This window comes from Acinetobacter sp. V89_7 (assembly GCF_029967895.1).
Taxonomy (GTDB): Bacteria; Pseudomonadota; Gammaproteobacteria; order Pseudomonadales; family Moraxellaceae; genus Acinetobacter; species Acinetobacter soli.
Map to the genome: position 1 here is coordinate 1 of NZ_JASCAJ010000002.1, position 49,276 is coordinate 49,276.

Below are 49,276 nucleotides of genomic sequence, written 5' to 3' on the forward strand. Positions count from 1 at the left end.
AGGGTCGTTAGCTCAGTTGGTAGAGCAGCGGACTTTTAATCCGTTGGTCCCGCGTTCGAGTCGCGGACGACCCACCAGATTCTAAAAAAGCCTTAGCATAATGACTAAGGCTTTTTTTATTGATTCATTTTAAAAATCTAGATTTAAAGCCATTCAAAGTAAAAATCTAAATATTCGATCAATTTTATAAAAATTTTCTGTTTTTACGATGATTAAAAATCTTTTAAGCTAATCCTCTCTTCAAGCAATTATATATATTTATTTAGAGGCGCAAGTTATGAGTTTAATCAACACCGAAATCAAACCTTTTCAAGCCACTGCATATTCAAAAGGTCAGTTTGTCGATTTGACCGAAGCAGATTTGAAAGGTCATTGGTCTGTTGTGTTTTTCTATCCTGCCGATTTTACTTTTGTTTGCCCGACAGAACTTGAAGACCTTGCAGAACACTACGATGCATTTAAACAATTGGGCGTTGAGATTTATTCGGTTTCAACCGATACCCACTTTACCCATAAGGCATGGCACGACAGCTCCGATGCAATTGGGAAAATTCAGTATCCAATGATTGGTGATCCAACATGGCGCATTGCCAAAAACTTCGATGTTTTGATTGAGGCTGAAGGCATGGCAGACCGGGGTACGTTTGTGATTGATCCAGACGGTAAAATTCAAATTGTTGAAATTACGGCTGGTGGGATTGGCCGTGACGCGCAAGAGTTACTGCGTAAAGTAAAAGCCGCACATTATGTGTATAACCATCCGGGTGAGGTTTGCCCTGCCAAATGGAAAGAAGGTGATAGCACACTCGCACCATCCATTGATCTGGTCGGAAAAATTTAAGACTGGCATATAAAAAGCCCCTCAGCTCAGTTGAGGGGCTTTTTTTTGTTTATTGAAACAGATCAAATTTATAAAAATGCATCGAGTACGGAATTTAAGTACATATGGCCGTGTTCGGTACAGGCAATACGCTGTACATCGGCTTGCAATAACTTTTTCTGGCGCAGTTGCTCCAGTGTCGGTGCAATTGCGTCAATCTCCAAACCAGTTCGCTCAGCATATAAGGCTGTCGGTACGCCTTGGTTGAGTCGCAAGGCATTCATCATAAACTCAAACGGTAATTCATCTGCTGCGATCTTTTTCCATTGCACATGCTCGGCAGGCACCTTGGCCAGATAGTCTTTGGGTAGACGGGTTTTTTGATAACGATAAACGCCGTCGGGTCGTGTAACTTTGCCGTGTGCCCCTGCCCCAATAGCCAAATAATCACCGAATTGCCAGTAATTGAGATTATGTGCCGATGGCTGCTCTTTACGCCAAGCCGATACTTCGTAATTGATAAAGCCTTGTGAGGTTAAATAGGCTTCGCCGGCCGTCTGGATCTGCTCAAGCACATCATCTTCGGGTAAAACTGGTTGGGTTCTAAAAAAAACCGTATTGGGTTCAATGGTCAGTTGATACCAACTGATATGCGTGGCACCGCGTTCAACCGCACAGTGCAGGTCGTACATGGCTTCTTCAAAGGTTTGTTGTGGCAAACCGTGCATCAGATCGACATTGACACGTTGAAAGCCAGCTTTTTTTGCCAAGCCAATGGCATCTAAGGCATTTTGCGCACTGTGAATCCGCCCCAAGCGCTGCAAATGTGCCGAATCAAAACTTTGTACACCCAGTGAAAGTCGGTTGATACCGGCTGCCAAATAGTCTGCAAAAGGATCATGCTCAAGCGTGCCCGGATTGGCTTCAAGCGTAATTTCACACCCAGATGTGAAGGGAATCAGAGCACTTAACTGCGTAAATAACCAGTGATAGCCCTGCGCCGAAATCAGTGACGGTGTTCCGCCACCAATAAAAATACTATGAATCGCACGCCCCTGCGCAAAATCCAGTTGCGTTGCAAAATCGGCCACCAATGCGTGCAGATACTGTTGCTCCAAATCGATAGATAACGCGCCATTGGGTACCGCATGCGAATTAAAATCACAATAGGGACATTTACGTACACACCACGGCATATGGATATACAGCGATAGCGGAATATCGGTGGGATTAAGCAAAGCAGTCAAGAATGAAACTCAAACAAAAATAAGCCACTTATTTTAACACGAACCCAATCAGGACAGGCTTCAATTCATATCGAATTGCTTTAGACTGAGAGCAGATAAAAATAAGTTCTGGAAAAAGAATGATCAAGCTCTCGTCACAAGTCTTATTATTTTTACCCTTGGCACTCGGTATTGGCATTGCCATGGCCATTCAAACGGCGCTCAATACACAATTGCGTGAATCGTTACATTCCCCCTTACAAGCAGCGTTTATTTCTTTTTTGATTGGCACGATTGTCCTTGGTTTATTGGTCAGTTTTGAAGATGCAACAAAACCTAGCCTCGCGCAACTGGGGCAAATTCCTTGGTATCTCTGGTTAGGCGGCTTTTTAGGGGTTTATGCAATTAGTGTGAGCATTTATACTGCGCCTAAATTTGGGTTTCTGACCTTGTCTGGGGTGATCATTTTTGGTCAGCTCGGTATGTCGATGTTACTCGATCATTTCGGTTGGCTAGGCAATGAAAAAGTTCCCGTGAACTGGCAGCGTGTTTTGGGTGCGATCATGATTTTCGCTGGCGTGATCTTTACATTTCAGCGATAACCTTTTTAAGTGGATAACGTGTTGTGACAAATGTTTCAGGGTTTGGTACTGAATTAAAACAGCTTTTGCAGTTGATGTGGCCCATTTTGATCACGCAATTTGCGCAGGCAGGTCTGGGGCTGATTGATACCATCATGGCCGGTCATCTTTCGGCTAATGATTTGGCAGCGATTGCTGTCGGTGTAGGCCTCTGGATGCCAATCATGCTGCTGTTTAGTGCCATCATGATTGCCACAACCCCTTTGGTGGCCGAAGCCAAAGGTGCACGAACACCAGAAAAAATTCCGGGACTGGTACGTCAGTCACTGTGGGTGGCGCTGTGTCTAGGGCTGATTGCCATGCTGATTTTGCAGACTATGCCCTTTTTGCTGCCTGTACTTGGCGTACCTGAAAGCCTGCAACCCAAAGCAGGACTATTTTTACATGCAATTGGCTTTGGCATGCCGGCCGTGACCATGTACGCAGCCTTACGTGGTTATTCGGAGGCCATGGGCCACCCGAGACCAGTGACCGTGATTAGCTTATTGGCCTTGGTGGTACTGGTACCGCTGAACTTTATGTTTATGTATGGTCTTGGGCCTATTCCGCATTTGGGTAGTGCAGGCTGTGGTTTTGCGACCGCCATTTTGCAATGGTTAATGCTGATTACACTGGCCAATTATGTGTACCGAGCCAAGGCTTATCAGTCGACGCAAATCTTTACCCACTGGGAAAAACTTGATCCGCAGATCATCAAGCGTATTTTAAAACTGGGTTTTCCAATTGGTCTGGCGGTGTTTTTTGAAGTCAGTATTTTTAGCACAGGTGCAATTGTACTGAGCCCTTTGGGCGATACGGTTGTGGCTGCACATCAAATTGCGATGTCTGTGACCTCACAGCTCTTTATGATTCCAATGTCGCTGGCGATTGCACTGACCATTCGGGTGGGCATGTATTACGGCGAAAAAAACTGGATTTCAATGCGTCGTGTACAAAAACTGGGACTCGGCACCGCCACGTTTTTCGCGTTGTGCACCATGTGTTTAATCTGGTTTGCCCGTCCTCAAATTGTTGCAATTTATACTCAAGATCCACAGGTATTTGATGTGGCGTTGTCGTTGTTGCTGTTTGCAATGGCTTATCAGCTTATGGACGCATGGCAAATTGGGGCGGCAGGCTGCTTACGTGGTATGCAAGACACCAAAGGCCCGATGTGGATTACGCTGGTGGCCTATTGGGTGATCGCATTTCCGGTAGGGGTGTATCTGTCACGCAGTTTAGAGATGGGGCCGGCCGGTATCTGGCTCGGTTTGATTTTAGGCTTGAGTATTGCCTGTGTGTTGTTGCTGGCACGCTTGTACAGCAACAACCGTAAACTGTCACAGCAGGCTTGATGTTTGAACTAACTTGATGCGTTAGCTGCCCTGCCGAGGAGAGGCTCCGATTTGCCATACAAACGGTAGTGCAGCCTGATTGACCTCCCAATCACCAATGGCTTTTTCTTTGTAAATAATCGGATTATGCGACGATACAGTACGTGCATTGCGCCAGTATCGATCAAGCTGTTTGGCCGTGCTACTTGCCGAGGCGCTGAGTGCGTTAAACAGATTCGAAGTCAGCTCAAGAACCAGACGGCTAATCACCACCTGCCCTTGTGCCGATTCAAGCTCAGCAGCAATATTGGCCTGAACGTCTTGTTCTGGCTGCTCGGCAAAATGACTTAAATAGGCATCTTGCAAAGCCGCCGCGGCACGCTGTGTGATGGCAGCACTGGCATAGGCTTGTGCTGAAGCCTGACCAATCACCTGTAACACTTGGGGATCATGGCGAACCAGATCGGCATTGCCATGACTAAAAATTCGTGTGCGGTGACGTACTTCTTCACTAAAATTAGCCACAGCCGCCTGAGCGATACCACTTAGCGTGGCCAAGTGCACCACCTGATAAAATGCAGTTTGATACTTAAATCGCTGATCGAAAGGCAAAATATGCGAAATCGGCACCTCAACTGCATTCACGCGCAGCGTACCGCTACCCGTGGTTTTCTGGCCAAAGCCATCCCAGTCATCTTGAATATCCACCCCTGAAGCATGTCGATTAATCACGGCAATCACGTTTTGCTGACTCACTTCATCGAAGGCAAATAAATCGACCCAGTCGGCGAAAATACTTCCGGTGGAGTAATACTTTTCACCACTGACCACACGCTGGCCCGTAGCATTTTGGGTCACGCGGGTAATCACATCACCAATCTGCACACTCCCCACTTCAGTCCATGCATTCCCAACCAGCTCACCCGCCACAAAGCGCTCAAACCAAAGCTTTTGAGATTGGGTTTTATGCGCCACCAGTCGATCTTCGACAAAAGCAAAATGCCCACGTAGTGCCTGCACAATATTGGAATCTGCCGCTGCAAGCTCTGTAAGGAGGTCAAATAACTGTGGTAAAGACAGCCCTGCGCCACCATAACGCACAGGTACACGCACGGCGCCAAAGCCGGCCTGCTTTAACTGTTCAATCTGCTCAAAGGGTAAAATCCGCTGCTGTTCACGGGCTAAGGCTCCCTGTGCAATCTCGGCGAAAATCGGACGATACTTTGCTGCAACGGCCGCATAATCTCCACCGAGTGAAAGCTGTTCTTTAATTTGTTCAAATTGGCTCATTTTTATTCTCCATTCTTTTCGTTTTCAATTTAGCTCCACGCATGGCGTGGCGGGTGGATACCGTTTAAGTAGTAATTGCCCACCAAATGATATTTCCAGCGCACAGGATCATGTAGAGTGTGCGTGCGCGCATTGCGCCAATGACGGTCTAGATTTAATTCCGACAAGGTCGAACGTGTTCCAGACAATTCGAACAGTTTATTGCTGGCCAGCAGCGCAATTTCTGTCGTGAGGACTTTGGCTTCTGCCACACGCAAGGTGGCTTCATTCACCTGCTGTTCGGTCGGTTCAGCAATCGCACGGTCAATTTCATCGGCCGCCAGATCAAGCACGGCTTCTGCTGCACGTAGCTTAATTTTTAAATCACCTATATTGGCAATCGTGTACGGATCTTGACGGGCATGTTCGACGCCCGCATCAATCCATGGGCGACTGTGCTGACGGACATACCGAATGGTTTCATCAATTGCACCGCGAGCAATTCCCGCATCGACCGCAGCCTGAATAAATTGTGAGATTGCACCTGCCGGCGTCGGGCGTTCAAATGCCCGATAAATCGGAACCAGATATTGCTCCGTCACCTCGACCTGATTGAGCTCTACAGTGCCACTGGCCGTAGTACGCTGACCAAAACCCGACCAGTCATTGATAATGTTCAGCCCTGTGGTGCCTTGAGGAATAAAAGCGGCATACGGAAGCCCTTCTTCATTGATGGCCACAACCGGAATCCAGTGGGCCAATAATGCGCCGGTGGCGAAAAACTTCTGGCCATTCAATTCATAACCGGTGGCTGTTTTGCGTAGGGTGGTCTGTAAATCGGCAACGGTTCTGGCATTTTTTTCTGAAAATGCATTGCCCAAACGCGCGCCGCGAAGAATCAAATCGAAAAAGAAATGTTGCTGTTCTTCACTGGCATCGAGCCGAAGATGTTCGATAAAAGCCAAGTGGTTTTGAGGAATCTGCCCCAAAGATGAGTCGACACTGGAGATGGTTTTAATTACCTCGGCCAAGGTACGATATGACACGCCAGCACCGCCAAATGCTTTTGGCACGGTAATCGCCCAGAGGCCACTTTGCGAAAAAGCCTGAACTTCGTTTAGTGGTAACTGACGTGCTTGATCACGCTGTGATGCCTCTTGGGCAAAACGCTCGGCCAGCCGCTGTGCGATCTCAATGGCCTCTTGGTCTGAACGAATACGATGTGCATTTTCGGTATGCTGAAAATAATGATGTGGCACTGGATGATTACGAGAATCATGCGCACGGTTGAGATTTAAATTCGACATGGTGAGTGCGTCCTGAAACTGATTTGTACTTATTTGTGCTATCACCTTATCACCAAAATTTGCCATGCTTTATATGGATTAACGTATTGTTTATGAATTGATTTTTGCTAAGCTTTTCTCAAAATTATATTTATTTAAGCCCTTGTTTCCTCGGCATTATTAACAGCATATAAACAATTTAAACTTTGAAATATATACTTTGTCACCTATGATCAAAATTGAAAAAATCGCAGCGAAAAGGTACTTCAGATGGCAAAAAATGCGAGCTCACCGGGTCGGCGTTTTATGAAACTTGCAGGCATGACCGCCAGCATTGCAACCAAAACCGTGTCCAACTCCATTCGACATCTCACTGCCGATGAAGAACAGAAACTTGCTGCAAAAACCAAGTTATTTCAAGATATTGGTATTCAGATCGCAGAAACCTTGGGTGAAATGAAAGGTGCGGTGATGAAAGTGGGGCAAATTGCTTCACAGTACAAGGATATTTTTCCGCCAGAAGTGGCACAATCGATTGCCAAGTTACAACGTCAGGCACCTGCCGTACCTTTTGCAACTATTCGCACTCAGGTCGAAAAAGAACTCGGAAAACCGCTCGATGTCGCGTTTCAATCTTTTGAGCCCACTCCTTTTGCCGCGGCATCGATTGGTCAGGTTCATCGGGCCAGACTGCATGATGGGCAGGAGGTTGTGGTTAAGGTTCAGTATCCCGGCGTAGATGAAGCCTGTGAAAGTGACTTGAAACAGGTACGTCTGGCTTTAAGACTCATGGGCGTGATTAAAATCGATAAAAAGCTTCAGGACAAACTGTTTGCCGAAATTCAAGAAAGCTTATCTGATGAGCTTAATTACGAAATTGAGGCACAAAATCTTGAAGTTTTTAAAACCTTTCATCAGTCGCTAGACGCCAAAGTGGTCATTCCTAGCGTATTTAAAGCATATTCGACCCGACGGGTCTTAACTTTAAGTCTTGAGCATGGTGAGTCGCTTGAAACCGCAAGCACTTGGCCACTTGAAGTGCGTAATACACTGGCTCGTCGATTGATTCGCACCCTTGGGCAAGAAATGTTTTACTTAAAACGTTTTCACTGCGACTCTCATCCGGGTAATTTTGCTTTTCGACCAGATGGTACTGTGGTGATTTATGATTTTGGCGGTGTTAAAACCTTAAGTGTCGAAATTGTAGAACATTTTAAACAACTCATTTATGCTGCACGCAAACACAATATTCCTGCCATTGAAGATCATTTGGAGGCATTACAAGCACTTGCCATAAAATCTTCTTTTCCTGAAGAGCTCTATATTCAGTGGATTGATGTGCTACTACGTCCGTTAACTCAACCTTATAACTTTGCAGAAAATTCTGCCTATCATGACAGCGTCACACTGGTTAAAAAGTCGTTAAAGTACTGGGATGTATTTCGACCGTCGCCCGACACCTTGATGGTCAACCGCACGATTTCCGGACATTACTGGAATCTCATTCATTTGAAAGTTGAAGACAACCTCAACGATTTGTTTGAAGAACTGGTACCCAACCCCAGTTAACAAATTTTAAGCAGAGCATACATTGACTGAAACATTTGTTATAATATAACATTACATAATTATTGGTTAATTATTCGAGGTCGACATGCGTTCAGGTATTCATCCAGAGTATCAACAAGTATTGTTTCATGACACCAATGCTGATGTATATTTCTTAATTGGCAGTACACTTCAAACCAAACAAACACGTGAGTACCAAGGTAAGGTCTATCCATACGTGACCTTGGATATTTCAAGTGCCTCACATCCGTTTTATACCGGTGAAGTACGTCAAGCCAGCAATGAAGGTCGTGTTGCGAGCTTCAACAAACGCTTCAAGCGCTTTAAACGTTAATTTTATTTTAAGTTTATCGCGTTAAGGTGAAAAGAATTCGAAGCCTAAGGATCTATCTCCTCCACTTAGGCTTCTTTTTTTGTGTCCAGATTCTGTGTATAAGCTCATTGTTATCCACAGCACTTTATGGCTTCATGTCGCCATGAGCGATCTCATTTCTCGATTTAGCATTTAGTTGCTACTTGCTTCAATGTTATGCTTACAACCCTTTACGGCAGATACAATGAGGGAATCTTATGTCTCAGGCATTACTTCAACAGTTACAAAATGGCGAAGCCAAATTTGCAGATGTCTTGGCTCATATTGAAGCACATTTTGTTCATACCCCAACTGCATTTCAAAATGGCGCGCAGTCTAATGCCGCAACAGAAAATCAAGGCAGTGCCAAAGTACTGTCTTATGCAAAAATTGAAGGGCTGAATCAGGCAGATACGTTAAGCTTGTTTGCAGAGCATTATGCTGCCGTTTTAAATACTCCCGAAGGGACAGACCATCAAAATATTCGTCAGTTTATGCAACATGGCTGGGATGGTGTGGCTTTTGAAGGTAAGGCACTTCAGGCCAAATAAGTCTTTTTAGATTTTGATTATTCCCCAACAAAGCATTGGGGAATAATCAAATGATTCGAAACAGGCTTAAAGCGCATCGGCAAAATCAAGTGCCTGTTCCAGATCTGCAATTAGATCATCCAGATGCTCAAGCCCCACATGTAGGCGCACCAAGTAACCCCCTTCTTGTACCGAGCTTTGCGTGCGATGCGCCACTCCCACAGGCAAGATCAGGCTTTCAAAGCCTCCCCAAGACAATCCAATGTGAAAAAAGTTTAAGGCATCAAAGAAACGTGCAACATAAGTCGGATCTGAGCGCTTGAGATAAAAAGAAAATAATCCGGTCGCGCCCTTAAAAGATTGGCGCCATATTTCATGCCCCGCTGCGTGTTCAAGCGCAGGATGATTAACACGGCCGATACTGGCATGTGCACTTAAATACTGCGCCACCGCCAGACCATTTTCATTATGCTGTTTTAATCGTACTGCCAGACTGCGTAGTCCACGTGAAGCCAGATAAGTATCATCTGGACTGGTGGTTTCACCAAAGCTATACACAACACGACTCAGTTGTTCGATCGAATCGGCGTTGGCCGTTGCAGTGCCCATCAAAATATCTGAATGTCCTCCAATATATTTGGTCACCGACTGAATCGAAACATCCGCACCCTGTTGTAGTGGCTGAAAAAATAATGGCGTTGCCCATGAATTATCGACCAGCACTTTGGCATTTTTTTTGTGGCTTAGCTCAGAAATTGCAGCCAGATCGGTCACTTCAAAGGTCATGGAACCCGGAGACTCGATATACACCACAGCGGTTTTGGTTTGTAATTTTTGCGCAAATGCTACTAAGTCGCATGGATTGAAATACTCAACCTCAACGCCCATACGAGGTAAGATCTGATCGGCAAAACTACGCGTCGGGCCGTACACATTATCGGCCATCAAGACATGATCACCCGCTTGAACAAAGGCAGTAAGCGTATGTGTGCATGCAGAAAGCCCAGAAGGAAACACCAGACAGCCAGCACCGCCTTCGAGTGTATTGATTGCGCTTTCAAAAGATTTAGTGGTTGCAGCGCCGTAACGACCATAATGCCGATAACCACCACCATTTTGCTTATGCTGCTCCCACTCTTCAAAACTATTGACCAAAATGGTCGAGCCGCGATACACCGGCGTATTCACTAACCCATCAAAGCGATGCGGTGTTCTTCCTAAATTGATGACATCGGTACATACATGATTCATTTCGATACCCTTTTGATTATGTAGTTCTTTTCGACAACATCATCATAATTAAGCTCGATTGAATTTTGAGTTTAAAAAAAATATCAGTTTCACTTCAAATTAGAATTTTATTTCACTTTCATAGATTAAAAAGAAATTATGATCCATATTTATTCTGCTATTGTGGATTACATCCTTTTGTCTGACATTTTTAACGATGTTGATCATCGGCATATATCTCACCGATGTTAAGTTTCAATGGACTTATATTTTAGTTCTGATTAAAAGAATAGGCAGATAACTCAAGCCGCATCAATATTAGAAATAATTGAGTGGCAAACGGGTGGTGTACTTGATCTGCTCCATCGCAAAGCTTGAGCTAATATCGGCTAAACCCGGAATCTGAATCAGTCGTTTATACACCCGATCATATTCCATCACATCTGGCACCGCCACTTTCAGCAAATAATCGGTTTCGCCTGCCATTCGATATACTTCAAGAATCTCATCGATGGTATGGATATGGTCGCGAAACTTTTGAATCCATTCCATATTGTGCTGTGCAATCTTGATAAACACCATGACGACCACATTGATATTGAGTTTCTTGCGATCCAGTAAGGCCACTTTACCGTAAATAATCCCTGCTTCTTCCATTTTGTGAATCCGGCGCCAGCATGCGGTATTACTCAGCCCCACCCGATCGGCAATATCACCAATGGCGCATGTACAGTCTTGTTGGAGAAGTTCTAAAATTCCGCGATCATATTTATCAAGTTGAACATTCATAGTATCGGTGAAGAGGTAGTGAAAAGTTATGCCATCAATGTAGCGAAAAGTGAAATGGAATTCTATTTTTCTGTGATTAAGATTGATACTGTTTCTGAATCAAATTCAATCTATGTGTGCAGCACACCGTACAAACCTCATAATCCATGCACGGTGCATAACGACTCATCTATCGTGCGCTGCTTATGGGCGCTCGGCATATTGAGGTAGATCATCTTGAATACTGTCCCACTCTGCTTTATGCGCTGCAAAAATATGCATACTCGGTTTTTGCTCGATTTTGGTATCGAGCGTTCCAATACGCAGTCGGTGATATTCTGGTGTATCGGTTTTAATGCTCATGATGGGTGAACCACATTCACTGCAAAAACAACGCTGTGTGGTGGGCGTAGACTGATATTTCTTAAGAAGATGCTCACCTTGAACAATCTTAAAATCATCAATGTGTACTGGCGCATTGGTGGCGTAAGCCGTACCGTTGGCTTTACGACAGCGCTGACAGTGACATTCGATAATCTCACCGATTCCACGGCCTGAAATTTCATAACGAATGCCCTGACACAAACAACTACCGGTCAATAGCGCTGTATTTGACATGATGATGCTCTCCCTGTTTGCATTGATTTTTCAACCAAACTAACAGATTTTTCAGCTGAGTAACATCACGACTTTCTGCTTATTGAGCACCCAAATACGCATGTACACCCTGAGCAGCCGCCCGTCCTGTGGCCAAACAAGCGGTCAGTAGATAGCCACCAGTAGGTGCATCCCAATCCAACATTTCGCCACAGGCAAAGGTGGCCGTTGTGTCTTTTAGACGGAGCGTTGAATCCAGCGCATCTCGTGCAATCCCGCCAGCACAGCTGATGGCTTCTTCAATCGGACGAAAACCTTGTACACAAATCGCCAGCTGCTTAATGTGCTGCGCCATTTTTTGTGCGTCATTCCAGTCGGTTTTGGGTACCACATCGCGGATTAAGGCAATCTTGGTTTTATCGAGTCCTGCTTTTTGCCACACGGTATTGAGTGATTGCTTATTGCCTTGCTGGAGTTTTTGTAAAATTTGTTCCACACGCTGGTCTGGCAGCAAATCTAGATATAAAACGCTGGAGTTTTGAGATTGCATGGCTTCACGCATATCACGATTACAACGATAGACCAAACCGCCTTCCAAGCCATAATGGCTAATGACCATTTCACCAAACTGTGGCGCTCGACCATCAACCCACGCCTGAATACGCTTTAACGGTTGCCCAAAAATAGGAGCAAGATAGGCCGACCAGTTCACCAGTACACCCACATTACTGGCCTGAAAAGTCTGAATCTGCTCTGGTTGCAACCACGCTTGCCATTTTCCATCGCTGCCCAATTGCGGCCATGAAACGGCGCCGCAGGCCAGAACGACCGCATCGACCAGAACAGTACTATGCTGTTGCCGCTGGATATCAACCACTGAAAGCTCAAGATCAGACACCTTGATAACTTCATGGCGATAGCGAAATGTCACGCCACGATCTTGTAAACGCTTCAGCCATGCCCGCAGTAAGGGTGCAGCTTTCATTTCATTGGGAAAAATCCGCCCGGAACTGCCGACATATGATGCAATCCCCAGCTCCTGCATCCAAGTCTGAATCTGCTGTGCATGAAACGGCCGGATCATTGGCTCAAGCCAGTCGGTATGATCATAGCGTGTCAGAAAGGTATCGAGTGCTTCAGCATGACTAATATTGAGTCCGGTTTTTCCTGCCATCAAAAACTTGCGCGCTGCAGACGGTTTTTGCTCATACACTGTGATGTCGTATGTGCCAAGTGCCGACAGAACCTCGGCACAGGCCAATCCGGCAGGCCCAGCACCAATAATCGCAATCTGCTTATTCGGCATGATTTTGACCCAATAACGGCATAAACTGATCAAAGCGAGTTTGATACGTCGCGGGCTTGGTGATCACCAGTTGCTGGCACAGCTCGCCGCGTTGTAAATATTTAATCTCAAAATGGGTGCGTGCAGAGTCAGGCGCAATGATTTGTTTTTCATAAGGTAACTGCCACAGCTGTTCAAGTTGCTGAGCGGCTTCGTCGATATACTCTGGAATATTACTGGCCAGTGTAAGTGTGCCTTCTGGCTGTATGCGTGACAGTAAAAACTCGAAGAACGGCATATTTAGCCAGCGCTGTGCTGGATTATGCGGCTCTGGGTTCGGATATAAAATAAAGGCCTGTTCAACTTGCGCCGGATACAGTGCGTGCACAATCCAAGGCAATGCATCGGCATGTACAGGCATTAAATGCGCACGCGCATGTAGTTCTTGCTGCTTTTGCATCGCCAAAAATTTCTCTTTGGTTCGTTCAATGGCCACCAAATGCCGCTCTGGATGTTGCTCGGTAAACAACATGGCATGCTTGCCCTTACCCGCCCCGATTTCGAGACACAGTGGCGTGTTGGCCACAGGAGTAAAAGCACGAGGGGCTTGCATACGCTGAGCCTGAAATTGACGTATCGACATAATCACAGCAAACTATTTAAACTTAATCGTGAAATCAGGCATAAGTCTAACAACTCATCATGACTTTGCCTAACATCTTGATGATGAATTTAAGGAATTCCGGTATGCCACGTACATTTCCCTGCCCGCGTTGTGGACAACCCTCGCACTGGGAGAACAACCCGTTTCGTCCCTTTTGTTCAGAGCGCTGCAAGCTGATTGATTTGGGTGCATGGGCCAGTGAAGATTATAAAATTCCAACGCAAGATTCACCCGGCTCAGAGCAAAAACATCCAGACGATTATGACGATTGATCAGCTTTAGATCGTCTTAAAGTTTGGGAATTTTTCACGTATAGTGAAGCCATTTTGACTTTCATGGATGTCTTGCATGACCAAGCAGTTTGCTGTAATTGGTAATCCGATTGAACAATCTCGCTCGCCCGAGTTGCATCATGCCTTTGCAGAAAAGCTCGGCATCACGCTGCACTACAGCAAACGACTGGCCGCGCTGGATGGCTTTGAGGCCTCGGTGCGTAATTTTTTTGAAGACGGCGGTGTGGGCATGAACGTCACCGTACCCTTTAAGGAACAAGCCTTTGCACTTTGTGATGTCTTGACTGAACGCGCCAAAACCGCAAAAGCCGTGAATACACTCTGGATGCAAAACGGAGCATTGCATGGTGACAATACTGATGGTCAGGGTTTAGTCGATGCCATTCGTGCGCTAGATTGGCCATTAGAAAAAACGCGTGTATTAATTCTGGGCGCAGGTGGCGCAACACGTGGTGTGATTTATCCGCTGGTACAGGCAGGTGTGAAGGAAATAACCATTGCCAACCGCACACTTGAACGCGCTGTTCAACTGGTCGAAGATTTATATGATGCAGTCGCGCCGGCACAACTTAACGTCATGGCGCTGGATCAACTTGCTGGCGATTTTGATCTGGTCATCAATGCGACATCGGCCAGTTTAAGTGGCGATGCTCTACAATTGCCCACTGCCCTTCGTTTTAATTATGCTTATGAAATGGCCTACGGCAAAGCATCAAGCTTTTTAGAACAAGCCGAGCAGCGTGGCGTGCCGAGCACAGATGGCTTTGGTATGCTGGTGGGTCAGGCCATTGAAGCATTTTCGATTTGGCACGGCGTAAAACCTCAGCTTAAAGATTTTTTATCTAAGTCGTATTGATCGAAGCATAGTGTGACCATGCGCCGCTTGACTCGGCGCATGCCATCATCTCAATAACCCACATCCCAAATCGTGTAAATGATCATTGGAACGCTGAATTAGCCTTTTTGAATCAGATAACGATATGCTTTGAGTGCTTGATCATCTTGTGTTTCTTCTTGCAATAACAGCTCGTGACCCAAGTGCATACAAAATTTTGGAATATCCCACGACGTTGAAGGATCGGTTGCCAAAACTTCAACAATATCACCAGATTTAGATTTACGAATTGCCTGATGCAACATCATGACCGGTTCAGGGCATCGTAAACCACGCGTATTCAACTGAATGGCCGGGGTAAAATCGCGTGCTGACATGCGTACACTTCACTTCAAAAAACAGACCATAGTTTAACATAAACCGACATGGAACCCGAAATTCGGCAAATTTGATCCATCAAGCTGAATCATTTACTTTTTCCCGCCGATTGGATGATGCATAAGCATATTTTCTTCGGTATGATAAAAATTCATTTACTAGCATAAAGAGTCTTTAGGAAAGATTATGCACGAGGAATCAGGCCCATCGTGGGGAATGCGCGGTTTACGAAAATGGCTGGGAACTGCGCCAGAAACACGCGATGAACTGCTCAAATTAGTTCAAGATTCACGTCGTTTTTTAGAACCTGATACGGTGGCGATGCTAGAAGGTGTTCTTGATCTTCCCGCCACAAAAATTCGCGAAGTCATGACCCCTCGTACGTCCATGATCAGCTTACAAGAAGATGACCAATTACTCGACATCTTGCATGTTTTGATTGAGTCGGCTCACTCCCGTTTTCCGGTTTTTTCATCGGATCAGCCCGACAACGTGGTCGGGATTTTGCTGGCCAAAGACCTACTGCCGTTTTTGACCGAACCAACTGCCATTGTCGATATCCGCGCTCTAATGCGTCAGCCACTGTTCGTGCCGGAAAGTGCCCGCTCGGACCAAGTGCTACGCATGCTCAAACACACCCAAACTCATATTGCTATTGTGATCGACGAATACGGCACGACGGCAGGTTTGGTCACACTTGAAGATATTTTAGAAGAAATCGTGGGTGAAATCGAAGACGAGCATGACAATGTCGATGAAGAAGCCCAGTACATTGTGCCTGACAGCAACCACACCACAGCCAACTCGTGGATGGTGCAAGCACTTACACCAATTGAACATTTTAATACAGTTTTAGATGCTGATTTTTCTGACGATGAAGTAGAAACTGTGGGCGGTTTATTGCTTCAGGAAATTGGACTGGTCAGTGATTTACAAGGTCAGGTGATTGAGCTTGATAACTGGCAGTTTACAATTATTGAAGCAGATGCACGCATAATTCATCTGATTCGAGCTGTACGTAAATGAGAGCATACTTTAGTCAGCTGCTGGGATCATCCCGGCAGCAAAAACAGCTTCCCTTTATTTTTCCCTTACTGATTTCTCTTTGTTCTGGCGCAATTTTTAGCTTGGCCCTTGCACCTTATTACTATTGGTGGATTGCGATTTTATCACCAGCCCTTTTGTATGCGGTATTGCATGGGCGCTCAGCGAAACAAGGCTTTGCCTTGGGCTGGGCTTATGGATTCGGGCTTTGGTTTGTTGGGGCATTTTGGCTGTACACCTCCATTCATGTCTATGGGGATACCAATGCAGCCCTGAGTGTGCTGATGATTGCCGTGATGGCCTTGGTGATGGGCCTGTTCACAGCGGTTCAAACTTGGCTTTATCGTCGTTTTTTCCCAGAAACTCCCCTCACCTTCGCTCCGCTCTGGATTGTATTTGAATGGGCAAAGACTTGGGTATTTACCGGCTTTCCATGGCTATTTGCAGGCTACGCCTTTACCGAGCGTTATCTCGATCACTATGCGCCCCTCTTTGGTGTATTTGGGGTGTCGTTTGTGGTGATTATACTGGCCTGTGCCTTGGTCGAGTTACTCAAACGCCGTATTTTCTGGCTGATTCCGGCTGCCATTTTACTGGTGGGCGCATGGGGTGCCTCCAAGCTGCAATTTGTCGAGCCAAAGAAAACAGCACCCTTGTCGGTTTCCCTGATTCAGGGCAATATTCCGCAAGATTTAAAATGGCTTACCGAATATCAGCTTAAAACACTGATGATTTACGCCAATCTGACCCGAAGCGAATGGGGCCGAGATCTGATTGTTTGGCCAGAATCATCTATCCCGATGTTTCAGACCGACATTCAACCGTTTTTAGATGCCATGAACCAGCAAGCCAAGGCCAGTGGTTCTGCATGGGTGACCGGCATACCGTACTGGGATCTTCCTGCATCGCGTCAGGCCCAAACACCGCTGTATTACAACAGTATTATGGCCTCAGGTTCCGATGCACACGGATTGTATAAAAAGCAGCGTTTGGTGCCCTTTGGAGAATATATTCCGCTTTCTGGATTATTAAGCTGGGTGCTACCGGCACTACAAAATGATCCCTCGATGAGTGGATTTAGCCGCGGACCAGACAATCAAAAACCGTTAATGATTAAAGGTCATGCACTGGCTGCTGCCATTTGTTATGAAGTGGCCTATCCAAACTTGACCCGTCGCAATGCTGAAAATAGTGACTTTTTGATCACGGTATCGAACGATGCATGGTTTACTGGTACGGCTGGCCCGTTACAACATTTGCAAATGGTACAAATGCGTGCCAAAGAAAATGGTCGCTGGTTTATCCGCGCAACCAACACCGGTGTAACCGCGTTTATCGATAGTAACGGTCATATTGTTGAACAAGCACCTATGGATCAGGCAGCCGTATTGCGTGGTGAATTGCCTGCAATGCAAGGTGAAACGCTGTATACGCGTTTAAGTGACTGGCCAATTTTAATCTTTTCTGGATTATTATTACTTTTGGGCTGGTTTTACCGACCGCGTAAGCCTCAAGATATTTCTTACAAATCCAGACGCTAAACACCAGCCGAGAAGACATTCTCGGCTTTTTTTATATTCTCTAAAGTGACAGGCTGATGAAGCTCATATACGCCATCATGCCTGCTAGCGTTATCATCGGTACCTGACGGTAAATTCGGATGAGTTGAGTTTCTAAAGGCGAGAGATTTAAATGCGCCAAGGAAACCACAGTCAGTTGCAATGCATTGAAAAAGCTCACCAGCCATACTGAACTCAAAACACTAATACTTAAAAAAGCCACCATGATCTGGCTGCTGGCATCACTAAGCGACCAAAGCGTGATTGCACTTTGACTAAGCGGCAGAAGACTCAGTACAAAACATAGCGCCTTAAGCACAGACCAATGCAATTGGTTCACTTCATCGGATAAGAACAATGCTTTCATACTGATCGCCCCTATTGCGTTTAACTTATTTTCTTTTGTCATTATGCGTCGTTTTTATCAAATAAAAAGCTGAATCTTTCTAACCGATTGTTTTTCTTGTAACTATCCAGTTTAATAATAATTCTTATTATAACTCTCATATCTTAATTATTATATTTTTAATTAAATAACAGCAACTTAAATATTTAACAATAACTAAGAGCGATTATCACTTCACCTATGACTTATTTTAAGCCATAAGTGAAGAACATCATTATCTTAATTATTTTTCAGCATAATAAATATCAGCATCATTTCCTTCGCCACCGGCTTTACCATCGGCACCAAAAGAATATAAATCGTAGGCACGTCCTTCAGTACCCGGAATCACGTATTGCAAATCATTGTCCCAACTGTCCTTCGGATAGCCGCCTTTTACATAACCACCCGGCAACCAGTTTTTCGCAGTTGCAGGCTGATTCACCAAGGCATCTAGGCCACCTTCTTGCATGGTTGGAAAATGGCCATTGTCGAGCTTGAACTGGTCGAGTGCACCTGCCACCCCTTTTAACGTAATTTGCGTGGTATCGACTTTAGCCTTTTCTCCACGGCCCATGACGTTAGGTACAATCAGTGCCGCCAGCACACCCAAAATCACAATCACCACCATGACTTCGATTAAGGTAAAACCAGAGGCACGCTTCAGGCGTGGTGCACGTAATGCAGACGCCGACAGGCCTTGAGAAAGAACCGCAGAGGTATTGTCCTGCTTTGAATCGTTTAATCGTGTCTGTTTTAATTCCATATTCATCTCTAGTTTCAATCGTTTTTAAATCATATTATTCATATTGACAATCGGTAGCATCACCGCAATCACAATCACCAAGACAATCGCAGCCATGAGAACGAGCATTAATGGCTCAAGCAAGGCCAGCATTGTCGAAATAAATGTAGACACTTCACGGTCTTGCATACTCGATGCTCGCTCCAGCATGCGATCCAGCTCGCCAGACGCTTCACCACTTCGAATCATTTGTACCATCATTGGCGGGAAATAACCACAGCGCTCAAGCTGGGTAGCAAGGCTGCCACCCTCGGTCACTTTTTCTGCTGCCAAATTAATCGCATCTCGAATGATCCAGTTACTGCTGACAGCCGCACCGATACGTAGCGCATCTACCAAAGGTACGCCGGATCGAGTCAAAATCGACAGCGTACTTGCAAAACGTGCTGCGTTTATACCACGTGATAATTTACCAAATAATGGCAATCTGAGCGTTAAGCGATCAAACGCATAATGTCCTGCACTGGTTTTAAGAAAACGTACAAACATCACAATACTCAAAAAGCCAATCACCAGCATAAACGGCCATGCCTGACGAATAAAATCACTGGCATTCATCAGCGCCACAGTAATCCACGGAAGTGCCTGTTTGCTCTGATCGAAGGTTTTCACAATATCTGGCACCACATAGGTCATGAGTCCCATCACAATCGCAAATGACATCAGCATTAAAATGATCGGATAAATCATGGCCCCTTGTACTTTCTTTTGCATGGCAAAACGGTTTTCAGTGTAGTCCGAGAGCTGGTCTAAAATCAGATCCAAATGTCCAGATCGTTCTCCGGCAGCAATGGTCGCAATGTATAAATCTGGAAAACGCCCCGACTGCTGCATACCTTGTGCTAGAGAATGCCCTTCTAGTACTTTAGAACGCACCGACAATAATAAATTTTGTACGTGGATTTTTTCACTTTGTTTGGCCACGGCTCTTAAGGCTTCTTCAAGCGGAATCGCAGCCGCCACCAATACTGAAAGCTGACGGGTCATTAAGGCCAGATCATAGGCAGTAAATTTCTTTTGAAACCATGCACGACCTTGTTGCTTGTCTTTTTTTTCTACGGGATCGACCAGAATGGGTGTCCATTCACGGTCACGGAGCTGCTGGCGAATTTGGCGCGCAGAATCGCCCTCCAAAACACCTTTGTGTTGTTTTCCAGCGGCATCAAGCGCCGTAAATTGATATGCAGGCATGGCGGTATTTTAGTTTTTCCCAAAAAATCGTGTTGATGTAAATACGTCGTGTTAAATCCAGCATGATTGATTAAGCACCTCAGACATGCTCAGTTTGAGTATAATGCGCAAGATGATCCATAGAGCGACTCCATCTTGATGCACACTACGCCACCTCAGCCCCCTCAAGACATTTTCCGTGTTCGTGTGGCCGTTCCTGTGCATTTATACGATACCTTCGACTATAGCGTAAGCGCAGCAGATTATGAACAGGCAGCGATCGGTGCACGCGTTTTAGTCTCGTTTGGCCGTCAGACACTGGTCGGTATGATTACTGAAAAACTGGCGCCTGATCTGCCACTCGATCCAAGATTTCAATTAAAACCGATTCAGGCTTTACTGGATCAATCACCGATCTTAGACCAGAAAGTTTTAAAATTATTGACATGGTCGGCGCAGTATTACCAATTTCCTCTAGGCGAAGTGATTCAAACGGCATTACCCGGTTTGCTACGTCAAGGCAAGGACGAGGATATTCTGACGCACATCTGGCGCATCGCGGCGCATCCCGACCCAGACGCAAAACTCAAGCGCTCGCTCAAACAGTTTGAAGCCTATCAAATTCTCAAGCTGCATCCAGCCGGCACCACTGAGACCATTTTAAATTTAAGCGGCGTCGATACCGCGACCCTTCGGGCTTTACAAAAAAAAGAACTGGTGACTTGCACACAGGAAATCCAAGATTTCCGTCCCACGCCGGTACAATTGGCACAAATGCCATTAACTGCCAACCCTGACCAGCAACATGCCATTGAACGCGTTATGGCACATTTGCATGCCTACCGCGCTTTTTTACTCGATGGGCTAACCGGCAGCGGCAAAACCGAAGTGTATTTGCACATCATGCACGAGGTGCTCAAGCAAGGTAAGCAGGTGCTGGTACTAGTGCCTGAAATTGGTCTGACACCACAAACCATTGCCCGATTCAAATCTCGATTTCACTGCGATGTCGCGTTGCTGCATTCAGGTTTAAACGATTCCACGCGCTTACAGGCTTGGCAACAGGCCAAAATGGGCAAAGCCTCAATTATTTTGGGCACGCGGTCTGCAATTTTCACCCCTTTACCGCGTTTGGGACTGATCATTTTAGATGAAGAGCATGATCTTTCTTTTAAGCAGCAAGAAGGCTTTCGCTATCATGCACGCGATGTGGCACTGTATCGTGCGCATCTGGAAAATTGTCCGATTATTCTTGGCTCTGCCACGCCCAGTATCGACAGTTATCATCTGGTCGAACAAAACAAACTTGAATTACTTGAGTTAAATCAACGTGCCGGCGTGGCATTAATGCCTAAAGTACACTTGATCGACTTAAAAGTAGCCAAAAAGCAGCACGGATTGAGCCAAAAGCTGATCGAACAAATCCAGCACACCCTCAAGCGCCAAGAACAAGTCCTGATTTTTTTAAACCGACGTGGCTATGCCCCCGTACTGGTCTGCGAAAGTTGCGGCTGGCAAGCCAATTGTCCACATTGCGACGCACATTTTACCGTACACACCCAACCCTATACCTACCTGCACTGTCACCACTGTGGCACTATTCAGCGCATGCCAGAAGCATGTTTGGCCTGCAATCACCCGACCTTAAAAACCTTGGGCATGGGCACTGCAAAAGTCGAAGCGCATTTGATCGAACTCTTTCCTGAGCATGATGTGATTCGGGTCGATCGTGACAGTACCAGCCGAGTCGGCAGCTGGCAAAAAATTTATGACCGAATCCAGCAAAACAAGCCGATGATCTTACTCGGAACCCAAATGCTGGCCAAAGGTCATCACTTTCCGTTTGTGACCTTGGTGGCGATTTTGGATATCGATGCCGGCTTACTGAGTGTCGATGTCCGTGCGCCAGAACGCACCGCTCAATTGATTGTTCAAGTTTCGGGTCGGGCTGGTCGCGGTGAACATAAAGGCGAAGTGTATCTACAAACCCTGCGCCCCGATCACCCGATGCTAACAACGCTGATTGAAAAAGATTATCGTGCCGTTGCCGCCGAAATACTCAATGAACGTCGGGTGGCGTTGTTGCCCCCTTATCGCTATAGCGTGTTGGTCCGCTGTGAATCCAAAGATCGTGAATACAGTCAGGCGTTTTTACAACAAGCCGCAGCGCGTTTCTTACAACAGGCAGGCAGTGTGGCCGAGATCTGGGGGCCTATTCCCGCGCCAATGGAACGAAAAGCAGGACGTTATCGGGCACATATGGTGATTTTGGCGCAAGACCGGGCGCGCTTACATTTCTTTTTACGTTCTTGGTGGGCCGATACCGTACAGCAACCGCGCCAGCATCAATTACGGCTTTCGATTGATGTCGATCCGCAAGAATTTAGCTGATGCCTTAATGTTCATGGCTGAAAATGCTAGAGTTAAACCTTCACTTAGCCCCCAACGCATTCAGAGTTTTCTATGTCACTGTTGCTACAAATCACGATTTTTCTCGGTGCCGCATTACTCCTGGTGCCGCTAGGTAAACGTTTTGGTATTGCAACCGTCATTGGTTATCTGTTGACCGGTATTGTACTGGGTCCGCATGTTCTGAATGTTGCAACCGATGCCAAAGCCATCATGCATATGGCTGAATTTGGCGTCATTTTACTGATGTTTATTATTGGGCTTGAGCTACGCCCGCAGCGCTTGTGGCAAATGCGTCACTCGATTTTTGTGATGGGCAGTACGCAGGTGATTCTGACTGGCATGGTGTTGATGGGGCTGGTGTTTTTGGTCTTTAAGCAATCGGTAACCAATAGTTTTATCATCGGATTTGCGCTGGCGCTGTCTTCGACCGCATTTGTGCTGCAATTGCTGGCAGAAAAGCAGCAACTCAACACCACTTATGGTCAGCAGTCCTTTTCTATTTTGCTGTTTCAAGATATCGCAGCCATCCCTCTTTTAGCCGTTATTCCACTTTTGACCGGTAGCTCGACCACCCACCACGGTATTGCCTACTTTGCTGCGATTTTGGCCACCTTTAGCGGCTTATTTCTATTTAGCCGTTTTGTGATGCGGCCCTTTTTTCGTTTTGTTGCCAAAAGTGGTGCGACAGAGTTGATTACCGCAGTGGGCTTGTTCATTGTGCTGGGCGTGGTGCAATTGATGGAAATTTTAGGTATCAGCACTACACTTGGCGCATTTTTGACAGGTGTTCTGCTGGCAGACTCAGAATTTCGTCATGAACTTGAAGCCAGCATCGCCCCTTTTAAAGACTTGCTCTTAGGGCTGTTCTTCATGACAGTGGGCATGACCGCACAACTGACGCTCATGCTGCATATGCCAGAAATCATTATTGGTTCGGCACTTGCACTGATTGTGATAAAGGGCGTGTTACTGATGGGTATCGCTCGTTACTTTAAATACAAGTGGAACAACAGCCTGATGCTGGCAGCCTGTTTGGCTCAAGGGGGTGAGTTTGCATTTGTGGTGCTGAGCGTTGCACAAAGCGAGCAGGTTTTGACCCAGGCCATTGTTCAGCCTGTAGTGCTGATTGTCACCCTATCGATGGTGCTGACGCCACTCTTTTACGCCTTGATTCAGCATGTTGTTATACCCAGACTGCAACAGGACACCACGCCAGAATTTGACGAAATTCCAGATCAGTCACCCCCTATGATTATTGCGGGCTTTGGTCGTTTTGGTCAAATTATCGCTCGAAATGCACGTATCAATCAGATTGCCTTTACTGCCATCGACAACAATTTACAGCAGATTGATTTTGTCCGACGTTATGGTGGCACCTTATACTATGGTGATACCACCGAACCGGAAATTTTACGTGCTGCGGGTATCGAAAAGGCGCAGGTCTTTGTTTTGGCAATTGATGACGTCGAAGACAGCATGAATGCCGCACGCCATATTCGCTTGAACTATCCCGATATTCATTTGCTGGTTCGTGCCCGAGATCGGCACCATGTGCATTTATTGCGTGATCTGGGCGTAAGGCACATCTGGCGTGAAACGTATTTATCGTCTTTGGGCATGGCACATCGGGCGCTCAATCTATTGGGGCTGTCAGAGCAGCAAGCCAGTCAAAATATTCAAGTGTTCCGTGATTATGATGAACAGTTGCTGGAGCAGCAGCAAAGTATCTATCACGACGAACAAAAAGTTTTTGAAACACATCGCAATGCAATGGCTGAACTTGAACACCTCTTCGACAGTGATCAACGCCATCAAGATGAATACCCCGAACACAATCGTGAAAACAGACACGAAAATCATCGTATTGATGTTACACAAGATGATCGTCACTGACTTGTGTTTTACAATATTGACACCATTAAGACAGGGTTATGGAGAAAAATATGTCTGATTTACGCCAACGCTTTTTTATTGAGGACTGCCCTGTTCGTGGAGAAGTCGTACATTTAGAAGAAGCATTACAAACCATTTTGGCTCAACGTCCCTATCAACCTGCTGTGCAGGTGTTGCTTGGGGAAATGTTAAGCGCAACGGCACTTTTGGCCAGTACCCTCAAAATCAAAGGTCGTATCAGTTTACAAATTCAGGCCTCAGGCACGTTTCGCTGGGGAATGGCCGAGTGCAACCATTTGGGTGAAGTGCGTGCTTTGGCAGACTATGAAAATGATCCACATTTTGAGCAGGCACAAGACAGTAGCGTGGTACTGAGCACACTGCAAAATCCAGTGCTGTTTATTAATATTGAGCCAGAATTTGGTGAGCGCTATCAAGGGATCGTACCGCTCGATCAGCCAACCCTCGCAGGCTGTCTGATGCAGTACTACGATTTGTCGGCCCAGATTCCAACGCATATCGTGCTGGCCACGACCGCCGAGCGTTCGGGTGGCTTACTCATTCAGCTGTTGCCGCGTAACAACGAAGAAGAGCAACAACTGATTGATGAAGATATCTGGCCACGCCTGATCATGCTCACAGGAACGCTCAAAGCAGACGAATTAACCGATTTGCCAGCCAATGAAATTTTGTACCGTTTGTACAACGAAGAGCAAGTACGCCTGCCTGAGCAAGAACAGCTAAAGTTTGGCTGCACCTGTTCAAAAGAACGCTGTGCGGCTGCCCTGCAACAGATCGGGGTAGATGCGGTACGTGAAACATTGGCTGAACAAAATCCAATACAGATGGATTGCCAATTCTGCCAAGCCCGCTATACCTTTACCGCAGAAGAGGCCTTAGGCCTGTTTGGTGAACATCTCAGCTAAATACACAGATCAACGCAGACGCATTTTCTAGCGATCTGGATGTTGTGTTGGCTTGGTTTAAACAAACCTGAATCGTCTTTGAAGATGATTCGGGTTTTTTATTGCCAAAACCCAACAGTTTCATATTACAGATGACTTGAATTGAATGAGTAAATCGCCGTATAACACAGTATAAGTCACTTATAATTAAGACACCGTACATGGCCAAGAACTATTATGAAACGCTCGGTGTTTCGCGAGATGCGACACCTGAAGAGATTAAAAAAAGCTATCGAAAGCTGGCACGCAAGTATCACCCCGATGTGAGTAAGGAGCCAGATGCCGAGGCGCAGATGCAAGCGCTGAATATTGCCTATGACACGCTAAGTGATGCTGAAAAAAAAGCAGAGTACGATCAGCAACTTGATTATCCTCAAGGCTTTTCTGGTTTTGGGCAAGGTGCTCAAGGCAGTGCGGGTTTTGATGGTGGACCATTTTACCAGCAAGGTCAGGGCGCCGACTTTAGTGGCTTTGAAGACTTATTCGGTCGTTTTGGTGCAGGCTTTGGTGGTGCCAATCACCAATATCAGCGTCAGACGCACCGCTTTCGTGGTGAAGATCAACATGCACGAATCGAGGTAGATATTGAAGTGGCTTACCATGGCAGTACTCAAAATCTCACCTTACAAATTCCAACTTTAAATGCTTATGGCGAGGCAGAAGTACAACGTAAAACCTTGCAAGTGAAAATCCCCAAAGGCATGAAAGAAGGCCAGCAAATTCGCTTGAATGGTCAGGGCCAAGCTGGGATAAACGGCGGTGAAAATGGCGACTTATACCTCGAAATTCACTACAAAAACACCCCACAAATGCATGTTGAGGGTGCTGATGTTTATCTCACAGTCGATGTGGCACCGTGGGAAGCAGCACTTGGGCAAAAAATTGAGGTTCAAACTCCAAGTGGTCGCGTTAGTGTCAATGTACCGAAAAATTCCAAAACTGGTCAGCAGTTGCGTTTAAAAGACAAAGGGATTCCCAATAAAACGCCCGGACATTTGTATTTAATGATCAATCTGGTTTTACCCGAAGCACAGACCGAAGCCCAACACAGCGCCTATGAAGCACTTGCTCAGGCATTTTCTTCATTTCAACCCCGTCGATAAGGAGCCAGCTCATGTCTAAAATTCATTATGTGGAAGTGATTTGTCAGAATGAGACCACCGCCGAGATTATCGATGAGCAACGCGGACTCAATTTACAGCAGTTTGCACAGGTCTGTGGTCAAAGCCCAGAATGGGTGCTGCAATTGATTGACTATGATATTTTGCTGGTGGGACATCCCGATCAACATCAGTTTTTGGGAGAGGATGTCGCACGGGCGCGCAGAGCCTATCGTTTGCAACGTGACTTTGATGCCAGTTTATCGGCGGTGGCACTGATGCTGGACTTACTTGATGAAGTACAACAGTTGCGCCATGCTGTCCGGCATCTGACGCCTCCTTCAGACCAGCAAACAAACCGTCATGAATGCTGACTGATCCACTGATAGCTGAGTAAACCAAGTACCGTACAAAGGAGTGATCCCAGCACATGAATCAAGATCAGGCCAATCGCCCAGCTGTATTTTTGCTGCTGAAGCAGATCGATTACTTCGGCAGAAAAGGTCGAAAATGTGGTCAATGCGCCACAAAAGCCTGTAATAATAAATAACTTATAATTGGCACTGATCTGCGCATGTGCAAAAAAGGCGATGGCATAGCCGATAATAAAGCCGCCAACCAGATTGACCAGAATGGTGCCTAAAGGGAAATGCTGTAAAGTCGGATTAAATTTAAGTCCAACGAACCAGCGAATCCATGCACCAAGCACAGCGCCACAAGCAATTGAGAGTAAAGATGAGTACATCGGCATGCTCCAATATTTTTTTCATGCAGAGCACGCACAATATGCCTACGCCCCTGCTGAAAAGAGGTAACGTAGACATCATTAGCCAGAATGGCGGTTTTTGCGAGGAGGAATGTCATCTCCTGTGTGCTCAGTTTAGTCTAATCTTGGCTTGATGTGAAGCAGTTGCGCCAAGCCTCTTCAAGCGGTTTTATTTCAATTTGGTTATTTTTTCAACTTCTTTCAGGGTTTGTTTGATGGGTTCATAATCTAGAAACCAGAACAAATTCATATTACGCTGCCGTTTTTGATGTGCCAGCATTTCAATGACGCTTTTTTCACCACGCCCCACCAAATGCTGTCGATAAAAGTAATACAAAAGTAAAAGTGTGCTGAGCAACATCACCGCCAGCATCATCCAGAATCCTTCGGGAGATTTTAAGCCGGGAATAAACTCAAAATTCATACCATATACGCCGGTTAGAAGCGTCAATGGCGCAAAAACGGCGGTAATAATAGCCAAGATCCGCATATTTTCATTGGTTTGGTTGGCAATCGCATTAAAATGCAAATCGATGGCCGACTGAATTGCGGCACGTAATCTGGAGGTGTGTTTTTGCGTGCGCTCAATATGACTCACCAGATCGTTCATTCTAACCAACAGTAAATCTGGCGATTCCGAAGCGTGTTGACCCATCAGATGATGATAATTTTCCACCAGTTCGTCTCGTAGCTCCTGTAAAGTTTCAATCTGCTCCTCACACAGATTTTCGACTTGCTGAAATGCCATGTTTTCTTGAAACAACTGTGGCCATTGATGAAATCGTTTACGCCCTTGCAACAGCTCACGCTGCCAGTGTTCGACCCGACGCGTGAGCGGTGTACGCAAATCCAGATAGGCATCAATCATGCTATTGAGCATGCGCAGGGTTAAATCGATCGGTGTCGAAGGCAACTTGCGTGGCTTGTTTTGATCACTGATATCGCGCTGTACAATCTGTTCATAACGCTGCACATAGGCATCCATCGCCTTATTGCCTGTCTCACGGATACTGATCAGCACGTCTTGCGAGATGATAAAACTGATCGGGGTTGTGGCTAAACCGAATATACTTTCATGTACTTCTCCGGTCACTTCGCTGTTGCTGATCTGATCGTCAGGCGTAATGATTTTACGAAAAATTAGTAAATCATAATCGTCCATCGTGTCAAATACACATGGATGATCGATATTTAAGATATCGCGAATATGAAATTCGTTAATAGAGAGACGAGTCAGGCCATTGATATTTTTTTGCCATTCCTCGGTTTGCATCACCACATCTTCACGAATGCAATCGACCCACATAAATGCCAGATGATGCTCGTCCTGAACCTGTTGGCTAATAAAGGCATACTGTTCAGCAGCATGCTTATAAACATAATAAATTTGCATGTGTACCCGTATTTTCGATGCGGTGTGGCATAGGTTGATGGTACTAAATCTAGCTTAAAATACTCAATGAAAAATGTACCCGAGTATTTGCCAGCGCTTCATTTATGTTGTGACTTGCCATAAAAAAGTCCGCCGAAGCGGACTTTTTTAATCATGTAACAGATTTAAAACTTAAACCTGTTCGATGTCTTTCATGGTCAATTTGATACGACCACGGTTATCGACATCTGCAACCTGTACTTTAACGTCCTGACCTTCTTTAAGAACATCAGATACATTCGCAACACGTTCATTTGAAATTTGTGAAATATGTAGCAAACCATCGGTACCTGGCATGATATTCACGAATGCACCAAACTCTACGATACGGATGACTTTACCGTCATAGATTTTGCCAGGCTCAACTTCAGCAGTTAATGCCTGAATTTTCGCAATCGCAGCACGTGCAGCGGCTTTGGTTTCACCAAATACACGCACTGTACCATTGTCTTCAATATCAATTGCAGCTTTGGTTTCTTCAGTAATTTGACGAATCGTCGCGCCGCCCTTACCAATCACGTCACGAATCTTGTCTGGATTGATCGTAATCACTTCAAACGTTGGTGCATGTGCTGAAATTTCAGGACGTGCACGTGAAATTACTTTGTTCATTTCATTCAGGATGTGCATACGACCTGCATACGCCTGATTCAATGCAACTTCCATAATCTCTTCGGTGATGCCTTCAATCTTGATGTCCATTTGAAGTGCAGTAATACCATTGGCAGAACCAGCAACTTTAAAGTCCATATCACCTAAATGATCTTCGTCACCCAAGATGTCAGAAAGTACAGCAAAACGCTCGCCTTCTTTCACAAGACCCATCGCAATACCAGCAACTGGCGCTTTAAGAGGAACACCTGCATCCATCAATGAAAGTGATGCACCACATACAGACGCCATTGATGATGAACCATTTGATTCAGTGATGTCCGATACGATACGAATCACGTACGGGAAGCGGTCAGCCGCAGGCAATACAGCTTGAACACCACGACGTGCCAAACGACCATGACCAATTTCACGGCGCTTTGGACCAGATTCACGACCTGTTTCACCTACAGAGTATGCAGGAAAGTTGTAGTGCAACATGAAGTTGTCAGTTTTGGTGCCCGCAAGCGTATCCACCATAAGGGCATCACGTGTGTTACCCAAAGTAGTGGTCACCAAGGCCTGAGTTTCACCACGGGTAAATAATGCTGAACCGTGCGCACGATCCAATACACCCACCTGTACATCGATACCACGAACAGTCTTGGTGTCACGACCATCAATACGTGGCTTACCAGACAAGATATTGTCACGTACGGTACGGTATTTAAGGTCTTCAAACAATTCGTTCACTTCATCAGCAATACCCGTTTCGTCATTTTCTGGAACGAACTGAGCGACTGCTTCTGCATAAAGCGCATCAATTGCTGCATAGCGATCTTGTTTTACCGCAATGGTATAGGCTTCAGAAATTTTCGCTTCAAATGCTGCTTTCAATTGCTCAAGCAATGCTTCATTTTTGGTTGGCGCAACCCAAGTTGACTCAACTGCACCCGCAGCCGCAGCAAACTCTTTGATCGCCTGAACTGCAATTTGCATTTCGTCATGACCGAAAAGTACAGCGCCAAGCATTTGATCTTCAGACAATTCTTTGGCTTCAGATTCAACCATCAAGACAGCAGATTCAGTACCTGCAACCACGAGGTCAAGATCGCTTTCTTTTAATTGTTCAAAGTTCGGGTTTAAAACATATTCACCGTTGATTAAACCAACACGTGCACCCGCGATTGGGCCACGGAAAGGTGTACCAGCAATCGACAATGCCGCTGAAGCACCTAACATGGCTGCAATATCGGCATCCATGGTTTTGTCAGAAGAAACCACTGTCGCAGTGATTTGAATTTCGTTGAAGTAACCTTCTGGGAACAACGGACGAATTGGACGGTCAATCAAACGTGAAATTAACGTTTCAGCTTCAGACGCACGGCCTTCACGCTTACCATAACCACCTGGAATACGACCAGCAGCATATTGCTTTTCTTGGTAGTTTACAGTCAGTGGGAAAAAGTCTTGACCCGCTTTCGCTTTCGCTTGTGCAACAACTGCAACCAATACAGTCACACCGCCCATCGTCACTAGAACAGTGTTTGCTTGACGCGCAACACGACCTGTTTCCAATACAACTTGATGCTGACCAAACTGGAATTCTTTACGAATAATATTAAACATCGACATGTAATCTTTTTTCCTGGTTCTTTTTGAACAGTTATTCTAGTGGAGACCCCTAAGGTTTGGCATTCATATCACCCCAACAGCAATGATAAATGACAAAGCTTAGAAGCCGACCTCACTAGAGAATAGACACAAAGAAGGAGCGAACATTCGCCCCTTCTAGCGTAGTCTGATGCAAACACCAGACACTCGCCCGTCTTCAGTTGTGAGAGACGTCATCGCGCGCACAACCGAAAAACAAGCCAAAATCGAATTAACGACGTAAACCTAATTCGCCGATCAAGCTTACATAACGACCGTGGTCTTTACCATTGAGGTAGTCAAGTAATTTACGACGTTGGTTAACCATACGGATGAGACCGCGACGGCTATGATGGTCGTGTTTGTGCTCTTTGAAGTGACCTTGCAAATCATTGATTTGAGCAGTCAAAAGTGCAACTTGAACTTCTGGTGAACCCGTGTCGTTTTCAGCACGTGCAAATTTAGCGATAATCGCTGCGCGATCTGCGTTTGTTAAAGCCATTCGATTTCTCCGAGATGCTTAAAAAAACAAATAAAATGATAAAAATCAAAAATATTATCTAAAAAGATAGCATTTCTTGACTGCCGTGCATCACTACAGCAGTTTGCCATTTTAAAGGATAAGACCGTAATTGACAATTCATAAATCAATTCAATACGGTGTGGCGGTGCTTATCAGTGGTATTAGTGTCTGAACAAGCTGGTCAAAAAAGACACTGACTTACCGTGTTATTCATTGCACACTGCCACTATAAAAAGAATGATCATGGGAATGACGTGAAACTATTATCAGCCAATACCTGCTACGTACCACCCGATATTCACAGCGTGATGCGTGCCCAGCATGAAAATGATGCCGCCTCTGGCGCAATGACTGCTGCACAGGTTCAGCGCATTTGGCACAGTGTCGAGCAGTTGTATAAAAGCGGTAATTATCCTCTGATTGGTTTTTGTCTGCGTCGCAACGGACATATTTTACTGAATCGAAGTTTGGGCTATGCACGCGGCAATACGGTGGATGGCTTGGCAAGTGATGCACAGATTGCAACTCCCGAAACACCGATTTGCCTGTTTTCTGCCTCAAAAATTGTCACGGCAATGCTGATCCATGTGCTCAATGAGCGTGGCCTGATTAATCTATTCGACCCGGTGAGTTATTACATCCCTGAATATGGCGTAAATGGTAAACGCCGCGCCACCATTTTTCATTTACTGGCACATCGGGGTGGTATTCCACGGCTTGAAACTGAAGTGACACCAGAATTGCTGTTCGATAAATCAGAGATTCTGGCGCGATTATATCGCGCGAAGCCAGTATCGGCAGCGGGTACACATCTGGCTTATCACGCGGTCACTGCCGGCTATATATTGGGAGAGCTGATTGAACGTGTAACCGGACAGGATCTTCGGCAGTTTTTACATGAAACCATCGAAAAACCCATGCAAATGGCCTGTTTCAATTATGGTCTTGCGCCCGAGTGGCGTGATCGGGTTGCACTCAATGCCCCAACAGGCTTACACCCTCGCCTAGGTACAGATCACTACCTACAGCATGTACTTGGCGGCGGCTTACAACTGGCAGTGGACCTGACCAATGACCCCCGCTTTATGGATACGGTATGCCCTGCGGGTAATATTTATACCAGTGCAGAGCAAGCAGGCCGTTTTTTTGAAATGTTGCTGAGCGGTGGACGATATCACGATCAGCAGATTCTCACACCACAAACCGTGTTTCGTGCCACTTTACCCACCTCAGTGACCAGCTTAGATCGGACATTATTGGCACCGATGCGCTATGCATTAGGCCCTATGCTCGGCAGCAATCCAGTGGGGCTGTTTGGCCCGATGACAGGACAAGCCTTTGGTCATCTGGGATTTTCTAATATTTTATGCTGGGCAGATCCAGAGCGGGATATCAGTGTCTCGCTGCTGACTACAGGGAAATCTGTCATTGGTACACATTTACCTGCGCTGGGCAAACTGCTGTATCAAATCTCGATGCAGTGTCCTAAAGTTGCCAAAGGTCAGCGTCGCTCATTATTTGGAAGCGATACCCACGAAACCAATATGGTGTAAAAAATAAAAAGCCCAAGCGGTGCTTGGGCTTTATGCGCTGTAGTTTCTTATTCTGAACGATTGTTCTTGTATTTTGTTATTATCTGGAGAGTTTTCTTAGAACCCTTTTATTGATTATGGTCATTGTCCCTGACATGAACGAACTTCCTAACAAGTTCTATTCTGCCACATTTAATTATGAATAAAAGTAGTGATTTTCGTATCAGTATGTAAGCAAAAACGTACAGGTCTGTATATATCAGAAAACATAGCAGTTTTTCTAAATATAAACATGTAACTTGTTATTTTTTGAAATTCTGGACATAAAAAAGCCTTGTAGTCTCTCCCAAAACTACAAGGCTTAGCGGCTGTAAGTTCCTCGTTTATCCTTACTTCACTGTAAGTTCGCTGTCTTCGACTTATTCTAATTTTTATGCGGTTTTTTCTTAGCATTCCTTGCTAAGTTTTTGTGCAGGAACATCATCTCAAAATATTGCTTCGGACTCTATAAGCTAATTTCTCGAATTCGTGTAAGCAATTTCGTACAGAGCTGTCTACTCCTTAGGTAAACTTACTAAAATGAAATCATTATTAATTTTTTCACTAAGCCACTTTTTCGAGCGGTGCGCTGTGTAAGTGATTGTAAAAAGGCCGCACGATCTACCAACAGGCTGACGACATTTTTGGCGCGGGTAATGGCGGTATAAATCAGCTCCTGACTCAGAATTTTTTCTGCGCTGGCATCAAACACAATTGCAGTATGTTTAAATTCGGAACCTTGAGATTTATGAATGGTCAATGCAAAGGCCGTTTGAATATTTTTGGGCAGTCGATTGGCTGCTACCCATTTGTCTAAACTTGGAAAATACACTTCAAACTGATCGGATTGTGTGCGGTGTCGAAAGCAAATACCGATATCACCATTCGACAACCCTAACTGATAGTCATTGTATGTCATCATCACCGGCCGGCCCAAATACCACCCTGCCACAGGTACAACCATTAATTGCGTGGTCAGCCAGTCTTCTGCAAAGCGGTTAATCTGATCAAGCCCAAATTTGCCAAAACGAATGGCCACCAAAATCCGATAATCATCAAATGCCTGTATCACTTTTGCTAAATCAATAGAAGCGGCTTGCTCACGATACTGTTTAAGCGCATTGACATAAGGTACATAGCCTTGCATCAGTTGCAAATAATAGGCAGTAGGCTCATGAAGCAATGAATCGTTTAGATATTCGAGCTGAACCAGATCCGACATAGTATCGTATAGCTGAATGGACTGAAGCGTTTGGGGTGATGCCACTTGCTGTTCAAACGCAGCTAAAATATCCTCAGCTGGCTTCGCATCCGAGAGATGTTGAATAAATCCAGCAAACTGACCAATTTTTGCCTCGGCATTAAAGCGTCGACTGGTCACCAGTTGCACGTGATTGTGTTTAAGCGCGGGCACTTGCTGCAAGTCAGCCAGTACCGCACCTACATCCACCGAGGCCAACTGTTTGGCATCTCCAAGTAAAATTAAACGACAATTTGCTGGAATCGCTTCGAACAACAGCGTCGCCAATTGCAAATCAAGCATCGATGCTTCATCGACCACCACCACATCATACGGCAGAGGTTGTTTGGCATGGTAACGGGGTCGCTGCTGGTGCCCCAAACCCAAAAGCCGATGCAGGGTTTGAGTCGACTGCTGTTGCAGCTCTTCGCTCAACAAACCGGATTCGAGCAGCTTAGGATCTTGAAAAGAGGCCTGAAGCGCCTCTTGCATGCGCTGTGCCGCCTTACCGGTTGGGGCTGCCATCGCAATTCGGATATCGGGAATGGCCTGATTTAAAACCGCGATAATACGGGCCAAGGTGTAGGTTTTACCTGTTCCCGGCCCGCCTGTAATAATATTGAGCGCATGGTTTGCCACCATTTTCATGGCTGCCTGCTGGTGGGGATCAGTGAGCAAATTGGTGTACGACGTCACGTCAACCGCTGATAGTTGCGTCTGTGTTAAACGGTGTACTTGCGTGGCCAAACGCTGTTCGAGCGACCAATATCGATACAGCGCCAGCATCTCGTCGTCATAGACCATGGGGGCAACCGTCTGTGCTGCTTGGGATGCATGCACCGCAAACTTACCCAACTGCGCCACATCTGACGAAGAAATCGCCAAACCGCTATCTCCTTGCAAACTTGCTTCAATTAATGCTTGCAACATGTCACGAATTTGTTCAGAATTGCGCTCCCTGAGATTGAACGGTGTCTGAACCAGATACTCACTCCACATTTTCAGCCATGCCAAATCCTTGTCTAGACTGATGTTTTGATTATCCACACAGTTATCCTCAAGCTTGTCCACACACTTATAAACACATTTATCCACAAAATAACCACCTGAATTTCAAGTTATTATTCAGATTTGTCACTTTTTTTGTCCATTTTATCCTCAGCAAAATATCCCAAGATCGCATCTAGACGCAAAATAAACTCGTTATCCGGTTTCCAGTAAAAATAGCCCTGATGGGCAGCGCCAGTCATGCCTCGAAGATACAAATAAGTTGCCCCTCCTAAATGCTGCTCGATCTGGTAATGCTGCAATTTCACTTTTAAATAACGATGCAAAGCCACCAGATACAATGCGGCTTGTAGCCAGTAACTCGACTGGGTCATATTGTGCTGAATGGCTTGCGCCGAATAATCTTGCTGGTCGCTGCCCAAATAATTACTTTTATAATCGGCAATATGAAAATGCTGACCATCGAAGTACATCAGATCGATTGATCCATTCAGGTAGCGCGCGGCATGCGCATCTAAAAAATCGGGCATATGAATGTTGTATTCGGCAAAAAGTTGCTGAATGCGACGCATGGCCAGCACACGATCAGATAACGCCAGATAAAACGGACACTCGCTTAAATACTGCCCTGCTTCAAGTTGATTCAACTGAAAACCCTGATGCAAAGGTGTGGTCGCCACATGCATGAGCCACTCGGTCAGCCATTGAAACAATAATCCATCTTCACCATTGTGCTCAGGATAGGCGTCGGTGTATTGGCGATAGAGCTGCTCCCAAAGTGTACTGTAATCATTTTTAAAACGACGACGCAGCTCAATCGGCCATTCGTCTGGTTTTTTTAAATCAATATGTTCAAAAATTTCGTGCAGGAAATTTCCGGCTTGAGGCCCTTTTGGAAAATGCTGTTTAATCCACTCGAGTGGCAATTGAGTGGTTGTATTGAACGATACATTCAGATCACGTTCATCGTCGGCCTGTTGTTCGGGCACCTGAGTCAGCGCAAGTGTATCGGCATACAGCAAGGACGGCTTTAGATGCTGGGCCAAATAACTAAAACTGGTTTTGCCGCGCGGATAAAATCGCTGTGACGGTAAGGGCTGCGCATATAGACGATAGGTTTGCTGCTGCGCGGCGCGATGTAATGCCGGTGGGCATTGTGGCTCACACGGTTCATCCATGCTGTAGGGATGAATAAATGCCTCTCCCTGATGTTTCCAGTACGCCAGTGCATCTTGCGATTTTGCCTGAGCATCTTGCATAACTGCATAGACCCGATGACTGGCGCGGGTTAATGCCACATACCATAAACGGTTTTGTTCGGCTTTAGCCCGATCACTATGTTGCTGCTGTGCTCTTTCGGTTAAACGTGCTTTATCGGCAATCGAAACCAATCGGCGTTGCTGCAATGCGCCAGTCTCTGGGTCTGGCACCGTCAACTCGGAAAAATTCAGCCCTGTACTTTGCTCCCTAAACGGCTTGTCTGCGCCGAGTAAAAACACGACCTTAAACTCAAGTCCTTTAGACTGATGGATGGTCATGAGCTGCACACCGGCATCACTTGAAAGCTTGCGTTCTAGTTCCCATTCGCGCTCACTGGGTGAAGTGAGCTGTTTCAGATACCAATGGTAAAGGTTCTGGGCTCCGGCATAACGCTCGCTGTGCTGAGTTAAAAGTTCACCCAAATGGCGGACATTCACCACTGCACGCTCGTTATCACGGCGCTGGATTTTGACCAGATTTTGCCATACCTGAAACACCGCCAGTGCGTGTTGCCATGCGGGTAAAAACCCCTGATGCATCCAGATTTCACGCACAGCATCAAACTGAGTCATGTATTGGCTCAATCCCGATGCCTGCTGCTGCAATTGCTGCAAGGTGCTTAAATCCAGTCCAATCATGCGCCCAAGCAATCCCCGTTTGACTTTGGCTTCATCGTAAGGATGTAAAATCGCGGTGAGAAATGCAGCCACATCGTGTGCCAGTGCATGATCAAATACACTACGGCGTGACGGTCGGTTGACTTTAATTCCCAAATACTCAAGTCTGGCCTGAACATCATCCAGTCCTTTATGGTTTTTGGAAATGACCGCGATATCATCGCTAATCAATCCACGCTGCTGATCAGGTTCGTCTAAATACAACTCTCCACGATGGGCCTGATTGAGTAGCGCACGGATTTTCCAGCTTACCTGCTCAGCCTCACGATTTTTATCTTCCAGCATCAGCCAGCGTAATGGAGCCGGATTATGTTGCCCCTGATCGATTAATGCAGGATGCGCACGCTGCCCGGCTTCAATAGAATCATAAAGTACCTGTTCGCCAAAATCGGGCTGTCGTTGAAAAAGTGCATCCACCACCTCGACCAGCGGTCTGACCGAACGATGGTTATGCACCAGTTTGTAGTTGCGTCCCTGCTTGCGCATGATGTCTTGATGGGCATTTAAAAATGTCAGCATGTCGCCGCCACGAAAGCCATAAATCGCTTGCTTTCGATCGCCCACCATAATCATGCAGCCGTTTTGATAACGCTGCGGATGGCGCCAGATACTGGCCAGCATGTCATCTTGATCCTGATTGGTGTCTTGAAATTCGTCGACCAAAATAAGTGGATAACGTGACTGCACATACTGGGCAAAGCGTTGCCCTTGCTCGCCTTTAAGCGCTTCAGAGAGTGTCCGGATCTGCTGTGAAAATGTGGTTTCTCCCTTCTCTTGCAACACTTCGGGTAAACGATTTTTCACCTCATGACACAAATAAGCCTTTAAATGATGATGCAACTGGGTAAATTGTTGTTCGTGATCTTTTAAGCATTGCAGCACCTCGACCAGAGCGAGTACCGCTGGATGCTGATAAAAACCGTCACTGATGGCCACGGAACATTTTTTAAAAATTTTATTTTGATGATATTTTTCTAAAAATTTATATGCGGCTTCACGCGCCGACCCAAGATATGCTTCAAAGATGCTCAAATCGGGTTGTTCAAGTGCTTGGAGCAATTGCGGCAGGTCACGACAAAATAAGGTATGAAAGGCATCATTACGAAAAGAAGTGCCATTGATGAAGCCATAAAACTCTCCGTCTCGTGCCGTGTAAGCCAAGAGATCATCAAGCTGAATGGACTGTGCTTGCCGAAGTTGTGCATAAAAATGTTCAACATTCAACTGCGGTGCCGCATAGGGATCAAACTGGGCAGAGCTAAAATTGAGTGCCTGTTCGACTACATCGACAAAAGCATCTATCTGTTTGAGCGCACCAATATTATATAAACCATCAATAATCGCCTGTGGCTGGGCATTGATCCATGCACGCAGGACATCATGAATCAGTTGGCGGGTATAGCGCTTGGCATCGTCGGTAATTGCCGCTGCCTCAATTTTGCCACTTTCAAACGCAAATTCTCGTAACAGCTTTTGGCTAAAACTGTCCAATGTACCAACAAAAAGTTCATCGAGCTGATCCAATACCAGTTTTAAGCGCTCAGCCGCATAGCCCATACGCGGTGCGAATTGCTTCAAAATATGCTGTAGCAATGGATCTGCTTCTTGCTCAGCACGCTGTATGACTTCTTGCTCTGTGAAACCCAGATACGCGTTCAGCACACTATAGATGTGCTGGACACGCAAACGGATTCGTGTCTTAAGCTCTGCCGCAGCAGCACGGGTAAACGTGGTGGCAATCACCTGCTTAGGTAAATAGCGCTCTAGGAAAATGCGGACCATCAGGCTCGACAAGGTATAGGTTTTTCCAGTGCCGGCAGACGCTTCAATTAAATGCAGACCTGAAAATTCAATTTCTGTAATCGGTTGATAAGACGTTTTTGAGCTTAATAGCATGTCTTACTCCAGACGCAAATACTGAAAAATAGGGGCATAGAGTGCATATGAATAGCGGTTCATCGCATCTTTGAGTAATGCGGTGCTATCTTGCTGATCAAGTATAAATGCCCAATCTCGATGGCCTTGGCTGCTTTCATCTTGACGGATATCCAGATTGACATAGGCTTTGGCGTCTTGCCACGCGCTCAACAGGCTTTTTAAGTCCTGCTCGTCGAGCAGCATTTCGCCCTGCTCTGTGGCAGACCAATGATGGCTTTTCTCTTTTTCTAGCGCTTTGAGTATTAATGCCGCTGGCAACACCACAGGCTGTGTAGCGCCATAATGCCACATCGCCAGCCACTGATCTAAGTAGTGCTTGGCCTGCTCGGCATTCAGACCTTCGCAAATTACGGTTTTATCGCTAAATACCACAATGCGTCGTAAGGTTTTTGCGGCTGCACCCTGCTGACCAAATGCCAACCAGATTAAGTACTCAAGCCATACACATGCCATGCGTTTGGCCCGTGCACTCGAGGCCTCCATACTCACCCAGTCGCTACGGTTATCGAGCGGAACCGTGATATTCATGTGCAACTGTTTGCTAAGGCGCCAGATGGTTTGCGTGGTACGACTTACAGCAGGTGCATAGTTCTGTAACCGCGCCAGCAAACGTGTTTGTTCGGCGCTGCTTTGTTGCCATGCACTGTGCATGATTTTGCCGACTGGTAACTGGTCTTGCAGCAATTCTAATGGCGCCGTATGATCATGCTCATATAAAAACTGGCGGATGGAATAACGCCCCAGTCCATCTAAAAACAACGGTTCGGCCTGCTCAAATTGTTCGGCCAAGGCAATATTATCAACACCCAAATGCTTCAAATACAACCGTGCAGGAAAGGTGACATCGGCCATCCACTGGCGGCTATCGACAACGCGCAATTCCTGATCTAAGGCGGGCTGCAAGGTGTTCACCCATGGTTGAACTGTTCCTTCAGGCTGTTGCACCTGCTGTGCTACGCGGTACCAGTGATCTCGATAACGCTGCGGTACAGTGTCATTGGCAAAGCCGAGTGGGTCAAAGGGCTGCAAAGGATGAACATGGTACATTGGCCAGAGGCGCTCAGGCACATCCAGCTGCTTGAGCCATTGCTGCTGCTCTGCAATATATGGATTAAGCGCTACTGCTTCCTCTGCACACGGTGCATCTGCCACAATTAAGGCCAAATGCGCTTTGAATTCCTGCACAATACTCGATGGATCGCGTACCTCACCATCGCTCACATCAAAGCCATTATAAAACAACCACAAGGCTGATTTTGCCAATACCACGGCATCTAAAAAGGCACCCTGATCATCCTCCAAACGTGAACGATCCCCCAGTTGCTGGCGCAGTTGCTCCATTAAATCAAAAGGAATATGGGTCTCTCGGTTTGGAAACTTGCCCGTGTCCAGATTCAGCATCACAACCAGTGCATAAGGGAGCGGTCGAATCTGACCGATCTGGCTAAAGGTAATCTGTCCGGTCGGTTCGGCCTGTGAAGACTGATTTTCCAAAGTACGTTGAATTTCATCAAGCAAGTAAGGCAGCGGTAGCGTAATATCGCGTAAACCATGTGTGTCTTTATCGCCATAGAAACTGGCCAAGGTCACCATTCGTTCTTGTTTTTTTATAATGTCCCGAGCCGTTTTTAATGCCATCACACCCGCCTGCTCAAAGGCAGTGACATCCTGCATCAGCAATTGAAGCCACGCTTCAACCGAACGTTTCTCGTGTTGTTCATGTGCGGTTCGCCATTTTCTTCGCGTATGCAAATCTTGATAAATCTGAATCAGCACGCCGATCAGTTCAAAATCATCAGGAGCGATATCGCTAAAACTTAAGGTCTGCTCAAACAGTACATGTGCCGGAATGGCGATTCCGAGTGCCAGTCGATCAAGCGCGAACTTAAAACTATAACGATGGTCGTGATCGTCTGGACTTAAACTCTGCTGTAAATGTTCAGCGTCGAAACCGCGTTTAAAACCAGCCTGCTCAAGTAGACTGAGCATGCGACGAATCTGGCTATCTTCAAGGGCATAGTACTGCTGCGTTGCTGATAAACTCAGCCAGTCGGCAAATTCGTCAAATTCAAAACGTCCATGGAGTAAATTGATCCGCCCGACCACAGCCTGCCATGCATTTAATACATCGAGCTGCGCCACGCCTGCAATTTTAATCGGCAAAAACACCGTATCTTCGGTAGGGGTTGCCGGAAAAACCGCGCGGATCGCTGGCTCGATTTCTTTAATGTTGGGAACCAGCACCAAAATATCGTTTAAACGACGAGGGCCATGCGAGGTGTCGGCCAGCCAGCGAATGAGTTCATCACGCAAAACTTCCAGTTGCCGTAAGCTTGAATGGCAAACATGAAACTGAATCGAGCGATCGTCGGGTGCGAGAGAATATTGATTGGCGACAGGCTCGGCCAAATTTAAAATATCGGACTGGATTTGCCCCAGCAATGTGTTTGGAAACTCATCGACAAATGCATCGACCCACTGCCCTTCGTCTCCCGACGACAAATTGGCCAACAGGCTAAAATGGTCACGTGCCTGCTTGCCCCAACGGGTGAGTAAGGGATGGCGAGACTCACGCGCTTCAGCATTAAAATGCAAGGTAAATTGATCAAAAAATTGTGCAATGTCTGCATCACTTGCCTGTGGGTTTTTCTCGATAAATCGGGATTTCACACGTACATCGTACTGCTGTTTCCACAGAGGATCGACACTATCTGCCCAGTATTCCTGAGAAGGATTGTAGTGCAAAATAAAAATATCAATGTATTGCCCCAAACGGCGCAAAAACTGTAATTGCATTGGCGGCAAATCCAACACGGTAAATACAACCACTTGCTTAGGCAAACGCTGCAAGGCAGTTTCACGGCTCTGTGCCCCATCTAAGAGTTGCCAAAATAAGTCGTCAATGTTCAGGATATCCAGATAATCCTGATGAAAGTGGTTTTGCCATAACCAACGTTGCCATGCCTCTAAATCTTGCGCGTGCTGGAACTGAAACGCCGAAATCTCTTGGCGGGCTTGCCCCATCAGTTGCTCGATATCCAGCGTCCGATTCTCTCCCCATGCACTGAGCCAGTTGGTGGCACAGGTACAAGGACCGCTACAGTTTTTCTGGCAATACCCGCGATAGGTCATGTAATGACCAAATAGCTGCGATACCTGTTCGGCCACCCAGTACAGCATTTTTTGTTTTTTCTGTTGCTGTTGATCGACTTGTTGTAATTGATCTGCACTGGTATAAATTCGATCGACCAGTGAATAGGCCGGATGCTCAGGCGATAAGGTCATGTGAGCTGACTGAATCAGAGGATTGAGCGCCTGAAACACACGCCACTTTAAAATAAGGCGTGGAATATTGGCTTTACGTACCTGATCTTTATATTCAGTCAACACTTGCTGATAGACAAACCACTGGAACCCGCGGATACGCTGATGAAATTGATAATTAGCGGTAATCCCTTGCAATTCTGAGAGTTTTTCGGTCAACCACTGCTGCACGGCCGCGCTTGGCACAATGAAATGCTGAGTTTCAAGTACATCAAACGGATTCTGGCTCGGCTGCGGCACAGATTGCCACACCCCTTGAAGCAAAACATCGATACGCTGACTTTGTATTACATGAATCGCCATGTAGCCCTTACCTTTGTAAATCGCAGTTTTTTATGCACAAAATCATAAAGATTCGTCACTATACATCGTTGGCGAACTATGTCACGTTTGCCATGTGTATAAAAATTTGAGTCATGCTCAAAAAAAATGTTTGAATAACAGCAAAGGACCACATTGAGTATAAATCCATGAAAATTGAGAATATCCCAGATTCAATTGATCCAAGTTTAAACCTTGAAGCCGTTCGTGACGAATGTCTGGAAATGGTCAAAAAGCGTGCCTATTTTTCCGCTGGCGCCGCCGTCGTTCCTATTCCATTTTTTGATGTCGTGATTGATATCGGCATTTTGTCACAAATTATTCCCGATATCAGCGCTCGCTTCGGTTTATCTCCCGACCATATTACGGTTTATGATCCAGAAACCAAACAGATTCACTGGAACGAATTACGTAAACGCGGCTTCGAATTTTCGGGGCTGGTTGTCGCACGTACCGCAGTCAAAAAGTCACTCAATGGCGTGATCGGAAAAGTATTGACCAAGCAAGTGACCAAATTTATTCCGCTTGGTGGCCAGATCGTCGCTGCGAGCTTGGGCTATATCGTGATGAAAAAAGTTGCCGAAGCGCATGTCCAAGAATGTTATCATCTGGCGAAACGTATTCAGCAAAAAAGCACGACCGCAGCTGTTTAATGATCATTTAAAAGGCACCTTGTGTGCCTTTTATCTGCCTGATTTTAAAAAACAAGTTGTATATTTGACCAACGCGTATCTATATATCATTTGACTTTTCACGTAAATTTTAAGTTTTTTTAAAGATTGTCTACTTACTATCCATCACACGATGACAAACAAACTATGGAGAGTCGTTGTGGAACATGGACAATCAACATCCCGTATACGTGCCATTTTTAACGTAACAAGTGGTAACTTTCTCGAACAATACGATTTTTTCCTGTTTGGTTTGTACGCTAAAGCCATTGGCGAAACGTTTTTCCATTCCGATAGCAGTTACGCTGCACTCATGAAAACCTTTTTGGTCTTTGCGGTCAGTTTCTTGATGCGCCCGATTGGTGCACTGGTACTGGGTCCGTATGTAGATCGTATTGGTCGACGTAAAGGCCTCATGGTGACTTTAAGCATCATGGCGGTTGGCTCACTGATTATTGCCCTTACACCTGGCTATGCCACCATTGGTTTTGCCGCGACGGTACTGATCTTTGCCGGACGTTTGGCACAAGGCTTTTCTGCTGGCGTAGAACTGGGCGGTGTTTCGGTTTACTTATCCGAGATTGCAGAGCCCCATAATCGTGGCTTTATTACCAGTTGGCAGTCTGCTAGTCAGCAAGTGGCGGTTATTTTTGCAGCCACATTAGGTTATGTGGTGAGTCTGGTCTTTACCAAGGCACAAGTGGCCGACTGGGCATGGCGAATTCCATTTTTTGTGGGCTGCGCCATCATTCCGTTTATTTTCTGGTTGCGTAAATCCTTAACAGAAACCGAAGCATTTGCTTCACGCACCGAACATCCAACCACTGCCCAGATTATGTCTACGCTGGCCGCGAATTGGAAAATTGTACTGACTGGCATGTGTATGGTTGCTACCACCACCACCATGTTTTATTTCATTACCGTTTACACACCAACTTACGGCAAAGAAGTGCTGCATCTGACCAGTGCAGAAAGCTTATTGGCAACTGTAATGGTGGGTGCAAGTAACTTTATTCTACTCCCAATTGGCGGCTATTTATCGGATAAAATCGGCCGAAAACCGCTATTGATTGCAACCACGACGCTGATCTTTGTCACGGCTTATCCGCTTTTGAGCTGGTTAACTCAAAATATCAGTCTGTCACACATGCTGGTGTCTTTGCTGTGGCTGTCATTGTTGTATAGTTTTTACAACGGTGCATTGGTGGTGTCTTTGACTGAAATGATGCCAAGCTCAGTTCGAATTGCAGGTTTTTCTGTTGCGTACAGTCTGGCAACTTCGGTGTTTGGTGGCCTCACCCCGATGATTGCGACTTATCTGGTCGAACAAAGTGGCAGCAAAAGCATGCCCGCCTTTTGGCTCATGTTTGCCGCAATTATCAGTTTGATTGCGACGCTCATTGTGTTTCGTCAGCGTCAGTCACGCAGTGAGCCCAAAGCGCCACTCGGTGCACAATTGGCTCGACAAAACACGGGGAAACTGATGAATCAAACCACTTAAGTTTGTAAGTTTTCTGTATTAAAAACCACCGCTTCAGGTGGTTTTTAAGCATTTAAGAATCGTTTTTAATACCTTGATCCGAGCGCTATATTTGTCATCTGTGGCAATAATGGTCCAAGGTGCTGCATCGGTGCTGGTGCGCTCAAACATATCGGCCGCCGCATTTAAATATTCATTCCATTTTTCTCGATTGCGCCAGTCATCTTCGGTAATTTTAAAGCGTTTGTGTGGTGTTTTTTCCCGAGCATGAAAACGCTGTTCTTGCTCATCTTTACTGATCGATAACCAGATTTTAATAATAACCGTCTGACTGTCGATCAGATCTTTTTCAAAGCGGTTGATCTCATCGTAAGCGCGTTGCCATTCAAGTTCGTTGGCAAAATTTTCTATCCGCTCCACCAAAACGCGCCCATACCAACTACGGTCAAAGATTCGAATATCACTACAATTTTCAAGCTTGGTCCAAAACCGCCACAAATACGGATGACGTAATTCGTATTTCTCGGGTGCACTAATGGTAAAAATATCGTATTCGCGCGGATCGAGCCGTTTGACGATGCGTTTAATTGCCCCACCTTTACCCGCAGCATCCATGCCTTCAAATACCACCATCACATGACGCTCATCATAACGTAGCGCCTCAGCCACTCTGCGTGTCAGTTTTTTGAGTTTTTTCTTGTATTGATCATGCTCAAGCGCGTCTGACTCTGGATGTAGCAACAGGTCTGGTACAAGCGCCTGAGTCCAGTTGATTGTGCCCTGATCTGGATGTTCAGGCAAATCCTGCATGGCATGTAAGATTGATTCAGCAAAAAGCTGATCACGCTTGGTTTTGTCTTCGCCGTCAATCACAATCCAGTCATCGCTAAAGCGTTTTCGTAGCTTTTGGATATTGTCGTACTGCTTTTTATTGCGCCAGTCTAACCCGTGAAGTTTGTGCCAGCGCCGCTCTGAAACATCAATATCATCTAAGCGTTTTTGTAATGATTTCCAAGACAAGTCAAACCAGACCTTGACCACATCGACCTGATTATTTTTTAAATCCTGCTCAAATGCCTGCATATTTTTGACATAGGCATCAAATAAAGTATCGTCCAGTGGCTTGGACACATGCATGGCGGTACTCAGCAAATCACTATACCAGTTACCAAACATCACCACGATCTGTCCCTCGCCCGGAATAAATGAAGCATACGGCTGCCAAAACGGTTGATTAACATTCAGCACATGCGGCGGATCTGCCTTGACACGTAAATAGCGCGGATCGACCCATTCACGAAGTTGTTTAACTGCTTCTCCTTTGCCTGCAAGTTCAATCCCACTGACCAGTACCAGCACGCTTTTTGCATTTTTTTTGCCCCAACTATTTTTCAGGGCGTACTGTGCCTCAATTAAATCTAAAGACAATCGATTGGGATTTTTGTGTTTATTTTCTACGAATGAATGAGGATGATTCATAGCCTTTCTCTATTTATTCTATCGTTTAGTTTGCTTTCATATTATTCTAGTTTAGCTGGCAATAAAACCTAGATAGATGATCTTGAATCATTTGATTGGATCACAAGACAATTAATTCTATTTATTTTCATTTTAAAAATCAAAATCATCGTTTAAAAAAAAATTTATAATAAGGCTATTTTTTCTATGTTTGGCTGAATGAATAGACTTAAATATTGAAAAAACTTTTCAAAAAAAAGCACACCCAAGTGTACTTTTTCAACCACTTCCGAAACAATAGTTAAAGTTATCAGTTAAGACGAATGAGTAGGATCAGACAGTGTCTGACAGCTCTCTCCTTTCCATGATAAGCGCTCAGCTTTATATTTTTGATCAAAATCGATGCGAAGCTGACAACGCTGATAATGATTTGTATCAGGTAAACGAACATCTAATACATAGTTCCAAGTTTTTACACCAAAAAGACCTTCGCTAAATTGTGGATTGCCTAATAAATCTCTAATTTGATCTTTATCAAGACCAACATCTAAACGCCTAATATCATTTACGTCATAACGCAATACTTGTTTAAGATAACTTTTACTTAGATCAGGAAAAGTGATCTGTTCTTTGTTTGGCAATGGTTCAGCTGCTGTCACCGACATCATGAAGCCCAACATTATAGTGAACATAAATGTTCTTTTGATTTGCATAGCTTTTGTTCTCTTTAATATTTTTCATAGAAGATGGAAGAGAGGTTGAGTATTTTCGACCTCTCGTTGAGCACCTATAAAATTAGTCAATTACACCACTAATACCAACGCGGAAACTTGTATCACCTTGTGAACCCGCAGCTACACCACCCGTAATTGCCCAACGGCCATTATCAGCAGTTCTTCTCAAAGTAGCACCTACTGCGTTTTCTCCGCCATGATATGCTGCACCAACCGCATAAGTGAGTTTTCCTGCGACAAATGGTGCTGCTTCTAATGCCATAGCAGATGCAATTCCTGCATTTGCTCTTTTCTCTACATCATCAATTCTTTGGTTGGTCGTATAGAATGCTTGTTGTAATTGATCTCCTAAATTCGTAATACGGTTACTCAACGATTTATCCGCATCGTTGAGTGCGCCAACAGCGTCACCAACATTATTATACGAAGCATCACCTACTTTATAACTTGGCGCTACAAATCCACCGTTATCGTATTTGGCACCGCCTCCTAATGAAGTTGCAATATATTGATTGGTCTTATTTAATTGTGCGCCATTTATTGCATCATTCGATGATGCATTAATCGCACCATCGGCTACACCAGTTACCACACGATCACCAGCAGTACCTGATACATTTACGCGTGAACCGCCAGTATTTTTCGCAACGGTAATATCTGCATTAGCATTTGTTTGTTGGACTAAACCCACTGTACCGTTATTAATATTATTTCTAATATCATTAATCTCAGTAGTATTAGTTGTAATTTGACTCTGTAAATTATCACGGACATCTGCAAGCTGACCACCATTCACAGCATCTTTTGAACCAACTGCTACATTACCATTTGCTACATTGTTAATTTTAGTGCCATTGATTCCTGCTAATGTGACAGAATCTTTATTAATCGAGCCATCAGCATTTTTATCGTATTGCACGGCTGAATTGGACAATTGGCTGACATTCGAATTCACTGAAGTGATCGCACTATCTAACTGCGCTTTATTTACAGCGTCGGCAGCATTCACACCGTTGGCAACGCCAGTAATTTTTTGATTACCAGCATTAATTCCCTGTGTCGTCACACTTGCACCACCCGCAATGGTTAACCCCGTACTGCTAAGTTGAGTATTGCCTATGCTTACTCCAGCGTTGTTTATAACAGTATTACCCGTCGTTACGCTATTAAGTACAATATCCTTGTTTAGGTTAACTTTGATATTGCCTTCGTTATCCGTAGTACTGGTTTGAGCCACGCTCAGGTTCTCATCACCGACAAAGTTAACTTTTCCATTTGGCTTGATTTGCTTACTCGATGAAACATCATTATTTGCAGAAAGTGTCCATCCCGCATTTGCAGCAGTATTAATACGACCAATCGCTTTGTCAATCGTCGCCTCACCTGTGCCACCAATATTACTCGTGGTCAATGCACCTGTCGTAGCATTGATTGATGTATTTCCACCGATAATGTTCTTCACATTATTCGCTGCACCGTACAACTGACTGCCGTTAATCGCATCGGTTGAATTGGCTGTAATTTGACCCGCATTTACATTGGTTAATGTCACTGGCGTCGTTGAACCAACACCACCTAATGTCACTTTATCTTTGATCGATGGATCATCATATTTTACTGCTGCATTGTCTGTTGCTTGCGCAGCTGTTTGAACTGCGTCTAACTGCGCTTTATTTACAGCGTCGGCAGCATTCACACCGTTGGCAACGCCAGTAATTTTTTGATTACCAGCATTAATTCCCTGTGTCGTCACACTTGCACCACCCGCAATGGTTAACCCCGTACTGCTAAGTTGAGTATTGCCTATGCTTACTCCAGCGTTGTTTATAACAGTATTACCCGTCGTTACGCTATTAAGTACAATATCCTTGTTTAGGTTAACTTTGATATTGCCTTCGTTATCCGTAGTACTGGTTTGAGCCACGCTCAGGTTCTCATCACCGACAAAGTTAACTTTTCCATTTGGCTTGATTTGCTTACTCGATGAAACATCATTATTTGCAGAAAGTGTCCATCCCGCATTTGCAGCAGTATTAATACGACCAATCGCTTTGTCAATCGTCGCCTCACCTGTGCCACCAATATTACTCGTGGTCAATGCACCTGTCGTAGCATTGATTGATGTATTTCCACCGATAATGTTCTTCACATTATTCGCTGCATCGTACAACTGACTGCCATTGATTGCTTCGGTTGATGCCGATGTCACTGCGCCAGCGGCAATACCACTGATTTTATTG

Annotated in this window: 39 protein-coding genes, 1 tRNA gene, 1 pseudogene and 1 riboswitch; of the genes and pseudogenes, 19 read left to right on the plus strand and 22 right to left on the minus strand. The window is 45.5% G+C overall.

Annotated features, from left to right (window positions below; genetic code table 11):
* The first annotated feature begins 1 nt into the window (after window position 1).
* A tRNA-Lys gene (locus QLG00_RS00230) sits at window positions 2–77 on the plus strand.
* Between the two features lie 200 nt (window positions 78–277).
* Window positions 278–841: an alkyl hydroperoxide reductase subunit C gene (ahpC, locus tag QLG00_RS00235; protein ID WP_004932648.1), complete on the plus strand. Its 564-nt coding sequence runs from the start codon at window positions 278–280 to the stop codon at window positions 839–841.
* Between the two features lie 68 nt (window positions 842–909).
* On the opposite strand, the gene hemW is transcribed toward ahpC, so the two are convergent.
* Complete coding sequence (gene hemW, locus QLG00_RS00240) at window positions 910–2,067, minus strand: radical SAM family heme chaperone HemW (RefSeq protein ID WP_004943869.1); 1,158 nt, start codon at window positions 2,065–2,067, stop codon at window positions 910–912.
* Window positions 2,068–2,186: 119 nt separating this feature from the next.
* Here hemW and QLG00_RS00245 point away from each other — a divergent pair, with 119 nt between their 5' ends.
* Together QLG00_RS00245 and QLG00_RS00250 are read left to right on the plus strand one after the other, a co-directional pair.
* Window positions 2,187–2,648 (plus strand): DMT family transporter, encoded by a 462-nt coding sequence (locus QLG00_RS00245; protein WP_004943872.1) that lies wholly within the window; start codon window positions 2,187–2,189, stop codon window positions 2,646–2,648.
* A gap of 23 nt (window positions 2,649–2,671) precedes the next feature.
* A complete protein-coding gene (locus QLG00_RS00250) occupies window positions 2,672–4,021 on the plus strand; it encodes an MATE family efflux transporter (RefSeq protein ID WP_004943875.1) in 1,350 nt (449 codons plus the stop codon).
* A gap of 21 nt (window positions 4,022–4,042) precedes the next feature.
* Here the strand turns inward: QLG00_RS00250 and QLG00_RS00255 are convergent, their stop codons facing one another.
* Entirely contained in the window at window positions 4,043–5,290 is a 1,248-nt protein-coding gene (locus QLG00_RS00255) for an acyl-CoA dehydrogenase family protein (RefSeq protein WP_282470322.1), read from the minus strand.
* A gap of 29 nt (window positions 5,291–5,319) precedes the next feature.
* Window positions 5,320–6,576 carry an SfnB family sulfur acquisition oxidoreductase gene (locus QLG00_RS00260; RefSeq protein ID WP_119689884.1) on the minus strand — a complete coding sequence of 419 codons (1,257 nt, stop codon included), beginning with the start codon at window positions 6,574–6,576 and terminating at the stop codon, window positions 5,320–5,322.
* A 249-nt stretch (window positions 6,577–6,825) separates the two neighbouring features.
* On the opposite strand from QLG00_RS00260, the gene QLG00_RS00265 reads away from it, so the two are divergent.
* The 3 genes from QLG00_RS00265 (at window position 6,826) to QLG00_RS00275 (ending at window position 9,027) form a co-directional block, all read left to right on the plus strand.
* Window positions 6,826–8,124, plus strand: a complete 1,299-nt coding sequence (locus QLG00_RS00265) for an AarF/ABC1/UbiB kinase family protein (RefSeq protein ID WP_004932628.1) — start codon at window positions 6,826–6,828, stop codon at window positions 8,122–8,124.
* Window positions 8,125–8,209: 85 nt separating this feature from the next.
* Window positions 8,210–8,458: a type B 50S ribosomal protein L31 gene (locus QLG00_RS00270; protein ID WP_004932625.1), complete on the plus strand. Its 249-nt coding sequence runs from the start codon at window positions 8,210–8,212 to the stop codon at window positions 8,456–8,458.
* A gap of 236 nt (window positions 8,459–8,694) precedes the next feature.
* Entirely contained in the window at window positions 8,695–9,027 is a 333-nt protein-coding gene (locus QLG00_RS00275) for a HopJ type III effector protein (protein WP_004932623.1), read from the plus strand.
* A 66-nt stretch (window positions 9,028–9,093) separates the two neighbouring features.
* Here QLG00_RS00275 and metC read toward each other — a convergent pair whose 3' ends face one another.
* From metC to QLG00_RS00300, 5 genes are all read right to left on the minus strand, one after another.
* The gene (gene metC, locus QLG00_RS00280) at window positions 9,094–10,257 is read right to left on the minus strand and encodes a cystathionine beta-lyase (RefSeq protein WP_282470323.1); all 1,164 of its coding nucleotides are present in this window, start codon (window positions 10,255–10,257) and stop codon (window positions 9,094–9,096) included.
* A gap of 297 nt (window positions 10,258–10,554) precedes the next feature.
* Window positions 10,555–11,025, minus strand: a complete 471-nt coding sequence (locus QLG00_RS00285) for an Lrp/AsnC family transcriptional regulator (protein ID WP_004932617.1) — start codon at window positions 11,023–11,025, stop codon at window positions 10,555–10,557.
* A 183-nt stretch (window positions 11,026–11,208) separates the two neighbouring features.
* Window positions 11,209–11,622, minus strand: coding sequence for a GFA family protein (locus tag QLG00_RS00290; RefSeq protein ID WP_004932613.1), 414 nt, complete (start codon window positions 11,620–11,622; stop codon window positions 11,209–11,211).
* 79 nt (window positions 11,623–11,701) lie between these two features.
* Window positions 11,702–12,907, minus strand: coding sequence for a TIGR03862 family flavoprotein (locus QLG00_RS00295; RefSeq protein WP_282470324.1), 1,206 nt, complete (start codon window positions 12,905–12,907; stop codon window positions 11,702–11,704).
* On the minus strand, window positions 12,897–13,535 hold the full coding sequence (locus QLG00_RS00300; RefSeq protein ID WP_171497119.1) for an SAM-dependent methyltransferase: 639 nt from the start codon (window positions 13,533–13,535) through the stop codon (window positions 12,897–12,899). Before QLG00_RS00300 ends, QLG00_RS00295 begins: the two co-directional genes overlap by 11 nt.
* A gap of 98 nt (window positions 13,536–13,633) precedes the next feature.
* Between QLG00_RS00300 and QLG00_RS00305 the strand changes: the two genes are divergently transcribed.
* Window positions 13,634–13,822 (plus strand): DNA gyrase inhibitor YacG, encoded by a 189-nt coding sequence (locus QLG00_RS00305; RefSeq protein WP_282470325.1) that lies wholly within the window; start codon window positions 13,634–13,636, stop codon window positions 13,820–13,822.
* Window positions 13,823–13,898: 76 nt separating this feature from the next.
* A complete protein-coding gene (aroE, locus tag QLG00_RS00310; protein ID WP_282470326.1) occupies window positions 13,899–14,699 on the plus strand; it encodes a shikimate dehydrogenase in 801 nt (266 codons plus the stop codon).
* A gap of 98 nt (window positions 14,700–14,797) precedes the next feature.
* Here aroE and tusA read toward each other — a convergent pair whose 3' ends face one another.
* Window positions 14,798–15,055 (minus strand): sulfurtransferase TusA, encoded by a 258-nt coding sequence (gene tusA / locus QLG00_RS00315; RefSeq protein WP_004932596.1) that lies wholly within the window; start codon window positions 15,053–15,055, stop codon window positions 14,798–14,800.
* A 187-nt stretch (window positions 15,056–15,242) separates the two neighbouring features.
* Between tusA and QLG00_RS00320 the strand changes: the two genes are divergently transcribed.
* Window positions 15,243–16,082 (plus strand): CBS domain-containing protein, encoded by an 840-nt coding sequence (locus QLG00_RS00320; RefSeq protein ID WP_004932593.1) that lies wholly within the window; start codon window positions 15,243–15,245, stop codon window positions 16,080–16,082.
* Entirely contained in the window at window positions 16,079–17,641 is a 1,563-nt protein-coding gene (gene lnt / locus QLG00_RS00325; protein ID WP_004943891.1) for an apolipoprotein N-acyltransferase, read from the plus strand. The genes QLG00_RS00320 and lnt overlap by 4 nt, the downstream gene beginning before the upstream one ends.
* Before the next feature lie 40 nt (window positions 17,642–17,681).
* On the opposite strand, the gene QLG00_RS00330 is transcribed toward lnt, so the two are convergent.
* The 3 genes from QLG00_RS00330 to gspF form a co-directional block, all read right to left on the minus strand.
* The gene (locus QLG00_RS00330; protein WP_282470327.1) at window positions 17,682–18,068 is read right to left on the minus strand and encodes a hypothetical protein; all 387 of its coding nucleotides are present in this window, start codon (window positions 18,066–18,068) and stop codon (window positions 17,682–17,684) included.
* Window positions 18,069–18,288: 220 nt separating this feature from the next.
* Complete coding sequence (gene gspG / locus QLG00_RS00335; protein WP_048763888.1) at window positions 18,289–18,816, minus strand: type II secretion system major pseudopilin GspG; 528 nt, start codon at window positions 18,814–18,816, stop codon at window positions 18,289–18,291.
* Between the two features lie 18 nt (window positions 18,817–18,834).
* On the minus strand, window positions 18,835–20,040 hold the full coding sequence (gspF, locus tag QLG00_RS00340; protein WP_048763890.1) for a type II secretion system inner membrane protein GspF: 1,206 nt from the start codon (window positions 20,038–20,040) through the stop codon (window positions 18,835–18,837).
* Window positions 20,041–20,178: 138 nt separating this feature from the next.
* On the opposite strand from gspF, the gene QLG00_RS00345 reads away from it, so the two are divergent.
* From QLG00_RS00345 to QLG00_RS00365, 5 genes are all read left to right on the plus strand, one after another.
* Window positions 20,179–22,410, plus strand: a complete 2,232-nt coding sequence (locus tag QLG00_RS00345) for a primosomal protein N' (RefSeq protein WP_282470334.1) — start codon at window positions 20,179–20,181, stop codon at window positions 22,408–22,410.
* Window positions 22,411–22,482: 72 nt separating this feature from the next.
* Window positions 22,483–24,324: a monovalent cation:proton antiporter-2 (CPA2) family protein gene (locus QLG00_RS00350; RefSeq protein WP_282470328.1), complete on the plus strand. Its 1,842-nt coding sequence runs from the start codon at window positions 22,483–22,485 to the stop codon at window positions 24,322–24,324.
* A gap of 50 nt (window positions 24,325–24,374) precedes the next feature.
* Window positions 24,375–25,250 carry an Hsp33 family molecular chaperone HslO gene (locus QLG00_RS00355; RefSeq protein WP_004943908.1) on the plus strand — a complete coding sequence of 292 codons (876 nt, stop codon included), beginning with the start codon at window positions 24,375–24,377 and terminating at the stop codon, window positions 25,248–25,250.
* 200 nt (window positions 25,251–25,450) lie between these two features.
* Window positions 25,451–26,392 (plus strand): DnaJ C-terminal domain-containing protein, encoded by a 942-nt coding sequence (locus QLG00_RS00360; RefSeq protein ID WP_151765094.1) that lies wholly within the window; start codon window positions 25,451–25,453, stop codon window positions 26,390–26,392.
* 11 nt (window positions 26,393–26,403) lie between these two features.
* On the plus strand, window positions 26,404–26,763 hold the full coding sequence (locus tag QLG00_RS00365; protein WP_004932565.1) for a chaperone modulator CbpM: 360 nt from the start codon (window positions 26,404–26,406) through the stop codon (window positions 26,761–26,763).
* Here QLG00_RS00365 and crcB read toward each other — a convergent pair.
* The 4 genes from crcB to rpsO form a co-directional block, all read right to left on the minus strand.
* A complete protein-coding gene (gene crcB / locus QLG00_RS00370) occupies window positions 26,751–27,134 on the minus strand; it encodes a fluoride efflux transporter CrcB (protein WP_004932562.1) in 384 nt (127 codons plus the stop codon). The genes QLG00_RS00365 and crcB overlap by 13 nt on opposite strands.
* Window positions 27,135–27,199: 65 nt before the next feature.
* Window positions 27,200–27,266, minus strand: a riboswitch (Fluoride riboswitch).
* Between the two features lie 58 nt (window positions 27,267–27,324).
* Window positions 27,325–28,548, minus strand: coding sequence for a magnesium transporter CorA family protein (locus QLG00_RS00375; RefSeq protein WP_282470329.1), 1,224 nt, complete (start codon window positions 28,546–28,548; stop codon window positions 27,325–27,327).
* Between the two features lie 171 nt (window positions 28,549–28,719).
* Window positions 28,720–30,807 carry a polyribonucleotide nucleotidyltransferase gene (gene pnp, locus QLG00_RS00380; protein WP_171063713.1) on the minus strand — a complete coding sequence of 696 codons (2,088 nt, stop codon included), beginning with the start codon at window positions 30,805–30,807 and terminating at the stop codon, window positions 28,720–28,722.
* Between the two features lie 256 nt (window positions 30,808–31,063).
* Window positions 31,064–31,333: a 30S ribosomal protein S15 gene (gene rpsO / locus QLG00_RS00385; protein ID WP_004920392.1), complete on the minus strand. Its 270-nt coding sequence runs from the start codon at window positions 31,331–31,333 to the stop codon at window positions 31,064–31,066.
* Window positions 31,334–31,608: 275 nt separating this feature from the next.
* Between rpsO and QLG00_RS00390 the strand changes: the two genes are divergently transcribed.
* The gene (locus QLG00_RS00390) at window positions 31,609–32,907 is read left to right on the plus strand and encodes a serine hydrolase domain-containing protein (RefSeq protein WP_076033423.1); all 1,299 of its coding nucleotides are present in this window, start codon (window positions 31,609–31,611) and stop codon (window positions 32,905–32,907) included.
* A gap of 553 nt (window positions 32,908–33,460) precedes the next feature.
* On the opposite strand, the gene recD is transcribed toward QLG00_RS00390, so the two are convergent.
* The 3 genes from recD to QLG00_RS00405 all read right to left on the minus strand — a co-directional run bounded on the left by recD (window position 33,461) and on the right by QLG00_RS00405 (window position 42,675).
* A complete protein-coding gene (gene recD, locus QLG00_RS00395) occupies window positions 33,461–35,164 on the minus strand; it encodes an exodeoxyribonuclease V subunit alpha (protein ID WP_282470335.1) in 1,704 nt (567 codons plus the stop codon).
* Between the two features lie 122 nt (window positions 35,165–35,286).
* A complete protein-coding gene (locus QLG00_RS00400; protein WP_282470330.1) occupies window positions 35,287–39,006 on the minus strand; it encodes a UvrD-helicase domain-containing protein in 3,720 nt (1,239 codons plus the stop codon).
* 3 nt (window positions 39,007–39,009) lie between these two features.
* Window positions 39,010–42,675, minus strand: a complete 3,666-nt coding sequence (locus QLG00_RS00405; protein WP_282470331.1) for an exodeoxyribonuclease V subunit gamma — start codon at window positions 42,673–42,675, stop codon at window positions 39,010–39,012.
* A 167-nt stretch (window positions 42,676–42,842) separates the two neighbouring features.
* Here QLG00_RS00405 and QLG00_RS00410 point away from each other — a divergent pair, with 167 nt between their 5' ends.
* Window positions 42,843–43,346, plus strand: a complete 504-nt coding sequence (locus QLG00_RS00410; protein WP_004932539.1) for a hypothetical protein — start codon at window positions 42,843–42,845, stop codon at window positions 43,344–43,346.
* Window positions 43,347–43,524: 178 nt separating this feature from the next.
* Window positions 43,525–44,865 (plus strand): MFS transporter, encoded by a 1,341-nt coding sequence (locus tag QLG00_RS00415; protein ID WP_004943936.1) that lies wholly within the window; start codon window positions 43,525–43,527, stop codon window positions 44,863–44,865.
* 33 nt (window positions 44,866–44,898) lie between these two features.
* Here QLG00_RS00415 and QLG00_RS00420 read toward each other — a convergent pair whose 3' ends face one another.
* The 3 genes and pseudogenes from QLG00_RS00420 to QLG00_RS00430 all read right to left on the minus strand — a co-directional run.
* Complete coding sequence (locus QLG00_RS00420; RefSeq protein ID WP_282470332.1) at window positions 44,899–46,323, minus strand: phosphate--AMP phosphotransferase; 1,425 nt, start codon at window positions 46,321–46,323, stop codon at window positions 44,899–44,901.
* 323 nt (window positions 46,324–46,646) lie between these two features.
* Window positions 46,647–46,982 (minus strand): annotated as a pseudogene (gene bamE / locus QLG00_RS00425) (outer membrane protein assembly factor BamE); the annotation flags it as partial.
* A 115-nt stretch (window positions 46,983–47,097) separates the two neighbouring features.
* A partial coding sequence (locus QLG00_RS00430; protein ID WP_282470333.1) for a YadA-like family protein occupies window positions 47,098–49,276 on the minus strand: 2,179 nt, incomplete at its 5' end.

Bases quoted from the DNA above. Each gene is read 5' to 3' on its own strand.
- ahpC (WP_004932648.1), top strand. From the start codon at position 278: ATGAGTTTAATCAACACCGAAATCAAACCTTTTCAAGCCACTGCATAT.
- QLG00_RS00245 (WP_004943872.1), top strand. From the start codon at position 2,187: ATGATCAAGCTCTCGTCACAAGTCTTATTATTTTTACCCTTGGCACTC.
- QLG00_RS00255 (WP_282470322.1), bottom strand. From the start codon at position 5,290: ATGAGCCAATTTGAACAAATTAAAGAACAGCTTTCACTCGGTGGAGAT.
- QLG00_RS00260 (WP_119689884.1), bottom strand. From the start codon at position 6,576: ATGTCGAATTTAAATCTCAACCGTGCGCATGATTCTCGTAATCATCCA.
- QLG00_RS00265 (WP_004932628.1), top strand. From the start codon at position 6,826: ATGGCAAAAAATGCGAGCTCACCGGGTCGGCGTTTTATGAAACTTGCA.
- QLG00_RS00270 (WP_004932625.1), top strand. From the start codon at position 8,210: ATGCGTTCAGGTATTCATCCAGAGTATCAACAAGTATTGTTTCATGAC.
- QLG00_RS00275 (WP_004932623.1), top strand. From the start codon at position 8,695: ATGTCTCAGGCATTACTTCAACAGTTACAAAATGGCGAAGCCAAATTT.
- metC (WP_282470323.1), bottom strand. From the start codon at position 10,257: ATGAATCATGTATGTACCGATGTCATCAATTTAGGAAGAACACCGCAT.
- QLG00_RS00285 (WP_004932617.1), bottom strand. From the start codon at position 11,025: ATGAATGTTCAACTTGATAAATATGATCGCGGAATTTTAGAACTTCTC.
- QLG00_RS00290 (WP_004932613.1), bottom strand. From the start codon at position 11,622: ATGTCAAATACAGCGCTATTGACCGGTAGTTGTTTGTGTCAGGGCATT.
- QLG00_RS00295 (WP_282470324.1), bottom strand. From the start codon at position 12,907: ATGCCGAATAAGCAGATTGCGATTATTGGTGCTGGGCCTGCCGGATTG.
- QLG00_RS00305 (WP_282470325.1), top strand. From the start codon at position 13,634: ATGCCACGTACATTTCCCTGCCCGCGTTGTGGACAACCCTCGCACTGG.
- aroE (WP_282470326.1), top strand. From the start codon at position 13,899: ATGACCAAGCAGTTTGCTGTAATTGGTAATCCGATTGAACAATCTCGC.
- tusA (WP_004932596.1), bottom strand. From the start codon at position 15,055: ATGTCAGCACGCGATTTTACCCCGGCCATTCAGTTGAATACGCGTGGT.
- QLG00_RS00320 (WP_004932593.1), top strand. From the start codon at position 15,243: ATGCACGAGGAATCAGGCCCATCGTGGGGAATGCGCGGTTTACGAAAA.
- lnt (WP_004943891.1), top strand. From the start codon at position 16,079: ATGAGAGCATACTTTAGTCAGCTGCTGGGATCATCCCGGCAGCAAAAA.
- QLG00_RS00330 (WP_282470327.1), bottom strand. From the start codon at position 18,068: ATGACAAAAGAAAATAAGTTAAACGCAATAGGGGCGATCAGTATGAAA.
- gspG (WP_048763888.1), bottom strand. From the start codon at position 18,816: ATGAATATGGAATTAAAACAGACACGATTAAACGATTCAAAGCAGGAC.
- gspF (WP_048763890.1), bottom strand. From the start codon at position 20,040: ATGCCTGCATATCAATTTACGGCGCTTGATGCCGCTGGAAAACAACAC.
- QLG00_RS00345 (WP_282470334.1), top strand. From the start codon at position 20,179: ATGCACACTACGCCACCTCAGCCCCCTCAAGACATTTTCCGTGTTCGT.
- QLG00_RS00350 (WP_282470328.1), top strand. From the start codon at position 22,483: ATGTCACTGTTGCTACAAATCACGATTTTTCTCGGTGCCGCATTACTC.
- QLG00_RS00355 (WP_004943908.1), top strand. From the start codon at position 24,375: ATGTCTGATTTACGCCAACGCTTTTTTATTGAGGACTGCCCTGTTCGT.
- QLG00_RS00360 (WP_151765094.1), top strand. From the start codon at position 25,451: ATGGCCAAGAACTATTATGAAACGCTCGGTGTTTCGCGAGATGCGACA.
- QLG00_RS00365 (WP_004932565.1), top strand. From the start codon at position 26,404: ATGTCTAAAATTCATTATGTGGAAGTGATTTGTCAGAATGAGACCACC.
- crcB (WP_004932562.1), bottom strand. From the start codon at position 27,134: ATGTACTCATCTTTACTCTCAATTGCTTGTGGCGCTGTGCTTGGTGCA.
- QLG00_RS00375 (WP_282470329.1), bottom strand. From the start codon at position 28,548: ATGCAAATTTATTATGTTTATAAGCATGCTGCTGAACAGTATGCCTTT.
- pnp (WP_171063713.1), bottom strand. From the start codon at position 30,807: ATGTTTAATATTATTCGTAAAGAATTCCAGTTTGGTCAGCATCAAGTT.
- rpsO (WP_004920392.1), bottom strand. From the start codon at position 31,333: ATGGCTTTAACAAACGCAGATCGCGCAGCGATTATCGCTAAATTTGCA.
- recD (WP_282470335.1), bottom strand. From the start codon at position 35,164: ATGTGGAGTGAGTATCTGGTTCAGACACCGTTCAATCTCAGGGAGCGC.
- QLG00_RS00400 (WP_282470330.1), bottom strand. From the start codon at position 39,006: ATGCTATTAAGCTCAAAAACGTCTTATCAACCGATTACAGAAATTGAA.
- QLG00_RS00405 (WP_282470331.1), bottom strand. From the start codon at position 42,675: ATGGCGATTCATGTAATACAAAGTCAGCGTATCGATGTTTTGCTTCAA.
- QLG00_RS00410 (WP_004932539.1), top strand. From the start codon at position 42,843: ATGAAAATTGAGAATATCCCAGATTCAATTGATCCAAGTTTAAACCTT.
- QLG00_RS00420 (WP_282470332.1), bottom strand. From the start codon at position 46,323: ATGAATCATCCTCATTCATTCGTAGAAAATAAACACAAAAATCCCAAT.